General features: G+C 74.6%; 32 protein-coding genes and 1 pseudogene (1 of these 33 cut by a window edge). 10 read left to right on the top strand and 23 right to left on the bottom strand.

What is annotated here, in order from left to right; all coding sequences use genetic code 11:
- The coding region annotated (locus ALMP_RS36210; protein WP_264936082.1) for a hypothetical protein crosses the window boundary (this coding region is incomplete at its 3' end): on the bottom strand, positions 1 to 267 show 267 of its 1,072 nt. Its footprint begins 805 nt before the window's first position.
- A 307-nt stretch (positions 268 to 574) separates the two neighbouring features.
- On the opposite strand from ALMP_RS36210, the gene ALMP_RS36205 reads away from it, so the two are divergent.
- Positions 575 to 1,441 (top strand): nuclease, encoded by an 867-nt coding sequence (locus ALMP_RS36205; protein WP_264936080.1) that lies wholly within the window; start codon positions 575 to 577, stop codon positions 1,439 to 1,441.
- A gap of 150 nt (positions 1,442 to 1,591) precedes the next feature.
- Complete coding sequence (locus ALMP_RS36200; protein ID WP_264936078.1) at positions 1,592 to 3,022, top strand: hypothetical protein; 1,431 nt, start codon at positions 1,592 to 1,594, stop codon at positions 3,020 to 3,022.
- 6 nt (positions 3,023 to 3,028) lie between these two features.
- On the opposite strand, the gene ALMP_RS36195 is transcribed toward ALMP_RS36200, so the two are convergent.
- The 5 genes from ALMP_RS36195 to ALMP_RS36175 all read right to left on the bottom strand — a co-directional run bounded on the left by ALMP_RS36195 (position 3,029) and on the right by ALMP_RS36175 (position 6,737).
- Positions 3,029 to 3,241, bottom strand: a complete 213-nt coding sequence (locus tag ALMP_RS36195) for a hypothetical protein (protein WP_264936076.1) — start codon at positions 3,239 to 3,241, stop codon at positions 3,029 to 3,031.
- Positions 3,242 to 3,393: 152 nt separating this feature from the next.
- Entirely contained in the window at positions 3,394 to 3,735 is a 342-nt protein-coding gene (locus ALMP_RS36190; protein ID WP_264936074.1) for a VOC family protein, read from the bottom strand.
- Between the two features lie 50 nt (positions 3,736 to 3,785).
- Entirely contained in the window at positions 3,786 to 5,054 is a 1,269-nt protein-coding gene (locus ALMP_RS36185) for a S9 family peptidase (RefSeq protein ID WP_264936072.1), read from the bottom strand.
- A 77-nt stretch (positions 5,055 to 5,131) separates the two neighbouring features.
- A complete protein-coding gene (locus ALMP_RS36180) occupies positions 5,132 to 5,830 on the bottom strand; it encodes a hypothetical protein (protein ID WP_264936070.1) in 699 nt (232 codons plus the stop codon).
- 85 nt (positions 5,831 to 5,915) lie between these two features.
- A complete protein-coding gene (locus tag ALMP_RS36175; RefSeq protein ID WP_264936069.1) occupies positions 5,916 to 6,737 on the bottom strand; it encodes a class I SAM-dependent methyltransferase in 822 nt (273 codons plus the stop codon).
- 175 nt (positions 6,738 to 6,912) lie between these two features.
- Between ALMP_RS36175 and ALMP_RS36170 the strand changes: the two genes are divergently transcribed.
- Positions 6,913 to 7,728, top strand: a complete 816-nt coding sequence (locus ALMP_RS36170) for a hypothetical protein (RefSeq protein WP_264936067.1) — start codon at positions 6,913 to 6,915, stop codon at positions 7,726 to 7,728.
- Here the strand turns inward: ALMP_RS36170 and ALMP_RS36165 are convergent.
- The 3 genes from ALMP_RS36165 to ALMP_RS36155 all read right to left on the bottom strand — a co-directional run bounded on the left by ALMP_RS36165 (position 7,725) and on the right by ALMP_RS36155 (position 11,519).
- Complete coding sequence (locus tag ALMP_RS36165) at positions 7,725 to 9,179, bottom strand: FAD-dependent oxidoreductase (protein ID WP_264936065.1); 1,455 nt, start codon at positions 9,177 to 9,179, stop codon at positions 7,725 to 7,727. The two genes, ALMP_RS36170 and ALMP_RS36165, sit on opposite strands and share 4 nt — an antisense overlap.
- A 39-nt stretch (positions 9,180 to 9,218) precedes the next feature.
- Positions 9,219 to 10,454 carry a polysaccharide pyruvyl transferase family protein gene (locus ALMP_RS36160; RefSeq protein WP_264936064.1) on the bottom strand — a complete coding sequence of 412 codons (1,236 nt, stop codon included), beginning with the start codon at positions 10,452 to 10,454 and terminating at the stop codon, positions 9,219 to 9,221.
- A gap of 318 nt (positions 10,455 to 10,772) precedes the next feature.
- Entirely contained in the window at positions 10,773 to 11,519 is a 747-nt protein-coding gene (locus ALMP_RS36155) for an SOS response-associated peptidase (protein ID WP_264936063.1), read from the bottom strand.
- Positions 11,520 to 11,826: 307 nt separating this feature from the next.
- Between ALMP_RS36155 and ALMP_RS36150 the strand changes: the two genes are divergently transcribed.
- Positions 11,827 to 12,240, top strand: coding sequence for an SRPBCC family protein (locus ALMP_RS36150; protein ID WP_264936062.1), 414 nt, complete (start codon positions 11,827 to 11,829; stop codon positions 12,238 to 12,240).
- A 23-nt stretch (positions 12,241 to 12,263) separates the two neighbouring features.
- Here the strand turns inward: ALMP_RS36150 and ALMP_RS36145 are convergent, their stop codons facing one another.
- Together ALMP_RS36145 and ALMP_RS36140 are read right to left on the bottom strand one after the other, a co-directional pair.
- The gene (locus tag ALMP_RS36145; protein ID WP_264936061.1) at positions 12,264 to 14,384 is read right to left on the bottom strand and encodes a SpoIIE family protein phosphatase; all 2,121 of its coding nucleotides are present in this window, start codon (positions 14,382 to 14,384) and stop codon (positions 12,264 to 12,266) included.
- Between the two features lie 451 nt (positions 14,385 to 14,835).
- Entirely contained in the window at positions 14,836 to 15,444 is a 609-nt protein-coding gene (locus ALMP_RS36140) for a hypothetical protein (protein WP_264936060.1), read from the bottom strand.
- 242 nt (positions 15,445 to 15,686) lie between these two features.
- Here ALMP_RS36140 and ALMP_RS36135 point away from each other — a divergent pair, with 242 nt between their 5' ends.
- Positions 15,687 to 17,144: an FG-GAP repeat protein gene (locus tag ALMP_RS36135; RefSeq protein ID WP_264936059.1), complete on the top strand. Its 1,458-nt coding sequence runs from the start codon at positions 15,687 to 15,689 to the stop codon at positions 17,142 to 17,144.
- A gap of 123 nt (positions 17,145 to 17,267) precedes the next feature.
- Positions 17,268 to 17,708, top strand: a complete 441-nt coding sequence (gene yidD / locus ALMP_RS36130) for a membrane protein insertion efficiency factor YidD (protein WP_264936058.1) — start codon at positions 17,268 to 17,270, stop codon at positions 17,706 to 17,708.
- 99 nt (positions 17,709 to 17,807) lie between these two features.
- Here yidD and ALMP_RS36125 read toward each other — a convergent pair whose 3' ends face one another.
- The gene (locus ALMP_RS36125) at positions 17,808 to 18,809 is read right to left on the bottom strand and encodes a glycoside hydrolase family 11 protein (RefSeq protein ID WP_264936057.1); all 1,002 of its coding nucleotides are present in this window, start codon (positions 18,807 to 18,809) and stop codon (positions 17,808 to 17,810) included.
- A 232-nt stretch (positions 18,810 to 19,041) separates the two neighbouring features.
- Positions 19,042 to 19,767 carry a helix-turn-helix transcriptional regulator gene (locus ALMP_RS36120; protein ID WP_264936054.1) on the bottom strand — a complete coding sequence of 242 codons (726 nt, stop codon included), beginning with the start codon at positions 19,765 to 19,767 and terminating at the stop codon, positions 19,042 to 19,044.
- A gap of 66 nt (positions 19,768 to 19,833) precedes the next feature.
- Between ALMP_RS36120 and ALMP_RS36115 the strand changes: the two genes are divergently transcribed.
- On the top strand, positions 19,834 to 20,463 hold the full coding sequence (locus ALMP_RS36115) for a flavin reductase family protein (protein ID WP_264936052.1): 630 nt from the start codon (positions 19,834 to 19,836) through the stop codon (positions 20,461 to 20,463).
- 62 nt (positions 20,464 to 20,525) lie between these two features.
- Here ALMP_RS36115 and htpG read toward each other — a convergent pair whose 3' ends face one another.
- From htpG to ALMP_RS36100, 3 genes are all read right to left on the bottom strand, one after another.
- Positions 20,526 to 22,445 carry a molecular chaperone HtpG gene (htpG, locus tag ALMP_RS36110; RefSeq protein ID WP_264936051.1) on the bottom strand — a complete coding sequence of 640 codons (1,920 nt, stop codon included), beginning with the start codon at positions 22,443 to 22,445 and terminating at the stop codon, positions 20,526 to 20,528.
- 86 nt (positions 22,446 to 22,531) lie between these two features.
- On the bottom strand, positions 22,532 to 22,975 hold the full coding sequence (locus tag ALMP_RS36105; protein ID WP_264936049.1) for a hypothetical protein: 444 nt from the start codon (positions 22,973 to 22,975) through the stop codon (positions 22,532 to 22,534).
- 95 nt (positions 22,976 to 23,070) lie between these two features.
- A complete protein-coding gene (locus tag ALMP_RS36100) occupies positions 23,071 to 23,973 on the bottom strand; it encodes a hypothetical protein (RefSeq protein ID WP_264936047.1) in 903 nt (300 codons plus the stop codon).
- 264 nt (positions 23,974 to 24,237) lie between these two features.
- On the opposite strand from ALMP_RS36100, the gene ALMP_RS36095 reads away from it, so the two are divergent.
- From ALMP_RS36095 to ALMP_RS36085, 3 genes are all read left to right on the top strand, one after another.
- Positions 24,238 to 25,911 carry a serine/threonine-protein kinase gene (locus ALMP_RS36095; protein WP_264936045.1) on the top strand — a complete coding sequence of 558 codons (1,674 nt, stop codon included), beginning with the start codon at positions 24,238 to 24,240 and terminating at the stop codon, positions 25,909 to 25,911.
- On the top strand, positions 25,908 to 26,567 hold the full coding sequence (locus ALMP_RS36090) for a hypothetical protein (protein WP_264936043.1): 660 nt from the start codon (positions 25,908 to 25,910) through the stop codon (positions 26,565 to 26,567). Before ALMP_RS36095 ends, ALMP_RS36090 begins: the two co-directional genes overlap by 4 nt.
- Positions 26,568 to 26,641: 74 nt before the next feature.
- On the top strand, positions 26,642 to 27,055 hold the full coding sequence (locus ALMP_RS36085; protein ID WP_264936042.1) for an ATP-binding protein: 414 nt from the start codon (positions 26,642 to 26,644) through the stop codon (positions 27,053 to 27,055).
- An 18-nt stretch (positions 27,056 to 27,073) separates the two neighbouring features.
- On the opposite strand, the gene ALMP_RS36080 is transcribed toward ALMP_RS36085, so the two are convergent.
- From ALMP_RS36080 to ALMP_RS36040, 7 genes and pseudogenes are all read right to left on the bottom strand, one after another.
- Complete coding sequence (locus ALMP_RS36080) at positions 27,074 to 27,742, bottom strand: O-methyltransferase (RefSeq protein WP_264936040.1); 669 nt, start codon at positions 27,740 to 27,742, stop codon at positions 27,074 to 27,076.
- A 32-nt stretch (positions 27,743 to 27,774) separates the two neighbouring features.
- Positions 27,775 to 28,578: a thioesterase II family protein gene (locus ALMP_RS36075; protein WP_264936038.1), complete on the bottom strand. Its 804-nt coding sequence runs from the start codon at positions 28,576 to 28,578 to the stop codon at positions 27,775 to 27,777.
- Positions 28,575 to 31,844: a beta-ketoacyl synthase N-terminal-like domain-containing protein gene (locus ALMP_RS36070; protein WP_264936036.1), complete on the bottom strand. Its 3,270-nt coding sequence runs from the start codon at positions 31,842 to 31,844 to the stop codon at positions 28,575 to 28,577. Before ALMP_RS36070 ends, ALMP_RS36075 begins: the two co-directional genes overlap by 4 nt.
- A 43-nt stretch (positions 31,845 to 31,887) precedes the next feature.
- Positions 31,888 to 37,650 carry a type I polyketide synthase gene (locus tag ALMP_RS36065; RefSeq protein WP_375803595.1) on the bottom strand — a complete coding sequence of 1,921 codons (5,763 nt, stop codon included), beginning with the start codon at positions 37,648 to 37,650 and terminating at the stop codon, positions 31,888 to 31,890.
- An 86-nt stretch (positions 37,651 to 37,736) separates the two neighbouring features.
- Positions 37,737 to 42,530 (bottom strand): annotated as a pseudogene (locus ALMP_RS36060) (type I polyketide synthase); the annotation flags it as partial.
- A gap of 58 nt (positions 42,531 to 42,588) precedes the next feature.
- On the bottom strand, positions 42,589 to 49,335 hold the full coding sequence (locus ALMP_RS36055) for an SDR family NAD(P)-dependent oxidoreductase (RefSeq protein WP_375803585.1): 6,747 nt from the start codon (positions 49,333 to 49,335) through the stop codon (positions 42,589 to 42,591).
- Positions 49,332 to 57,671: type I polyketide synthase (locus ALMP_RS36040; protein WP_264936032.1), on the bottom strand; the 8,340-nt coding region annotated here is incomplete at its 5' end. The genes ALMP_RS36055 and ALMP_RS36040, both read right to left, overlap by 4 nt.

The following is a 57,671-nucleotide window of genomic DNA, read 5'->3' as shown; positions in this document are numbered from 1 at the left end:
GTTCTCGGCCCCGGTGTAGAGGAGGGTGAGCGCTGCGTCCGGTCGGGTCAGGGGGTCGACGTCGGAGACGGTCAGCTTGCCCTCGTGGACCAGCGACACCACGGTGTCCGCGACGCGCGCGGCCAGGGTGAGGGCCTGTGACCGGCTGAGGTCCGCGCGATCGGCGAGGACTTCGGCGGTCTCGTCGTCGGCGACCCCGATCAGCCGGTCGACCAGTTCACTGGGCAGGGCTGGGTTGGCGGCGAGTCCGCGCAGCACGTCGTTCACGGGAGCATCCTGCCTGGACGCTTGGGTGACGGCGCGTCATTTTCCGGTCTCAGCCCGGTGCGCACGGCTCCGCGCCGCGTACCGCCCGACGGTCAGATCGAGCAGGACCGCGCCTGTCCCCTGCGCGCCCGTCGGTGGGCCGGGCCGTCGACTGATCGATCCCGGCCTGCGGGAACGGCAGGTGCGGCTTCGTCACTCCACCACCGTCTCGCGCGTTTCCTGACGCAGAGCGGTCAAATCGCCCTCTATGGTGACTCTGAGCGATCAATTTTCTTCGCGGACGCACCGCGAGAGGAGCCGCGCAGTCATGTCCATGCTGCTGATCAAGGGTTCGTACGAGATCGTGGGGACCCAGCCGGACGGGGACACCATCCACTTCCGGCCCGACGACCCGGACGAGTGGGACCTCATCGACAGCCCCCGCAAGGTCAAGCGCAATGCGGCCGGCCGGGGCAAGCTGCGCCTGGAGGCCATCGACACCCTCGAGACCCACTACTCCCGCACCGGCCCCACCGTCCATCAGCCGCTCACCCACGCCCACGCGGCCCGTGACGCGCTGTTGTCCTGGGTGGGCTTCACCAGCGTCACGCGCGAGCCGGACGAGACGGTGACGGCCTCGACCCCGGCGAGCGCGCCCGGCTTCATCCTGACGCGGGGCGTCGACCCGGGCCGCCGCTGCATCGCCTTCGCCGGGCGCGGCACTCCCCCGGCCGCCAGCGGGACGAGCGTGTTCATGGACACGGCGATGCTGGAGAACACCGTCAACCACCACCTGCTCGCGGAAGGGCTGGCGTATCCGCTCTACTACCAGACCCTCTTCCACGACCTGCGCAACGCGCTGACGGCCACGGCCCAGAAGGCGCGAACCGCCACGCCGCCCAAGGGACTGTGGGCCGAGGACGCGACCCTCAAGGGAGCGACCGTCACCGGCGTGTCCTCGCTCACCGAGGACGTGGTCGTCTTCCCGAAGCTCTTCCGTCGCCTCATCGACTACCTCAACCTGGGTGACACCGACCTCTCCGGCTTCCCCGCCTTCCTGGACCAGCAGGCCGACCGCTTCCTCGTCCTGCCCACCGGCCAGTTCACCACCGGTCTCGACGCGGTGGTCAAGGTCGACGGCACGACCGTGAAGATGATCCACGCACCCGAGGAGCTCGTCTTCGAGGAGGACTGAGCGGAACGCGGACTCCTGCGGGGGTCAGGGCAGCCAGGCGGACATGTCACCCTCTGTGTTCGAATTGACACAAGCGGCTACATGGCACGTACTGGACATAGGGGACTCTTGCTCAGAAATCCCCCTCCCCCTTCCCCTCATGGAGCCGCGATGACGGTGCAACAGCAGCACGCGATGGAGCAGACCGTTCTGGTGTACGAGGACGACCCCGGATCCCCTCCGGGGGTCGTCCCGGTACGGCATCCCGTACCGCAGCTCGAGACACAGCCCTTCCCCACGGCCATCGCGGAGCCCGCGCCGCAGCCGGACAGCGCCGGGCCGGGCACGCCGGCGTTCCGCTACTGGGTGGCGGCCGACGCGCTCAGCAGCGGCAGCCGGATGTGGGGGCCGCTGGTGCCGTCGGGAACCCAATGGGTCCCGTCGGTCGGACGGGTGCTCACCGCGCACCTCGACGAGGGCATCGACCTCAACGCCTTCTACACCCGCAGAGGCCTGGAGTTCTTCCACCAGACCGTGGCGGGCGTGGAGGTCTTCTCGGCGCAGAGCCCCGAGATCGTCCGGCACGAGCTGGGCCACGCGGTCCTCGACGCCCTGCGGCCCCAGCTGTTCAACGCCGCCATGCACGAGGCCGACGCGCTGCACGAGGCGTTCGGCGACATCAGCGCCCTGCTGACCGCGCTCCAGATGGAGTCGCTGCGGGTCACCGTGCTGACCGAGACGCAGGGCAACCTGGAGCTGTCCTCACGGGTGTCGAGGATGGCCGAGCAGATGGGCTGGGCGATCCGCCAGCTCAACCGGGACGCGGTCGATCCGGACTGCCTGCGCAACATGTCGAACAGGTTCTTCTACCAGGACCCGGTGCAGCTGCCACCGCTCGGGCCGGCGAACATGCTGACCAGCGGGCCGCACTCGTTCTCCCGCGTGTTCAGCGGCGCGTTCCTGAGGATCGTGGCCGGCATCTTCCGGCAGCAGCCCGCGCAGGACCAGGCCGCTCTGGCGAGGGCGGCGGAGATCGCGGGCCAGCTGCTCGTGGACGCCGTCGTGGCCGCGCCCGTGGTGTCCGCCTACTACGCGCAGGTCGCGGGGCACATGATCGCCGCGGACCAGCGCCGGTTCGGCGGCGCCCACGGCCAGTCCCTGCGCGCGGCGTTCATCCGGCACGGCATCCTCTCCCTGGATGCCGCCACGTCCATCACCGCGGCCGAGGTGGCGCGCCGAAGCGCCGGGTTCACCGAGGCGACCCCGGGCGGCAGCGACGACGAGGGCCTGACGACCGTCACGGTGCAGGGGATGACGTACGGCATCAAGGGGCCGCTCACCCTCAGGGCCCCCGGTGAGGTGCGGCGGTTCGGCGTCGCCGGCGCCGACCCCGCCGGCGGCTCGCTGCGGCCCGCGGACCCCGAGCAGGTCGCCACCTCGTTCCTGGCGGACCTCATGCGCCGCGGCCGGGTCGACGTACCCCCGGAGCACCGCTCCGACACGGCGATCGTCGACGACAACCCCGCCCGGCTGAAGACGCACGAGATCACCCGCAGTGAGACCACGGACGGCCTCACTCTGGTGCGCCGCTGCTTCGACTAGAAGAAGTCAGCGGGAATAGCGCAGACGGCGGACGGTCAGCCGTCCGTCGTCCTCGCGCTTGACGACATGCGTCGTGCCGGGTGTCGGCTCCTCGCCCTCGAACACCGCCTCGCCCCGTGCCAGCAGGTCGCTGACGTACTTCTCGGCCGCCCGGCGCTCGGCGTCGTCGCCCTGCTCGCCCTCACCCGGGGCCGGACGCCTGTCCTCGTTCGTTCCCATACAGTGCACTTTATGCCGTTATGGGGGTGCAGAGGGCTCCACCCTCACGGTGTCGGCTGCGCCTGCCGCCCGGCGACAGCGGCCACCGCCGCGTGCTCGCCGCGCTCGCCCGCCTCCACAGCCGCACCGCGACCGCTGCTGACGGACGGCGGTCAGAGCGGGGCGCCGCCGAACCCGATCTCGTTTCCGTCCGGGTCGCGGTAGACGGCCTTGCGCACGCCGTTCGGGTAGGTCTCCCGCTGGGTGGGCTCCAGCCCGCGACCGGCGATCTCGGCGACACGGCTGTCGAAGTCGTCGACGAAGACGGTGTGCAGGGCTTGGCCGGCGCGTCCCGGCCGGTGCTCGATGAACACCGACCGGTGCTCCGCGAGTTCCCATACCGCCTCGGTGTCACTGACGACGAAGGTCGGCGGGGATCCGAGCAGCCGTTCGTACCAGTCCAGCGCCGTCGGGTAGTCGCTGACCGGGATGCCGGCGAAGAGGTCGAGGGCCATGCGGTCATGGTAGGTGCGGCGCCCCGTGGTGGAAGCGTCCGTGTGGGGTGTCAGCTCAGGGACCGGAACCAGCGCACCACGGCGGCGGTTCCCTTCTGCTGGGAGCCGAGGTGGCGGGAGCCGCCGTAGTCGGGGGTGCCGAGGCCGACCAGCGGGACGTCGACACCGCGGGCGCGCAGGGCGGCGTGGCAGTGGGCGGTGTTCTCGGTGACGGCCTGCTCGTCCGCGTCCGCGTAGTAGAGCCGGATCGGAACGCGCGGCGCCCAGTCGGCGCACACGCCGTCGGCGACACGCAGGGCCGCCGCCAGCCGCCCCGTCGGGTGGGCCAGCATCGCCCGGCCCCGGGGCGTGAGCAGCGCGTCGAGGGAGTCCGGGGTGCCGGCCACGACCTCCGGGCCGGAGTGTGTGCCGTCCAGCAGGCCTTCGATCGTGCGGTCGTACGGCGCGCGGAACACCTGGGCCGGCGTGTCGTACAGATGGTGCAGGCGGTCGAAGGCGACCAGGGTCAGCGCCGCGTAGATCACGCTCGCCTTCGGCTCGGTCCGTCCGGACAGCAACGCGGGCAGCTCCGCGTCGCGGAACGCGTAGGCGCCGCTGATGGGCGCCACCGCGCGCAGCCGGAACCATCCGTCGGCGCCGTCCTGGAGCGACCGGGCCAGTCCCAGTGCCGCCGAAGCGCCCTGGGAGAAGCCGGTGACCAGCACCTCGCGCCGCAGCTCCCGTTTCTGGGCCGCCGCGACGGCGCGGGACGCGCGCAGCATGTCCAGGGCGGCCGTCGTCTCCGAGGGCACGTCCATCCAGGGGTGCGGGCCGGGGCCCAGGCCCAGACCGAGGTAGTCGGGCAGCACCGCGGCGAAGCCGGCGGAGGCGTAGGTCAGGGCGGGTGCCTGGTCCCACACGCTGGTCGAGACGGAGGCGACGTCGCGCTTGAACAGTTCGGTGCCGTGCGTGAACGACACGGTCCGCAGTCGCCGTTCACCGCTGCGGGGCAGGGCCAGCACTCCGCTGGCGGTGGTGGGCCGGCCGTGCGGGTCCACCGTGCGGTACACGATCCGGAAGGTGTCCAGCCCGTACCGCACGGCGCCGGTGTCCCACGCCCCGTCCTCGTCCCCCGCCAGCTCGGTCGCGACCTCTTCGGCGGTCAGTGTGCGCAGCGGGTCGGCCGAGACGACCGTGCCCCGCACCCCGTCCGGTGCCGTGGGCGCGACAGCCGCCGTCCGGGGCGTCTCCTTCTCCTGCGCGAGCACGTTCGTCGCGCCGCTCGCCGTCAGCGCCACCGCCACCGCCGGGACCACCAGTAACCGCGTGATGTGTTTCATGCCGTGACCGTACGGATGCCGGGGTGTCGCCGGCCATCCGGCCAACCCCTCGGCGGACAGGGGGTTTTCCCCAGTGATCAGCGCAGGGGTGGCTCGTCCTCGCGTTCGCGGGCGCGCAGCGCGTCGACCCGTCCGCGCCACACGGCGGCCTCCTCGGGCCTGCCCAGCTCCTCGAGAACACCGGCCAGTTGCCGGGCCGCCTCCGAGGAACCCGCTTGCGCGTTGCGCGTCCAGTACCCCGCGGCTTCCTCCAGGCGTCCCTGCCGCATGAGGAGGTAGGCCAGTTCCTGGCGGGCGAAGTCGCCGATGAGTCCGGGCACATCGGTGTCTTCCCGGTACAGGTGCTCGGCTTCCGCCGTGCGTCCCTCCTCGGCGAGCAGGCCGGCGAGGGACGAGGGCGCGTACGGATCACCGGTCCGGATGGCCTCCCGGTACCAGAACTCGCGTTCGCCGGGGTCCGCCCAGGAGCTCATGCCCCGGATCGCGCTGACGGAGCCCGCCTCCGCGGCGCGCCTGCACCAGGACGCGGCCGTGAGGTCATGGGCCCGGCCGTGCGGGGTCGCCCTCACCGCCCGGTCGTGGTGGACCCGCGACAGCGTGTACATCGCCTCGGCGTCACCGGCCTCAGCGGCGGCGAGCAGCCACTTCTCGGCCCGGTCCGCGCTGCCGCATGCGTAGAGGTACTGCCCCAGCTGTCTCATCGCGGCCACGTCGCCGGCCGCCGCGGCCGTCTCGACAGCCGGATCCAACGGCTCAGGACGCTCGGGTATCGCCATCTGTCCCCCACTTCCCGGCGGCGCTCTCGCTTCCGCCGCCTCGGGCATGATCGTCGTTCGGGCGACAACCTACTGGCTGAGGCCGTCAGCTTCCCGACGGCGGCGGTGGGTCCGGCAGCGGTGAGCGGCTCACCCGGATCTTGGACTGGCCGTGCGGGAGCTGTTCCCAGTCGGGCATGAAGCGTGCGTGCAGGCCGTGTCGGCGGGCGAGGGCGAGGAGGGTCTCGGTGCGGTAGTAGAAGTCCTCGCGCAGGACGTGGTGTTCGCTGCCCTGGGTGCGGTCGAAGGTGAAGTCGAAGAAGCCCTTGTCGGTCAGGACACGTCCGACGTGGGCCAGGCACTCCTCGATGACATGCGGCGGGGAGTGGGAGAAGACGCTGTGGGCGTGGACGACGTCGAAGTGCTCGCCGGGGAGGAAGTCGAGGGTGAGGTCGCCGGTCAGGGTCAGGTGGGGCAGCTTGTCCTGGAGCCGGCGCTCGGTGAGTGTCCGCTTCGCGGCGATGAGGATGTCGGGTGAGATGTCGATGCCGTAGTAGTTGCCGGGGTCGAGGTAGTCGATGAAGCGCCAGCCGCCGCGCAGGTTGCCGCAGCCGATGTCGAGCATCCTGTGCTCGGGCAGCAGGCCGTGCCCGAGGAGGTAGTCGAACTGCATCCGCCCGAGGGCCAGCCAGCGCTCATGGGTCCGGCTGCCGACGGCCGCCTCCGGGTCGCGGCGGGTGTCGTGGGCCATCACCGCCCGGTAGTAGCCCACATGGTCGCGGTGCTTCAGCCGCAGCCAGGTGTCGCGGGCGGCACGGCGCAGGTAGGGGGCGACGCGATCGGGGTGGCGCAGGACGTACCCGGCCTTGTGCGTCAAGGTGGAACGATCGCGTTCCGGTCCCTTCCGGGACCCGGTGTGCCCGACCATGGCGGTGACCTCCCTACGGAGCCGATACGCGGTGCGCGAGGGAACCCCGGGCAGCTCTCATGTCCACGGCATCACCGCTCCCGCTTCTCCGCCAGCGCACCGGACCGTCCGGGTGGGACACCCGCGTTCGGACGACCCGGCTTGCGTCGCTCCCTGGCGGCGTCAGGCTCGGAGTATGGACGAAGCCGTGGCCACGATTGCCGTGGGACAGAACCCGAGGGGCGTGGCCCTCTCGCCGGACGGACGGCACGCCTATGTGGCCGACCACGACTCCCGCGCGCTCAGCGTGGTCGACACGGCGGCGAGGACGGTCGTGGCGACCGTGCCCCTGGAGTTCGAGCCGGTGGGCGTGGCGCTCACTCCGGACGGATATCGCGCGTACGTGTCCCAGCACCCCGACCGGGTCAGCGTGCTCGACCTGCGCGGCCGCGCTGTCGTCGCCGACGTCACCGTGCCGGGCTTTCCCATGGGGCTGGCCGTCGCCCCGGACGGGAGGCACGCCTACGTGACGGTCAGCTTCCAAAGCGAGTTGTCCCTGATCGACACGGCGACCGACACGGTCGTCGGCACCACCGGCCCTCTGGACACCGGCGCGCCCGTCGCGGTCGCCCTCGCCCCGGACGGGCGCCAGGCCTACGTGGCCACCGAGGGCACCTGCGTCGTGGAGATCCTGGACACCGGGAGCAACACGGTGGTTCCCGGCCGGCAGATCGTCGTGGGGTGCGCGGCGACGGACGTGGCGTTCACCCCGGACGGACGTCATGCCTTGCTGGTCAGCGACACACTCGACCGGGCGGCCGAGCTGTACGTCATCGACACCGCGACCCAGAAGGCGGGCCCTGCGGTCTTCGTGGGCGAGTCGGCTTTCGGGGTGGCTGTCGCCCCGGACGGGCGCCATGTCTTCCTCACCGTCCCTCGGTCCGGTTCGCTGATCGTCGTACCGACCTCGAAGTTCCTCGGATCGGACTCTCCGCCGGAGGACGATGTCTAGCCTCCCGCGACACGTGCCTCGCTGTCCGCGGTGCGGTGCAGCCGGGCGCCCTGGCGCAGGAGTTCCTCCTGCACCCGGTCGGCGGGCACCTCGCGCGGGGTCCGGCCGCTGCGTGCGGCGAGCGCGGCGCACACGCCCGCGGCCTGGCCGGTCGCCATGGCGATGGGCATGACGCGGTACGAGGAGTGCGCCACGTGGGAGCCGGAGATGCAGCGCCCGGCCACCAGCAGCCGCTCGGTCTCCAGGGGCAGCAGGCAGCGCAGCGGGATGTCGTAGAAGCGGCCCCGCGGTACGCGTTTCAGGACGGTTCCCTTGCCGCGCGGGTTGTGGATGTCGACGGGGTACGCGCCGTGCGCGACGACGTCCGGGAAGGACCGGGCGCCCAGGATGTCATGGCCCGTCAGGTGGTAGTCGCCGAGGATGCGGCGGGTCTCGCGCACCCCGATCTGGGTGCCGCTCTGCACGGCGTACGCCTCCTCGAAGCCGGGGACGCGGCCGCGCAGGAAGCGGTCGATCTGCTCCAGTTGGCGGCGGGCGACGCACTCGGCGCGGGTGAGGTCCCACACGTCGATGCCGAGGGCCTTGGTGACCCGGGTGCTGTTGACGGCGAGCTCACGGGGGTGGGGGGTGCCGAAGAACAGGATGTCCTCGCGGGCCAGGCGCAGTTCACCGGCGCTGGTGGCCTCCTCGACGAGGTCCCACAGTCCGTGCACGCCGCGCCACTGGTCGGGGTGGTCGCGCACGTAATCGGCGAAGCGGCCGGCGTCGAAGTCGGCGACGCGGAACATCAGCGTCATCGGCTGCACCCGTCCGTCCTCGGGCCGGCCGACCTCGAACGGCGCCCCGGCGGCGGCGGCCACGTCGCCGTCGCCGGTGCCGTCGACGACGACTCCCGCGTCGATCACGACGGGTCCTGACTTCGTCTCGAAGACGATCCGCCAGCCGTCGTCCAGGGGCAGCGCGGTGGACGCGAAGGCGTGCAGCAGCAGCCGTACGCCCGCCTCGTCGAGCAGATCGAGGAGGACCAGTTTGAAGATCTCCGGGTCGAAGGGGACCGTGTAGCCGGTGTCCAGTGAGGGGGGAACGCAGCCGCCGCGTGCGGTGAGCCGTGCCAGCAGCCGCCTCAGGAACCCGGCCACGACCGGTTGGCCCTCGCCGTGGTCGCCGGGCAGCAGCCGGTTGTCCAGGCCGGCCCCGTCGAAGACGGCCTGCTTCTGCTCGTTGTGGAACGACATCAGCGGCATCACGAGGGCGGCGGTGGCGTTGCCGCCGAGGAAGCCGTACCGCTCCACCAGGACGACGTCGGCGCCCGCGTCGGCGGCCGCGTGGGCCGCGGCGGTGCCCGCCGGTCCGCCACCGACGACCAGGACGTCCACCCGGCCCCCGTGGCGTGCCGGGCGCGGGGGCAGGGTGACGGTACGGGGCTGGCGGGGCGGTTCCAGGAGGGGCATGACTTCTTCCCGTCGGCTGATTCCGGTGGCTGCGCAGGATCAGGTGCGGAAGGCGGACCGGGCCCGGGCCGGGTCGCCCGCGGCGGCGTCGAGGCGGTCGCTGCGGGCGAAAGGTTCCTCGGGCCGGACGGTGTCGAGGGTGTCGAGGAGGGCGCCGCAGCGCACGCAGGTCTCGCGGGCCAGCTCCCGCAGCCGCCGGACGCGGTCGTGGAGGTCGGCGCGCCGCTGCGGGAACTCGTCCCAGAGCCGGTCGACCTCCGCGAGCAGCAGCCCGGCCTGCTCGCGGTCCACACCGACCAGCGCGGGCGCGCCCATACGCCGGGCGAAGTCGAACACCTTGCCGGAATACGGCAGCGGCAGCACGGGCAGGCCGGACAGCGCCGCGAAGATCAGGAAGTGCAGGCGCATGCCGACCACCAGGTCGACGTGGCTCATGAAGCCGAGGACCTGTCCCGGGGTGTAGGCGTTGTTCAGGATCCGGCCCTTGTCGGGCGCGGTCATCCGGGAGAGCACTCCGTGGGCGTGGCGGACGTCGTGGCGTTCCATCGGGACGAAGACGACGTGCGCGTCGAGACGCCGTACGAGGAAGTCGGCGACGTCGGCGAGGAGTGCGTGGTAGCCGCCCTCGTCGAGGTTCTCCGCCGCCCGGCCGGGCTCGCGTACGGACATGCCCACCAGCCTGACTCCGGCCGGGACGCCCTCCTGGCGCATCATCTGCTCGGTGAACGGCTCGGGTGCCAGCAGCAGCGCCGGGTCGGCGGTGATGGTGATGTCACGGTCGACGCCGACCTCCTCCAGGACCAGCCGGGACTCCTCGTCGCGCACCACGACCTCGTCCATGGCGGGCAGCACGGTGCGCACCGCCTCCCGGTCGTCCGCTTCCCTCAGCGGGCCGGCTCCGACGGCGTACGCGAAGGTCGGCACGCCGCAGGCCTGGGCGGCGCCGACGAGCCGCAGGTACCGGCGGGCCTCACCGTCGTAGAGGATTCCGCCGCCACCGAGGACAAGCAGGTCCAGGCCCGCCAGGACGTCGAGCACCGACCTTCGCGGGACGCCCTCCCAGTCCACGACCTCGTCGGCCTCGGGCTGGTGCACCCGTGTGTGCTCGGCGTCGCGGCTGAGGACCACCAGCCGGGCGCCCGGCCGCTGTGTGCGCAGGCAGCCCAGGACACAGGACAGGATCGCTTCGTCGCCCGTGTTGAAGCCGCCGTACGAGCCGAGGACTCCGATGCGTGGAGCCCGCCGGCCCTGGGGGGAAAGGGGGGTGATCGTCATCCGACCTCCTCGGGACGCTGCAACGGGCGCGGGTCACCGGGGCGCGCGGGGTGCGCTGTCGTGCCGCCCGCACCGAGTTGCCTGCCGCACCCGGAGGAAACACCGCCGTCGGCTTGCGCCCGGCGCGGGCAGGGTCACTCAAGGCTCGTCCTGCGCACCACCGCCTTGAGGTCTCCCTCCGGCAGGAGTGTGCGCGAGGCGTCGGCCCGGCATGAACCGGGTCGGGTCGAACCTCGGCCGACGGAAGCGCCGAGTGCCGTGTACGCGGCCCACGCGTCCAGCGAAGGCTGAAGGGGGGCGGTCCTCCTCAGCCAGTGATCACTTGTCGTGGGTGATCTCCTCCAGGAGTTGAGGGCCGTTGTTGCCGACGTTGTTGACGGCGGTGGAGACGGGGCGGGCTTCCAGGTGGCCGTCGGCGGGCCGGCCGAGGAGGGCGCGCAGGGCGTCGGGGTCCTGGTGGGCGGGGTCGAGCCAGGCGTCGTAGCGGTCCTCGGCGAGGGCCAGCGGCATGCGGGGGTGGAGGCGGCCGGCCGCGTCGCTGGCCTCGGTGGTGATGATGGTGCAGGTCATCAGCCAGGCGGCCGGGTCGTCGTCCCGCCGCACGGACGGGTCGCGCCAGTACTCGTACAGACCGGCGAGCGCCATCACCTGGTCGTCCTCGGGGTGGACGAAGTAGGGCTGCTTGCGGGTCTTTCCCGTGGCGGGGTCCTTGGCCGACTGCCACTCGTAGAAGCCGTCGGCGGGCAGCAGACAGCGGTGCCGGGTGAACGCGCGGCGGAAGGCGGGCTTCTCGTGCACGGTCTCCATCCGCGCGTTGATCATCCGTGCGCCGATCTTGGTGTCCTTGGCCCACGACGGCACCAAGCCCCATCTGAGCGGCCGCAGTCGCCGCTCCGCGGGTGCCTCGCTCTCGTCGCGCGGGGCGCGTTCGAGGACGGCCCACACCTCGTCGGTGGGGGCGACGTTCCAGTTCGGGGCCAGCGTCTCCTCCGCCCGCCAGTCGGTGACGTGGAAGAGCTGGACGAGGTCCTCGGGGCGACGGGTGGAGACATAGCGACCGCACATGCCGCCAGGGTGCCACCGGCTCCGCCGACGAGAGCGCCGTTCGACTTCCGTGTCGGGCCACGGCGTGCGGCGGCCGCCCCACGGGCCCGCCGTGCCGGGCCGCCGAGCGCGGTGCTTCGTGGGCCCGGGGCGGGGGCCCGTCGGACCGGCGAGTCGGGGCACCGGCGGCGCGGACCGCAGGCGCCCGGCGCGGGTGGCCTGGACGTCGCCGTGCCCACGGCGAACGGTTTCGCGGACCGGGCTTACGACCGGGCAGATCGGGCACGCGGTGCGCTGTACGTCATCCCGAGTCGAGGACGGTACCGCGATGACCGAGTACGAACGTTCCCGCACGATGCCCGCGCAGCCCGAGCAGGTCTTCGACCAGGCCGCCGACGTCGGCCGGCTGGACGCCTGGCTGCCGGACGCGCTGCACGTGGAGGCCGGGGAGCCGCCCACCGTCACCGTGCACGAGGACCGCACCGACGAGGACACCTCCGCCGTGCTGCGCGCCCAGCCCGAGCAGATGCGGATCGAGTGGGGCACCCGCGAGCGAGGCGGCTACACGGGCTGGCTCCAGGTCGCCGGCATCGGCAGCGGAGCCAGCGAGGTGACGGTCCACCTGTCGTTCTTCGACGACCGCCACCAGCCGGGCGAGCAGGCCGTGCGGGACGCGCTGGACACGAGCCTGCGGCGCCTGGAGGAGCAGGTGCGGTCGCGCGTCGACCACGCGGCCGGCTGAGGGGCGGTCCGTGGACCGCGTCCTCAGTGGTCCGCCGTGGGGTGCAGCAGCAGGAGGGCGATGTCGTCCAGGCGCTGACCGGAGGTGCGGGTCTTGCTCAGGAGGGTGTCGATGAGCAGGTTCAGGTCCTGGTCGTCGGCGTGGGCGAGATGGCGTGCGAGGTCGGCGATGGAGTCGTCGAGGTCGGTGCCGGGCGTCTCGATGAGCCCGTCGGTGTAGAAGGCGAACGTCGAGCCGGGCGTGAGCGGGATGTCCGTCACCGGGAAGTCGGCGCCGGGGTCGATGCCCAGCAGCGGTCCGGGTGTCACGCCCACGGGCCGGGTGTCACCGTCGGGCAGGCGCAGAAGCGGTGGCGGATGGCCGGCGCCGGCCAGCGTCACGCGCCGGCCCGCGAAGTCGAAGTGGGCGTAGAGGCAGCTGGTGAACAGGTCGGGCGCGAGGTCGGTGAGGAGCCGGTTGGTTCGAGAGAGGACCTGGTCGGGGGAGGTGCCGAGGGCCGCGTGGGCGTGGACGGCGGTACGGACCTGGCCCATGAGCGCGGCGGCGGCGACATTGTGGCCCTGGACGTCGCCGATGACGGCCGCGGCGGCACTGTCCCCGAGCCGGATCAGGTCGTAGAAGTCGCCGCCGATCTCCATGCCGCGGGTGGCGGGCAGATAGCGGGCGGCGACGCGCAGTCCGGCCAGCCGGGGCAGGACGCGCGGGAGCAGCGCCTCCTGAAGGCCGTGGGCCAGGTCGTGCTTGGTGTCGTAGAGACGGGCGCGGTCGAGGGCCTGGGCGATGAGCCCGGCGAGCGAGGTCATCACGGCCCGTTCCTCGGCCGGGAACGTGTGAGGGCTGTCGTAGGACAGGACGAGGCAGCCGACGGGACGGCCGGAGATGATCAGCGGCAGGAAGGCCCACGCTTGTTTGCCGCTGATCAGTGAGGCCTCGGGGTAGACACGCCGCATCTCCTCCGCGTCGGAGCAGAACACGGGCATGCCGCTGGTCAGGGTCTGCCCGGCCGGGGTGAAGGCGGTGTCCAGGCTGAGGCCGTCGAGACGCTCGATGGTCTCGGGGGCGTAGCCGCGGTAACCGGTGATCCGCAGCCGGCCGGCGTCGGCGGTGGACAGCACCAGTCCCTGCGCGCCGAAGGCGGGCATGATCTGGTCGGCGACCAGATCCATGACGTCCTGGACACCGACGACCTCGGTCAGCGCGGCGGCCAGATGGGTGAGCTGGTAGAGCTGTCCCGCGCGGGCCGGGGTGACGGTGCGGGTGGACAGGCGGGGCGCCGGCCGGGGCGGCGGCTGCCCCCCGGCGGGGACGATGCGCACGCTGATGCCGCTGGCGTCGGGGTAGAGGTGGAACTCCAGCCACTCGCCCGGCGGGCGGCACGCGGCGAAGGACACGGGCTCACGGCTGATGACGGCGGCGCGGTAGCGGTCCTCGTAGACGGGATCGTCGAGCCAGCGCAGGGACTGCCACGGGAGCGTGCCCAGCAGCTGGTCGGCCTCGCGGTCCAGCAGGCGGCAGGCGCCGGAGCTGACGTAGGTGAAGCGCCCCTCCAGGTCGAGTGAGCAGCTTCCGCCGGGCAGGCGCTCCACGAAGTCGGCGGCGGCCGTCGCCGGGTTCGCCGAGCGGGGGCCGGCCTTGACCGGGACGACCCGGGGTCCGCCGCCGACGACCGGCGACCCGCCCCGCTCGACGGTGTCCTCCAGCAGCCGCGCCAGCCGTCGGCAGTTGGACTCGATGTGCCCGCGCTCCCGTCCGGTCATGTACGGCGGGCGCGTGGCCGGCCACATCAACAGCAGCGCCCCCCACCGCCGGGCGCCGGTGACCGGGGCTGCGGCCAGGGCCAACGGGTAGGGCAGCGCCATCGCGGTGCGCGGGTAGGCGTGCGCCATCTTCTCCTGGCCGCTCACCCACACCAGGCGGTCCTCGCGCGCCGCGTCGGCCACCGGTGCGGGAGCGGCCAGCGGGACCCTCGCCCAGGGGGCGGCGAACTCGGCCGGCGCCCCGCACAGCACTTCGAGGAGCAGCACCTGCTCGTCCGGTGCGAGCAGGTAGAGAGCGCCGACGGACGCGCCGGTCCGGCGGACCGCCTCCGCGAACGCGGCGTCCAGTTCGTCGTGCTCGGTGGCCGGATCAGCCGTGCCGGTCACGAGGCACCTCCAGCAGGGCGGGAAACCGCGCCGACCGCGCTCGCCGACCCGCCGCGGGCGCCGACCCACCCGGGCGCGGCGTACGCGCCCGGCGAAACGCACCCGACCTCGCCCATAGGGCGACGTTACGCCTCTCTCCAGGGGCGGGCACCCCGCCGCCGGGCAGGTCTTCCCGGGTGGGCGCCGCCGCGCCCGGTCGGGCGCCGGTGTCCGCCGGCTCCCTACAGGCTGTCGAGGAAGTTCCCGATGGCTTCCACGATCCGGTTGCGGCGGCGGTGCGCCTTGCTGCAGTACCGCTTCGTGCGCCAACGCCGACGCGACTGGGGAACCGGCGTTCCGCACCAGTCGCACGGCCATGTTCGGACCGCTGCCTGCCTCTGCATGCCGCACACCGTAGCGGGGGCGGGCTCGGCGCGTACAACCGGCGGCGCCGGGTCCGGCTTCAGCGCGTCTACGCTCTGCCGTCGGCGTTCAGGGGTGTGCCGTCCAGGGCGGTGTCCGTGACGGTGGTGCGGGTCTCGGTGATCACCTCGACTCGGCTGACCGAGAAGCAGCTCATTTCGTTCAGGAGGAAGCCCGTGCGGTGTTTTCCGCGCACCGCGCCGGAGTTCGCGCAGTGGCGTGTGCCGTCGAGGAGCCAGTCGTACATGCCGTGGACGTCGTCGTCCTGCCAGCCCTTGAGGTCGGCGGCGTGGATGCCGAGGGCCAGCTTCTCGGCGAGGTACTCGGGATCGAGGACGCTGCGGAAGCGGATGGTGAGGCGCTGGAACTCGTGGCCCGGGCCGAACTCCCACTGTGCCGACAGCTCGTCGACGCCGTTCGCCACGGGGCGGGCCTCGAGGAACCACCGGTACTCGTCCAGGAAGGGCGCGTGCCGGTCCAGCCACTGGCCGTGCTCCTGTGGCCGGATCACCCAGGGGTGCGGCACCTCGTCGAAGGCCGGCCACTCGACCTCTGGGCAGTCCCAACGCGATGTCCAGGTCCGGACCTTCTCGCGGTTGGCGATGAACTTCGCTCGGAGTTCGTCTCCCTCGCGCGGTTTGCGCCTGCGTGAGAACACGCGTCTTCCCCCTTCCGCCGGGCCCGTTGTCCGCGACAGCGGGCGAGGGGTGCCCGTCTTCGGCACCCGCCTTCGCGAGTCGATGCTCGGACAGACTCCGCGCCGACGGAAGCCACCGGGCGACCGCGGTTTGTCACCGACCTGTCACAGACGGGCAGGCCCGCACAACTCATGTGCGGCATGTCATGTCGAACCGGACGTCAGTCGGAAAAGGAGAAACATCGACCATCAGGGGCCAATTCATGATCGACCGAAGGAATCTCGCGCTGGGTGCCGCCGCCTTCCTGCTGCTGACCGGAGCCGGCATCACCGCCGCACCCGCCGCCTTCGCGGGCACGCCGGGCGGCACGTACGCGAGCGACCGCAACAGCGACTTCGACGGGGACGGCTACGACGACGTCCTGACCGGCGCGCCCGGCGGCACCGTCGACGGCCGGAAGGGCGCGGGTTACGTCACCGTCCAGTACGGCTCGGCCAGTGGCATCGGAACGGCCCACACTCTTCCACGGGTGCGTACCGCCGTCCTCAGCCAGGCGACGACCGGCATCGCCGGCGCGGCGGAGGCCGGGGACGCCTTCGGCGCCTCCGTCGCCACCGGTGACGTGAACGCGGACGGCTACGACGACGCGATCATCGGCGCGCCCGGCGAGGACCTGGACGGGGTGGTGGACGCGGGCCGGGCGAGCGTGCTGTACGGCTCCGCGAGCGGCCTGCGGGGCACCGGCAGCGTCTCGCTGGAGGCCGTGGAGCCCACGCGGGAAGCGGGCTACGGCGGTGCCGTGGCCGCGGCCCGCTTCACCGCGGCGACGCCGGGTGACGGGATCGCCGTGTCCGACGACGAGGGCGTCGACCTGTTCTCGGACGAGGGGCAGATGCTGCGCGTGACCCGTCTGGAGACCGTCGACGACCCCGGCGACCGGTCCGTGGTCCCGTTCACCCTGACGACCGGGAACTTCGACGGCGACGGATACGCCGACCTCGTCGTCTCCGGGCTCGGCCTGGTGGACGAGGAGGGGGTGCGGGGCCGGTCGGTGGTGTACGAGGGCGGTCGGCACGCCCTGGCCTACGTCCGCGATCTGACCGGCGGCCCGTCCGCCGCGGCCGGTGACATCAACGACGACGGATACGACGAGTTGGTCACCGGCGAGGAGGGCGGCCCCGGCTCCGGGGGCCTGGTCTCCATCCGCTACGGCGGCGAGGCGGGCCTGACCGACCTCGCCGACGAACTGACCCAGGACTCCCCGGGCATTCCCGGCACGGCGGAGGAGGGTGACGGCTGGGGCACCGACCTGTCGGTCGCCGACTCCGACGGCGACGGTCACGCCGACATCGCGATCGGCGCCCCCGGCGAGGACATCGGCACCGTGCCCGACGCGGGCGCGGTGTGGGTGGTCCGGGGTCAGGAGCGCGGCTGGACGCCGACGGGGGTGCGCTCCTTCGACCAGAACTCGACGCACGTCCCGGGTTCAGCCGAGGCCGGTGACGCCTTCGGCGGGCAGGTCCGGCTGGTCGACACCGACGACGACGGCCGCGCCGAACTGCTGGCCGCCGCCCCCGGCGAGAACACGGACGACGGGGTCGCCATCGCCTTCCCGACCGCGACCACGGGCGTCACCGCCGAGGGTTCCTGGCTGTACGGCGGCGGCTCGTTCGACGCCGTGGGCACGGACGCGCTGTTCGGCGCGGCGATCGACGAGTGACACGGCCGGCACCCGCGTCCGTCCCCGCCTCGCGGCCGGGGACGGACGGCACCCTCGCCCGCGGGGCCGCCCCGCGGGGTCGTAGAGTCGTGACCATGATCACGACAGGGGGAGGGGGCCGGGGTGCGTGAGCGCCGGAGCGAGAGGCAGCGGCGGCGGCAGGCGAGGCGCGAGCGGGGGCAGGAGAGCTGCGTCGACGGTGCGCTCGACAGTTGCCTGATGTGCCGCCAGTGCTGTCCGGAGATGTGGCTGGCATCGCTGGCCCTGGCGTTCCTCGCGCCCCGGGCGGGGGTGGCCGCCGAGCCCGGCGACGACCACGCCGCGCCGCGTCCGGCGGGTCGGGTGGCCGGGGCGATGTACGAGGCCGTCCGGCGGTACCGGGTCACGGTCAGCCCTGGCCGGCCCGCCTGCTGCCCGTACACGCCGAGCTGCTCGACGTACGCCGTGAAGGCCCTGGCCAGGCATGGGGCCCTGCGGGGCGGCCGGCTGATCGTGGGCCGGTTGCTGCGCTGTCGGCCTGAGGCCGCGCGGCGGCGGGGCTTCCGGGACCCGGTGCCCTCCTGAGGCCGGCGGGCTCCGGCACCGTGCGAGACGCCGGGCAGGACGGGACGGTCTGCCGCCCCGTCCTGCCCGGCGTCCTTCCCTCGTGAGGTCGCGCGCCGGTCAGCTCGCGCTGCAGGAGACCGTGGGCCAGGTGTGGTTGCCGTTGTGCTGGATGGTCACACCCCAGTTGTTGCCGCTGCCGTTGGGCTTGGCGGTCAACACCTGAGCGCTGGGATAAGCGGCGCTGACGTTCCAGGTGGAGAGGACCTTCGCCGGGGACGGGACGTTCATCGTCACGGTCCAGTTGCTGGAGCCGCTGACGGAGACGTTGAGGTTGTAGCGGTCGCTCCACTGCTGGCCCGCCGACAGCGTCGCGGTGCAGCCGGTGCCCCCACCGCCACCGCCACCGCCGCCGCCCGAACCGGTGCCGCCCACCGTGATGTTGGAGTTGCCGCTGCTCTGATAGCCCTCGGTGGCGAGGATCATGTAGTAGTTGAAGCTGCCGAGGGTCATTCCGGCGCGGGCCCAGGCGTCGAAGTGGTTGCCGGTGGTGATGGTTCCCCCGGTCCGCTTCGACTGCCGGACGCTCCAGTACTGGTTGAAGGTCCGCGTGCCCTCGACGGACGGGGCGTTGTAGCGGGTGGTCTGGTAGATGTCGTACGTGCCGCCGTCGCTGGTGACGGTGCCCTTGTAGGTGCCCGTCGGCCGGTAGGTGCCCCAGTTGTCGACGATGTAGTACTCGACGAGCGGGTTCGACGTCCACCCGTACAGCGTCAGGTAGGCGTTGCCGGACGGGTTGAAGGTGCCCGAGTAGGTCACGCTCCTGCGGCTGCCGGTGCTCCAGCCCTTGCCGGCCACGAAGTTGCCGGTGTTCCTCCATGTGGTGCCGTAGGTGCCGCCGTTGCCCAGGTTCATGGAGACCGTGCCCTGGCTGTCGGTCCAGAACGAGTAGTAGTAGCCGTTGTTGGTGCCCGTCTGGTTCGTGGTGATGACCGTGTCGGCGCTGGCGGCGTTCGGCAGGAGCAACGCGATCACGGCGGCCAGCGCGATGGCCCAGACACTGCGAACGAACGGCACGGGGCGGCCGCGACTGCGGTCCTTGGGGTCGATGGGCGCGTTCATGTCCGTGCTTCCTCCTCGTGGGGCTGGTGCGGGACCGGAACCGCCGACTGTCCGGAGCGAAAGTGTTGGCCGGACCCCGTCAACAGTCAACACTTTCGACACGAATTTCGAAACATTCGCATGATCATTCATATGGCGACTGAGAATTCCCGCAGCTCGGAGCAGGGAATTCACCTTGTTGTCCGCGAGTGAACCAAACTGGCTCGAATTCGATATCGCGTGGTGCCATTCGCTACTTCGAAACATTCGAAGCTTTTCCGAGCGCTTCCTCCCTCAGGCCGAGGTTCTGCCGGAGAGCGTCCCGGCCTCGGTCCGTCAGTCGCAGGACGCGGGAGTCCTCGGCAGGCACGAGCCAGGACTCGTGACAGGCGTGGTGGAACAGGCCCGCGGCCAACGCACCCGCGAGGTGCAGGCGCCGTTCCGTCCAGTCGAGGCAGGTCCGCACATGCGGCGCCGCCTCCCGGGCGATGCCCAGGTCCGTCAGCCACGCGGCACCCGACGGGGTGAGAGTGGGGCCGAACTCCCAGGCCAGGAAACCGCGTTCGGTCATCGCGTCGGTGATCGCCACGGACAGGGAGCCGCCCAGGTGGTCGTAGCAGACGCGGGCGAAGGAGACGGCGCGGTGCCGGCGTGCGGCGGTGAGCGATCGGACCGGGACGAGCCGCTGTGGGGCCCGGGCCGCCAGCGCCTCGATCATCTCGGCGATGCCGGGGTCCGCCAGACGCACAAGGCGGTGCCGGCCCCGGCGCTCCTCGGCCAGCAGACCGCCGGCCACCAGCCGGTTGAGGTGGCTGGTCGCCGTGGACGGCGCGACACCGGCCAGGTGCGCCAGTTCCGTCGCCGTCCAGGCACGGCCGTCGAGCAGGGCGAGCAGGAAGGAGGCGCGGGTCCGGTCGGCCAGCAGCGCTCCCAGGGAGGCGAGGTCCGGTTCCTCGGCGTGCACATCGGGGCTGGTCACCCGACCATTGTCGGCCGACGACACTTCGACGCGCGTCGAAACGTCGTGGCCCTAGCGTCTCGGGACATGACGACTGACACGCATCGAGTGATCCGGCCGAGCATCCTCTACTTCGGCACGCCCGTGGTCCTGCTGACCACCGAGAACGACGACGGCACCTTCAACCTCGCCCCGGTCTCCTCCGCCTGGGCGCTGGGACAGCATGTCGTCCTCGGTCTGGGAGCCGAGAGCGCCACCGTGCGCAATCTCGCCGAGCGCCCCGAGTTGGTGATCAACGTGGCGTCGCCGCGGATGTGGGAGCACGTGGAGCGCCTCGCCCCGCTCACCGGGGCCGACCCGGTGCCGGAGGGCAAGCGGGCGCTGTACCGGTACGAGCCCGACAAGTTCGGCGCGGCCGGGCTCACCCCCGCCGGCTCCGACCTGGTGAGGCCGCCGCGGGTGGCGGAGTGCGCCCTCCAGCTGGAGGCGCGGGCCCGTGCGCTGACGCCGGGCGGAGGGGGTCTCTTCCTCAGCGTCGAGTGCGAGGTGCTGCGCGTCCACGCCGACGAACGCATCGTCGTGCCGGGCACGCAGCACATCGACCCGGCGGTCTGGAGCCCGCTCATCTACAACTTCCGCCACTACCACGGCCTCGCCCCCGAGGTCGGGCACGGTTTCCGCTCGGAGACCGCCGGGCCCGCCGGCCGCGCGGCGTGACGTGTGCGGACGGCGCCCCTCACGCCGGGGCGCCGGCCGCGCGGTCGCGGTGCGAGGACGGCCTACAGGGCGCGTTCCATGCGGTCCGCCAGCAGCTGCACGAACCTCCCGGGCTCGGCGGGACGGCCTCCCTCGGCCAGGACCGCGAGGCCGTGCAGCAGCTCCACGCTCTCGGCGAGGGCGGTGCGGTCCCCGCCCTCGCGGAACGCCTGGTTCAGGCTCTTGACGAGGGTGTGCTCGGGGTTGAGTTCGAGGATGCGCTGGGTGCGCGGAACCTCCTGGCCCATCGCGCGGTACAGGTTCTCCAGCGCCGGGGTCAGGTCGTGGGTGTCGGAGACCAGGCAGGCCGGGGAGACGGTGAGCCGGGACGACAGCCGCACGTCCTTGATCTGCTCGGCGAGCCGCTCCTTCATCCAGCCGAGCAGCTCGGCGTACTCCTCGCCCTGCTTCTCGCGGTCCTCCTCCGAGGCGGTCTCCCCCTCGGCGTCGAGGTCGATCTCGCCCTTGGCGACGGACCGCAGCCGCTTGCCCTCGTACTCGCCCACCGTGTCGGTCCACACCTCGTCGACCGGGTCGGTGAGCAGCAGGACCTCGATGCCCTTGGCCCGGAAGGCCTCCATGTGCGGGGAGTTCTCGATGGCCTCGCGGGACTCGCCCGTCAGGTAGTAGATGTCGTCCTGCCCGTCCTTCATCCGCTCCAGGTACTGCTTGAGCGTGGTCGGTTCGGCGGCGTCGTGCGTGCTCGCGAACGACGACACCGCGAGGAGGGCGTCACGGTTCTCCGTGTCGGTGACGAGTCCCTCCTTCAGGACGGCGCCGAACTCCCGCCAGAAGGTGGCGTACCGGTCGGGCGAGGCGGTCATCATGTCCTTCACCGAGGACAGGACCTTCTTCGCCAGGCGGCGGTGCATCATCTGGATGTGGCGGTCCTGCTGGAGGATCTCGCGGGACACGTTGAGCGAGAGGTCCTGGGCGTCGACGACGCCCTTGACGAACCTCAGGTACGGCGGCAGCAGCGCCTCGCAGTCGTCCATGATGAAGACGCGCTTGACGTACAGCTGCACGCCCCGCTTGTAGCCCTGGGTGAACAGGTCGTGCGGGGCGTGCGACGGGATGAACAGCAGGGCCTGGTACTCGAAGGTGCCCTCCGCCTGGAGCCGGATCGTCTCCAGGGGGTTCGTCCAGTCGTGGCTGATGTGCTTGTAGAGCTCGTGGTACTCCTCGTCCTTCACCTCGTCGCGCGAGCGCGCCCACAGGGCCTTCATCGAGTTCAGCGTCTCGGGCTCGGGCGTGGCGTCGCCGTCGTCACCGGAGTCCTGCGCGGCCGGCTGCCGCGGGACCATGCGGACGGGCCAGGTGATGAAGTCGGAGTAGCGCTTGACGATCTCCCGGATCTTCCACGGGGAGGTGTAGTCGTGGAGTTGGTTCTCGGGGTCGGCCGGCTTGAGGTGCAAGGTGATGGTGGTGCCCTGAGGGGCGTCGTCGACCGTCTCCAGCGTGTACGTGCCCTCCCCGCGCGACGACCAGCGCGTGCCCTGGGCCTCACCGGCCCGGCGGGTGACCAGGACGACCTCGTCGGCCACCATGAAGCTGGAGTAGAAGCCGACGCCGAACTGTCCGATCAGCCCCTCCGCGCCGGCGGCGTCCTCCGCCTGCCGCAGCTCCTGGAGGAACTTGGCGGTGCCCGAGTTGGCGATGGTGCCGATGAGCTGTGCGACCTCGTCGTACGACATGCCGATGCCGTTGTCGCGCACCGTGAGGGTACGGGCGTCCGGGTCGGCGTCGATCTCGATGTGCAGGTCGGACACGTCGGCGTCGAGCGTGTCGTCCCGCAGGGATTCCAAGCGCAGCTTGTCCAACGCGTCGGAGGCGTTGGAGACGAGTTCCCGAAGGAAGACGTCCTTGTTCGAGTAGATCGAGTGGATCATCAGCTGGAGGAGCTGACGGGCTTCCACCTGAAACTCAAACGTTTCGGTCGGCATGGTTCGCGACTACCTCTCCGTCCCGGAAATCCGGAAAACTGACTGACGGCAGCCACTGTAGGACAGGCAGTGACGGCGGCCCCACCTCAGGCGGCGCGATCCCGCTCCCGGGCGGCCCGCGGCAGCCGGGCCGGCGCCGCGGGTGTGCGGGCGGGCCGCACCCGGTAGGTGGTCTTCGCCGGGTCGGTGACGGGCTCGCCGAGGGTGACGCGTCCGGTGGCGCGCAGGCGCTCGCACACATCGGTCGGGAGGGCGACGTAACAGCCGCCGCGGTCAGCGGCCGCGTCGACGGGCCGCCAGTAGCCGTAGCGGCGGCGGCCGCCCGCGTACTCGGTGACGAACACGGCGGTGCGGGAGTCGGAGATTATGCGCAGGACGTCGGCCTCCGCCGGGGTCCGCGCGGCGATCGGACGCCCAGCCGGACGCTGCGCCAGGTCGTGGAGGAACGGCATCGGCGTGACCTTTCCGGAGACGGGTTCATCGACACCGCTTACCCCGTCCGGGCCGGTGTTGATCTTTCTTGCGGGCATTCTTCAGCCCACCACTGACAACGGGTCCGTCCCGCCTCTCGGCGACCGCGCCGCAGGAGCCATGGGACTCCCGCCGGCGCGGGCCCGGCCGGGCCTCAGTCCTTGAGTTTCCCCAGGGTGGCCCTGGTGTCGGTCTTCAGCCAGTCGGCCACCTCGTCGATCTCCGGCGGGTCGGTGTCCTCGTCGTAGGTGGAGAGGTAGGCGCTGTAACTCATCGAGTACGTCGTCCAGCCGTCGCGTACGGCGAGGGTGGCGTAGCGGGAGCCGCTGGACGAGCCGCTCGTGGTGTCCTCGGACACCAGGTACGCCTCGTCGCCGATGCCCTCGACGGCCTCCACGTCGTAACCGGGGTGGTTCTCCTGGTAGTTCTTCCAGGTCGCCGTGAACTCGGGCCCGGGGTCGGTCTTCTTGTGCAGGTCCAGCTGGAGGGAGAGGTAGGCGTCGGCGTAGTCCGAGCCCGTCTTCTTCAGGCTGACACTGCAGTAACTCTGGTCGAGGGCGGCGTCCTTGAGGGCGTTGGAGGTAGGGGTGCCGTCGTCGGAGGGGTACTCGCTCTTGAAGGACGCGTAGTCCCCGCTGGAGCACAGGTTGGACGGCGCGGAGTAGCCGCGCAGGTCCGGCGTGTCCTCCGCGCCGCCGACCACGAAGACACCGACGGCCCAGGCGGCGGAGGCGACGACCGCGCCCAGCGCGGCCCACAGGACCGCCCGGCCGGCCCCACCGCCGGTGCGCGGCGGCGGCGGTACCGCGACGGGTCCGTACGCGCCCGGGCTGCCGTAGAGACTCCCGGGTTGGCCCGGCTGCCCCGGCTGGCCGACGAGGGTGGGCTGTCCGTAGAAGTTCGGCTGCGCCGGTACGGAGGCGGTCGGGGTCGGCTGGGTGCCTCCCTGACCGGCCGGGGCCGGGGTCTGGAGAGGCGGGTACGGGTAGGCGCTCGGCGGGGACGGCGTCCCGGACGGCTGCTCCGGCTGTTGCGGCGGCGAGGGCGGCGTGGACATGACGTGAAGATAAGGCAGAAAATGAGGTCAAGTCCCCTGTCGTACAGGATCGTTACGGCTTGGGAACATCTGTCGGGAAGCGTGCGCACAGGAGCGGCAGAAGGCGCTTTGCGGGGCTGAGCCGGAACGCGCACCGGTCACGTGGGGCTCCGCGCCTCCTGCAACCGGACTGGCCGAAAACGTGTCTTGGTCGGCGAGGCCGACGCGCCCCTGGGGAGGGAGCGGCGGCATGGCACGGCATGGGGGACGGCGATGGACGCGTGGATGGTTCCGGGGTATTCCGAGTCGTTCGAGATCGGTTCGGGGGCCAGTGGGCGGGTGGTGCTGGCCGTGCACGAGGGGACCGGTGTGCCGGTCGCCGTCAAGTACCTCAGTGAGTCGCTGCGGACGCGTCCGGGCTTCGTCCACGGGTTCCGCGCCGAGGCGGAGCTGCTCGGCGGGGTGCGCAGCCCCCATGTGGTCCGGCTGTACGAGTACGTCGAGGCGACGCGGGGCGCGGCCATCGTGATGGAGCTGGTGGACGGCGTCTCGCTGCGGACGCTGCTGGCGCGTGAGGGCCGGCTGGCTCCCGAGGCGGCCTTGGTCGTGCTCAGGGGTTCGCTGCTCGGTCTGGCCGACGCGCACCGGGCCGGTGTGGTCCACCGGGACTACAAGCCGGAGAACGTCCTGGTCTCCCCCGAGGGCGTGTCCAAGCTCGTCGACTTCGGCATCGCGGTGGACGCGGGCGTGCGCGCGGGTGTCGCCGGCACCCCGGCCTACATGGCCCCGGAGCAGTGGACCGGCGCGCCGGCCTCGCCCGCCACCGACGTGTACGCCGCCACCGCCACGTTCTTCGAGTGCCTGACGGGCCGCAAGCCGTTCGCGGGCGACAACCTGGTCGAGCTGGCGCTCCAGCACGTGGAGGGCGAAGTTCCCGTCGAGGAGGTCCCCGAGGCGGTGCGGTCGCTGGTGGAGCGTGGGCTGGCGAAGTCGACGGACCGGCGGCCGGCCGACGCGGCGGCGTTCGTCGCGGAGCTGGAGGAGGTGGCCACCGCCTCCTACGGTGACGACTGGGAGGAACGCGGCCGTGGCCGCCTCGCCGCGCTGGTGACCCTGCTGCTGTTCCTGCGGCCCGCCGCCGCCCCCGGCACGCCCCACACGGCCACCGACACCGCACGCACCGTGCTCGGCCGGGGCGGGGGCGGGGGCCGGCTCGGCCCGTGGCGGCCCTCGTGGCGGGGCGTCGCCGTGTCGGCGGCCGCCGTGCTGCTGGCGCTGCTGACGGCGCTGACGGACCGGGGCGCCGGCGCGGACGCGGCGGGGGACGCCGGGCGGGCGGCGGCGGTGGAGGCACTCGCCACCACGAGCGCCTCCCCGGACGCCGGGGCGGGCGCGATCCCGTCGGCCGCGGCGGCGCCGCCCTCGTCCGCCGCGCCGGCCACCACCGCCCCCTTCTCCCCCGCGGCGCCGGCGCCCGGCGCGGCCACCGGCGTCCCGGATCCCCCGACGGAGTCCGCCACCGCCTCGGCCTCGCCCTCGACGGACCCGCCCGATCCGGGTCCGTCCAGCAGCGGCCCGACCCCGCCGGACACGGGCGGCCCGACGACGGCCGCCCCCTCGTCGCCGGCCGCCCCCACCGTGAAGGACATCGCGGTGGCGGAGTTCCGGCAGACCGGACCCACCACGGCGACCGCCACCCTCACGGTCACGACGGACGGCACGGGCCCCCTCACCGTCACCGTCGGCTGGTCCACGGGGAACACCGCCGGACAAACGGGCACCGGCGACGGCGAACCCGTCCTGCTGCGACGCGACGGAGCCACCCGGTACACGCTCACCGTCGACCACACCTTCACCAGCACCGGCTGCTACTGGAGCGTCCAGGCCACCACCGGCCCCGCCTCCGCCGACGGCGGCGCGTCCCGGCAACTCCTCACCCGCCGGTGCGAGCTGCGATGACCACCGACGACACAGCCGGCACCGCCGACCGCGAGCAGCCGCTTCCCCTCTCGCCGGCGGACAGTGACGACTACAGCGCCACCGTGCTGGCCAGCCACTGGTTCCAGCGGCCCGAGCCCGACACCACGCCGGTGGCCGCCCCGGAAGACGGCACGACGCCGACCCTGCCCACCGACGGAACGGTTCTGCGCTTCGGTCCCGGCGTGACCGGAACCGCCCCGCGGCGCGCGTCCGCGGCAGCGCCGCCCACGCGCGTTCCCCGTCGACGCCGGCGCCGTCACGCGCTGCCCGCGCTGGTGCTCGCCGCCGTCCTCGCCTTCGTCTTCTGGCGGCAGCACGACGACCGGCCGGTCACCGTGCGGGCGATCACGGTGACGGCCGTGCGGGAGACCCTGGGATGCGACCGCACCGCGCACATCGTCGCGGTCGTCCGCACGGACGGACCCGGCGGCACGCTCTCCTACCAGTGGGTGCGCAGCGACGGCACCGTCTCCGCCGTACTGCGCGCCACCGTGGGCCCGGGCCGGGAGCACACCCGGCTGCGGCTGCTGTGGACCTTCGAGGGCGAGGGCCGCCACCCGGCGGTGGCGGAACTGCGGGTGCTCTCGCCCGTCCAGCGGTCGGCCGACGTCGCGTTCCTGTACGACTGCCGCTGAACGCCCCTCAGGACTTCACCCGCCCCCGACGGGTAGACGCTGCCTCAGCGGCACCGAACGAGAAAGGCGGCACAGTGGACGGATCAGCGCTGCGGGCCGTGGGCTGGGCCCGCACCCTGCCGATGGACAGCACCGTCAAGGAGGCCCGCGACTGGGCCCGCCGGCACCTCGACACGCTGGGCTGGACCAGCGACCAACCCGACACGGTGGACTCGATTCTGCTGGCCGTCTCCGAACTGGTCACCAACGCCCACCGGCACGCGCACAGCAGCGCCCAGCTGGTGATGACCTGGGACAGCCGCTGTCTGCACATCTCGGTCCACGACTTCTCCGCCGACCTGCCGACCCCGCGTGAGCCCAGCACGGAACGCGTGGGCGGGCGGGGCATGTTCCTGGTCGACGCCCTGGCCGACAGCTGGGAGGCCCGGCCCTGTCCGCACGGCAAGTCGGTCACCGCGTGCTTCCGTCCGATGTCCGCGGCGAGCTGAGGCGGACCGTCGCGGCCGTCAGGTGGTCCGCTTGCGGGCGAGGGTGATGCCGTCGGCCATGACCAGCATCGCGAGGTCGACCCGGTCGTCGTCGCGCAGCAGCTTGTTCAGGTCACGGACGGCCTGGGTGTCGGCGTCCAGCGCGGTCGGGTCGGCCACCCGGCCGAAGAACAGGGTGTTGTCCAGGACGATCAGACCGCCGGGGCGCACCAGCGCGAGAGCGGCCTCGTAGTACTGGGCGTAGCGGGCCTTGTCGGCGTCGACGAAGGCGAGGTCGAAGGTGTTGTCGGCGCCCTCCTCGCGGAGCCGCTCCAGCGTGGCGAGCGCGTCGCCGACGTGGGTGTCGACGCGGTCGGTGACACCCGCCCGGTCCCAGTAGCCCTGCGCGATGTCGATCCACTTGGGATTGAGTTCGCAGGTCACGATCTGCCCGCCGGGCGGCAGCGCCCTGGCCATGCACAGCGTGCTGTACCCGGTGAACGTGCCGATCTCCAGCACCCGGGTGGCGCCGGTCAGTCGGACGAGGAGGGACAGCAACTGCCCTTCCTCGGCCATGACCTGGAGGGACGGCCCGCCGGGCAGCTGGGCGTTGAGATCGCGCAGGTCCGCCAGGACGGGGTCGTCCCTGAGGGAGGTCTCGCGTGCGTAGGCGAGGAGTTCGGGGGTGAAGTGGGTCTGAGTGGCCATGGTGGTGGGCCGTCCGTTCGTCGTCGTGAGGGTCAGTGCGCCGATTCCCACGCCGGCCGGCCCGGCAGGTGGGAGGCGAGGAGCCCGGCGATCGTGTCGAAGAACTCCTCGCGGAACGTGTCCAGGTAGAAGTGGCCGCCCTCGAAGACCCGCAGCTCGAAGGGGCCGTCGGAGACGTCCGCCCAGCCGTCGGCCTCCGCGACGGCCACCTTCGGGTCGGCCACGCCGACCAGCGCGGTCAGCGGGCACGACAGGCGCGGCTCGGGGACGTGCCGGTAGGCGCGCAGCGCCGCGTAGTCGGCGCGCAGCGGCGGCAGGAACATCTCCAGGACGTCGGGGTCGCGCAGCAGGGTGGGGCTGGTGCCGCCGAGCTGGGTGAGCTCGCGCACCAGCGTCTCGTCGTCCATCTCCGCGACGGGCCTGCTGCTCTGCAGGTCCGGGGAGCGCTGGCCGGAGACGATCAGCTGCACCGGGCCGGGCGGGCGGGTGGTGTCCAGGAGACGTGCCAGTTCGTAGCCGACCGTGGCGCCCATGCTGTGGCCGAACACCGACAGCGGCAGGTCGGTCCACGCCGACAGCTCCGCGGCGATCCGCCGGGCCATCGCGCCGATGCCCTGGTCCGCGGGCTGGTCCCGCCGGTCCTGGCGGCCGGGGTACTGCACGGCGAGCACCTCCACGCCCGCGCGTGCGGCGAGTTCCGCGGACAGTGGGAAGAAGGCGCTGGCGGAGCCGCCCGCGTGCGGACAGCACACGAGTCGGGCCACCGGGTCGGGGACGGCGTGGAAGCGCCGCAGCCAGCCGTCGGTCGTGCCCTGTGCGTCGTACGGCGGGGTCACCGGTCGAGCTCCTCGTCCAGGAGGCGGGCGATGTCCTCCACCCGCGGATGGTCGTACACCAGGGTGGGCGGCAGCTCCAGGCCCAGGGCCTCGCCGAGGCGGGTGCGCAGTTCGACCGCCATGAGGGAGGTGATGCCCAGGTCGAGGAGTTCCGCGTCGCCGGCCAGGGGCTCGGGGCCGTCGTGGCCGAGGACGTCGGCGGCGGTGCGCGCGGTCAACCGCACCAGTGCGGCCAGGCGGTCGGGTGCCGCCAGGGCGGTGAGGTCCGGCGCCTGTTCGGTGTCCGCGGCCGGCTCGGTGTCCGGGGCCGGTTCGGCGTGCGGCGCGGGCCGCTCGGGGTGCGCCGTCGGGTCGGGCGTGTGCCGTGGCGCGGGGGGTACGGCGTCGAGCCAGTAGCGGCGCCGCTGGAACGCGTAGGTGGGCAGCGTCGTCAGGAAGCCCGGCCGGCGACCGTCGAACAGCGGGGCCCAGTCGACGGCCCTGCCGCGGGTGTGCAGTTCGGCCAGGGCCGTGACGTAGGACAGCGCCTCGGGCCGGTCGCGGCGGGCGGCGGGCAGGGCCCTGGTCCGCGGCGCGCAGTCGTGGCCGGCCAGGCATTCGGGCACCATCGAGGAGAGCACCCCGTCCGGGCCGAGTTCGAGGAAGTCACGGGCGCCGTCCGCCGCCAGCCGCCGCACCCCGTCGGCGAAGCGCACCGGCTGCCGTACGTGGCGCACCCAGTAGGCGGGGTCCGTGAGCTCGCCTTCGGCGGCGGTCTCGCCGGTCAGGTGGGAGACGACCGGGAGGGTGGGGCGGTGGTAGGTGAGTTCCTCGGCCGCCTTGCGGAAGTCGTCCAGGATCGCGTCCATGTGCGGGGAGTGGAAGGCGTGGCTGGTGCGCAGTCGCCTGCTGCGCCGGCCGTGCGCCGCGCACCAGGCCGCGATGTCCTCGACGGCCTCGGCGTCCCCCGAGACGACCGTGGCGTCCGGGCCGTTGACGGCGGCGATCGAGACCTGCCGTTCGCGCCCGGCGAGCAGCGGCCGCAGGTCCTCCTCGGTGGCCCGTACGGCGAGCATGGCGCCCACGCCCTCGGGAAGGGCCTGCATCAGCCGGCCGCGGGCCGCGACCAGCGCCGCCGCGTCCGGCAGGGACCACACGCCGGCGACGTGCGCCGCGGCCAGTTCGCCCACGGAGTGGCCGGCCACGAAGTCGGGGGTGACGCCGAAGCGGCGCAGCAGCCGGTACTGGGCCACCTCCAGGGCGAACAGTGCGGGCTGGGCGTACTCGGTGCGGTCGAGCAGCCCGGCGGCGGGGGTGCCGGGTCCGGCCCACAGCACCTCGCGCAGGCTCCGGTCCAGATGCGGGTCGAAGTGCGCGCAGAGGTCGTCCAGTTCCTCGGCGAACGCGGGGAGCGCGGCGCTCAGCCCGCGGCCCATGCCGGCCCGCTGCGCGCCCTGCCCGGAGAACAGCACGGCCAGTCCGCCCTCCGGGCCGGCGCCCCCGGCCGGCACCCCGGTGGCGGTGCCGCCGTCGGCGAGGCGTCGCAGGCCGCGCAGCAGAGCGTCGCGGTCGGCGGCGACGACCACGCCCCGGTGCCTGAGCGGGGAGCGGTGGCGGGTCAGTGAGTGGGCCAGGTCGGTGGGATCGGTGTCCGGACGGTCGAGCAGGTGGCGGTGGAGCCGCGTAGCCTGGGCGCGCAGGGCGGCGGGGGTCCTGGCGTACAGCGGATAGGCGAGCGCGCGGTCGCCCGCGGCGGACGGCGTGGCGTGCGCCTCGTCCGTGGCTATGTCCGTGGCCGTGGCCGTGCCCGTGTCTGTGTCTGTGTCTGTGTCTGTGTCTGTGTCTGTGTCTGTCGGTGTGTTCGGGTCGGGGGCCGGTCGGGGCTGCGGGGCTTGTTCGAGGATGACGTGGGCGTTGGTTCCGCTGACGCCGAAGGAGGAGACCCCGGCACGGCGCGGGCGGCCGGTGGCCGGCCAGGGCGTCGCCTCGGTCAGCAGCCGTACGGCCCCCGCGGACCAGTCGATGTGCGGGCTGGGCTCCTCGGCGTGCAGGGTCCTGGGCAGGATGCCGTGCCGCAGGGCCAGCACGGTCTTGATGACGCCGCCGACGCCCGCGGCGGCCTGGGCGTGTCCGATGTTGGACTTCAACGTGCCGACCAGCAGGGGGCGTTCGGCGTCCCGGTCCTGGCCGTAGGCCGCCATGAGCGCCTGGGCCTCGATGGGGTCGCCGAGTCTGGTGCCGGTGCCGTGCGCCTCGACCGCGTCCACGTCCTGCGGGCGCAGCCCGGCGTCGGCGAGGGCCTGCCGTACCACCCGCTCCTGGGAGGGGCCGTTGGGGGCGGTGAGGCCGCTGCTGGCGCCGTCCTGGTTGATCGCGCTGCCCCGTACCACGGCGAGCACGGGGTGGCCGCTTCGGTGGGCGTCGCTGAGCCGCTCGAGCAGCAGCAGGCCGACGCCCTCGCCCCACCCGGTGCCGTCGGCGTGCGCGGAGAACGCCTTGCAGCGGCCGTCCGGGGCCAGGCCGCGCTGTCGGCTGAACTCGATGAACGGGCCCGGTGTGGACATCACGGTCACTCCCCCGGCGAGCGCCAGGGCGCACTCGCCCCGGCGCAGCGCCTGGGCCGCCAGGTGCAGGGCCACCAGGGAGGAGGAGCAGGCCGTGTCGACGGTGACGGCGGGGCCCTCGAAGCCGAAGGTGTAGGCGATCCGCCCGGAGGCCACGCTCGGTGCGCTGCCGTTGCCGAGGAAGCCCTCGAATCCCTCGGGCGGCGGCTGGAGGCGGGAGGCGTAGTCGTTGTACATGACGCCCACGTAGGTCCCGACGGGTTCGCCGCGCAGGGTGCGCGGGTCGATTCCGGCCCGTTCGAGCGTCTCCCACGCGCACTCCAGGAGCAGGCGCTGCTGGGGATCGACGGTGAGGGCCTCGCGGGGCGAGATGCCGAAGAACTCCGCGTCGAAGTGGGCGGCCTCGGTGAGGAATCCGCCTTCCTTGCTGGAGCACTTGCCGGTGGCGTCGGGGTCGGGGTCGTAGAGGTTCTCCAGGTCCCAGCCCCGGTCGGCGGGGAAGGCGGACACGGCGTCGCCGCCCGCGGCGAGCAGCTCCCACAGCTCCTGCGGGGAGCGCACGCCCCCGGGGTAGGCGCACGCCATGCCCACGATGGCGACGGGCTCGTGCTCCCGGTCCCGCAGGTTGTTCAACTGCCGGCGTGCCGTGCGCAGTTCGGCCGTGGCGCGCCGCAGGTAGTCCAGGAGTTGTTCCTTCGACGGGGTCCCGTCCTCGGCGGTCATGCTGCACCTCTCTTGGTCGGTCGCGGGGCGGTGCGCTCGCGGGTCACGCCCGGCCCAGCTCGTCGTCGATCAGCGCGAAGAGCTCCTGCGTGGTGGCGGTCGCCAGGTCTCTGTCCGCCTTCACGGGCCGGTCGTGGGGTTCCTCCACCGTGCGCAGCAGGGCGCGCAGTCCGGCGGCCACCGCTGTGCGGTCCTCCTCGTCGGGCGGGGCGGCGGCCAGTGACGCCGTCAGGGACTCCAGGTCCTTGCGGACGCGGGACGCCGTCGTCGTCCGCGGTGTGTCGGGGGCGAGCCGCTGTCGCAGGTGGGCGGCGAGGGCGGCCGGGCTGGGGTGGTCGAAGACGACGGTCGCCGGCAGCCGTACCCCGGTCAGGCGGGTGAGCCGGGTGCGCAGTTCCATCCCGGTCAGGGAGTCGAAGCCGAGGTCGAGGAAGCCGCGGTCGGTGTCGATCGCCTCGGTGTCCGGGTGGCCGAGGATGTCGGCGGCGGTGGAGCGCACGGCGTCGACGAGCGCGGCGTCGAGCGCGGCCCCGGTCAGCCCGGCCAGCCGGGCGCGGGCGCCGGTGTCCCCGGCCGTGCCCTGCGGGGTGTGCCCGGGCGCCGGGACGAGGGTGCGCAGGAGGTGCGGGACGGGGCTGGTGCGGGCGCGGGCGCGCAGGGCGGCGACGTCCAGCCGCAGGGGGACGAGGACCGCGTCGTGGGCGGAGCCGTCCGTACTGTCAGGGCCGCCCTCCGACGCCATGACACCCGGAAGGCCGCCGCCCTCCGACGCCGCGTCAGCCGCGGGGCGGTTGCGGGACGCCCGGGCCAGGGACGCGTCGAAGAGGGCGAGGCCCTCGTCCTCCGTCAGCGGTACCAGTCCGGCCTGGCGCAGTCGGCGTGTGTCGGTGGCGGTCAGGCGGGCCGACATGCCCTGCTCGGTGCCCCACCAGCCCCAGGCGAGGGAGACGGCGGGCAGGCCGAGCGCGCGACGGTGGGCGGCGAGGGCGTCCGTGACGGCGTTCGCGGCCGCGTAGTTGCCCTGTCCGGCGCCGCCCAGGAGGCCCGACGCCGAGGAGAAGAGCACGAAGGCCGACAGGTCCCGGTCGCGGGTCGCCTCGTGCAGGTGCCAGGCGCCGTCCGCCTTGGCGCCGAGCACGGTGTCGAGGCGGTCGGTGTCCAGGGACTGCACCGGGGCGTCGTCGACGACTCCCGCCGCGTGCACGACCAGGCGCAGGGGCCGGTCGGCGGGGAGCGCGGCGATCAGCCGGTCCACGTCGGCACGGTCGGCGACGTCGCACGCGGCGAGGGTGACGCGGGCGCCGAGGGCCGTCAGCTCCTCCCTCAGCCCGGCCGCTCCCTCGGCGGCCTCGCCGCGGCGGCCGGCGAGCACGAGGTCCCGTATCCCGTGCCGGCTGACGAGGTGGCGGGCGATCAGCGCGCCGAGGGCTCCGGTGCCTCCGGTGATGAGGGCGAGCCCGTCCGGGTCGATCGGCGCGGGCGGGTCGGAGGGGAGGGACGGCACACGTTCCAGCCGGGGCGCGTACAGCTCGCCGGCACGCAGGGCGAGTTGGGGCTCGCCGGACTCGAGGGCCGTGGCGAGGAGGCCCGCGGTGTCCGCCGTCGGTCCGTCGTCGGGGACGTCGAGCAGGAGGAAGCGGCCCGGGTGCTCCGACTGGGCCGAGCGCAGCAGCCCCCACACGGCGGCCTCGGCCGGGTCCGGGGCGCCGTCGCCGGGCCGTACCGCCAGGGCGCCCCGGGTCATCACCACGAGCCGGGAGTCGGCGAGCCGGTCGTCGGCCAGCCAGCGCCGTGCCGCGTCCAGGGCGAGCCCGAGCCGCCGGCGCACTCCCCGGTCCGGGCCGGCGTCCGAGGGGCCGGGGGCGGGCGGCAGCACCACCGCGGAGGGCACCGCGGCGTCGTCCGCGAGGCCGGCGGACAGCGACGCGATGTCCGCGTGACGGCCGCCGCCCACCGCGTCGAGCGCCCGCTGCCAGGGGTCGGCGGCCGAGGTGATCAGGCTCCATCCGCCTGCGGGCGGTGCCGCCGGCGTGGCGGGCAGCGGCTGCCAGCCCAGACGCAGCAGGGGTACGCCGCCGGGCCGGGCGGGGCCCACGATGTGCTCCGGGGACTCGGGGCGCAGGGCGAGCGCGGCCACGGACACCACGGGGCGGCCGGTGTCGTCGGTGAGGTCGATGGCGACCGCGTCGGGGCCCGCGGGGCGGAAGCGGCCGCGCAGGGCGGTGGCGCCGGAGGCTCGCCAGGTGACGCCGGTCCAGGAGAACGGCAGCCCGCGGCGCCGCTCGGTGCCTTCGGGTCCGGTCTCGGCGAGGGCGCCGAGGGCGACCGGCCGCAGCACCGCGTCCAGCAGGGCCGGATGCACCCCGAACGTGTCGCCGGTCTCCCGCAGTTCCCCGGGCAGCCGGGCGTCGACGTAGATCTCGTCGCCCAGCCGCCAGGCCCGGCGCAGCCCGAGGAAGGCCGGGCCGTAACCGAAGCCCGTCTCCTCCAGGCCGTCCATCAGCGCGTCGAGGTCCAGCTCGCGCGCGCCGTCCGGCGGCCAGACGCCGGGGCTCCACGGCACGGGCGCGGGCGGGTCGACCGGGTCCCGGGTGAGCAGGCCGGTGGCGCACCGGGTCCACTCGGCGGCGTCGGGGTCGGTGTCGTCGCCCGCCGTACGGCAGTGCACGGTGAACGGCAGTCCGCCCGTCGGGTCGGCGGTGCCGGGCTCGGGGTCCACGGCCACCTGGAGATGGAGGTCCCCCGTCTCCGGCACGGTCAGGGGGTGCAGGAGCGTGAGTTCCGCGAGGTGCTCGTGGCGCAGCCGGGCCCCGGCGGCCCGCAGCAGCTCGGCGACGGCGGTCCCGGGCACGACGGCGGTGCCGCGCACGGTGTGGTCGGCCAGCCAGGGCAGCCGCCGCACCGACAGGGTCGCGGTGAACGTCCAGCCACGGCCGTCGGCGCGGCGGAGGGCGGCCGTGAGCAGCGGGTGTCCCACGGTGGTGAGGCCGGCGGCGTCGGGCATCCGTGCCGAGGGGGCGTCGTCGAGCCAGAAGGTCCGGTGCTGGAAGGCGTAGGTGGGCAGGGGCACGCGGCGGGCGGGTGTGGTGCCGGTGAGCGTGGCGGGCCAGTCCACGGCCGTGCCGCGCACGTGCAGTTCGGCGAGGGCCGTCAGCAGGGAGCGGACCTCGGGGCGGTCGCGGCGCAGGACCGGGACGACGAGGGTCGGGTCGCCGTCGTCCGGGTCGTCGGCGGTGTCGGGCAGGCACTGGCGGGCCATGGGGGTCAGTGCGGCGTCGGGGCCGACCTCCACGAACCGGGTGACGCGGTCCTGGTGGAGCGTGGTGACGCAGTCGGCGAAGCGCACCGGCAGCCGTATGTGCCGGACCCAGTAGTCGGCCGAGCAGATGTCCGCCGCTTCGGCGGGCCGGCCGGTGAGGTCGGAGACGAGGGGGATGCGCGGCGGGTGGTAGGTCAGTCGCTCGGCCACGGCCCGGAAGTCGTCGAGGACGGCGTCCATGCGGGGCGAGTGGAAGGCGTGGCTGACCCGCAGGGTGGTGGTCCGGCGTCCGCGTTCCGCCCAGTGTTCAGCGATCCGTGTGACGGCGTCGGTGTCCCCGGCGATCACGGTCGCCCGCGGGCCGTTCACGGCGGCGACGGAGACGTGCCTGTCCTGCCCGGCGAGCAGCGGAAGGACTTCCTCCTCGCCTGCCTGGAGGGCCACCATCGAGCCGCCGGACGGCAGTTGGCCCATCAGCCGGCCGCGGGCGGCGACCAGGGCGGCGGCGTCGGGCAGGGACAGGACCCCGGCGACGGTCGCGGCGCCGAGTTCGCCGATGGAGTGCCCGGCCACCACGTCGGGGTGGACGCCCGTCGACTCCAGGAGGCGGAAGAGGGCCACTTCGAAGGCGAACAGGGCGGGCTGGGCCCATTCCGTGCGGTCGAGCAGAGCCGCCTCGGGGGTGCCGGGGTCCGCGAACACGACGCCGCTCAGGGGGCGTTCGAGGTGGGCGTCCAGGTGGGCGCAGACTTCGTCCCAGGCGTGGGCGAACACCGGGAAGCGGGCGTGCAGTTCGCGTCCCATGCCGGGGCGCTGGGCGCCCTGGCCGGTGAAGAGGAACGCGGTCTTCGGCTCGCCGTGGACCACGCCCAGCGCGGTGTTCTCGGCCGGTTCACCGGCGGCGACCGCGTCCAGGCCGCGCAGCAGTTCCGCGTGGTCCTCGCCCACGACGACGGCCCGGTGTTCCAGTGCGGCGCGGGTCGTGGCCAGGGACAGCGCGGTGTCGGCGACGGGCACCCCGGGGCGGGCGGCGGCGAAGTCCCGCAGCCGTCGCGCCTGCGCCCGCAGCGCCTTGGCTCCCCTGCCGGACACCGTCCACGCCACAGGGGACGGTCGTTCGGCGACCGGCGCGTCGTCGGGGGCGTACGACGGGGCCGGCGGGGCCTGTTCGACGATGACGTGCGCGTTGGTGCCGCTGATGCCGAAGGAGGAGACGGCCGCGCGGCGCGGCTCCCCCGTCTCGGGCCACGGGACCGCCTCGGTGGCGAGGCGTACGGCGCCGGACTCCCAGTCGACGTGCGGGGTGGGGGCGGTGACGTGCAGGGTCCTGGGCACCGTTCCCGCGCGGATCGCCTGGACCATCTTGATGACGCCGCCGAGTCCGGCGGCGGCCTGGGTGTGGGCGAGGTTGGACTTGAGGGACCCGAGCCACAGCGGGGGCCGCCCGGCGTCCCGGGTGCCGTAGGTGGCGAGGAGCGCGTGGGCCTCGATCGGGTCGCCGAGGGTGGTGCCGGTGCCGTGCGCCTCCACCACGTCGACCTGGTCGACGGTGAGGGCGGCGTCGTCGAGGGCGGCGCGGATGACGCGCTGCTGGGCGAGGCCGTTGGGCGAGCTGAGCCCGTTGCTCGCGCCGTCCTGGTTGACGGCGCTGCCGCGCACCACGGCGAGGACCTCGTGGCCGAGCCGTCGTGCCTCGTCGAGCCGTTCCAGCGCGAGGACGGCGACGCCCTCGCCCCATCCGGTGCCGTTCGCATCGGCCGAGAACGACCGGCACCTGCCGTCGGCCGCCAGTCCGCGCTGCCGGCTGAACTCGATGAACGCCCCCGGCGTGGCCATCACCGCGACGCCCGCCGCGAGGGCCAGTGCGCACTCGCCGGCCCGCAGCGAGCGGGCGGCCAGGTGCAGGGCGACCAGGGACGACGAGCAGGCCGTGTCCACGGTGAGGGCCGGGCCCTCCAGGCCGAGGGCGTAGGAGAGCCGGCCGGAGAGCACGGCGGGCGAGCCGCCGGTCAGCAGATAGCCCGCCAGCTGCTCGGGGACGTCCTCGTGGACGCGCGGCCCGTAGTCCATGGCCCGGCCGCCCACGAACACGCCCGTGGCGCTGCCCCGCAGCGACAGCGGGTCGATGCCCGCGTGCTCGACCGCCTCCCAGGTCACCTCCAGCAGCAGGCGCTGCTGCGGGTCCATCGCCAACGCCTCACGGGGTGAGATGCCGAACAGTCCGGCGTCGAAGGCGCCCGCCTCGTCCAGGAAGGCGCCCTCCCGTACGTAGCTGCGGCCGGTGCCGCCGTCGGGGTCGTACAGCGCGTCCACGTCCCAGCCCCGGTCGGTGGGGAAGGCGTGGACGGCGTCGGCGCCCCGGGCGACCAGGTCCCACAGGTCGTCGGGGCCGCTCACCTTGCCGGGGAAGCGGCAGGCCATGCCGACGACGGCGATGGGCTCGCGTCCGGCGTCGGTGAGGCGTTGGTTGCGGGCGCGCAGCCGTTCGTTGTCCCGCAGGGCGACGCGCAACGCGTCCACGAGCCTGTCGGAGGTCGCCGCCATCACCGTCTCCTCGTTCTCGGCGTGCTGGGGATGCTGGGCATCTGGGGGGTTCCGGTCGTTCGTCGATGGGTCCCTGCGCGTGTCCCGGGTCATGAGCCGGAGCTCCGGTACGCCATCGCGATCAGGTCCTCGGCGTCCATCGCGCCGAGGGACGCCCCGTCCTGGTCCGGGCCGGCGGGCCGGTCCGGTGCGGGGGCGGTCCCGGGCAGCAGGAGTTCGCCGAGGTGCTGGGCGAGCCGCCGGGGTGTGGGGTGGTCGAAGACGACGGTGGTGGGCAGTGGCAGGCCGGTCGCCCTGCGCAGCCGGTTGCGCAGCTCCACGGCGGTGAGCGAGTCGATGCCGAGTTCCCGGAACGCCCTTCCCGCCTCGACGCGGTCGGTGCCGGCGTGCCCGAGGGCGCCCGCGACCTGCGCGGTGACGGTCTCCAGCAGCAGCCGGTCGCGGTCGGCGTCGGGGAGCGTCAGCAGGGTGTCCCGCAGGGACGAGTCGGCGGCGGTCTCCTCGGCGGTGTCGGCGCCCAGGGCCTCGCGCACGGCGGGGAGGTCGGCGAGCAGGGGGCTGGGCCGTGCGGCGGTGAAGCCCGGTGCGAACGCCTCCCAGTCCATGTCGCTGACGACCACGCACGTCTCGTCGTGCTCGACGGCCTGCCGCAGCGCGGCGACCGCCCGCTCCGGGGCCATCTTCCGCAGCCCGTTGCGGCGCAGCACCTGCTCCATCACCTCGTGCGACGCCATGCCGCCGCCGTCCCAGGCGCCCCAGGACACCGACGTCACGGGCACCCCGCGGGCCCGGTGGTGCTCGGCGAAGCCGTCCAGGTGCGCGTTGGCGGCCGCGTACGCGCCCTGGTTGCCGCCGCCCCAGACCGCGGCGACGGAGGAGAACACGACGAACGCGTCCAGCGAGCCGGTGTCCACGGCGGCGGCCAGGTTGTCGGCGCCCGCCGCCTTGGCGGCGAGGACGGCGGCGACGTCCTGCGGGGTGGTGTCGTCGAGCGGGGTGAACTGGCCGACGCCCGCCGCGTGGACGACCGTGCGGATGGCCGGTCCGTCGGCCGTCACCCGGGCCACGAGGTCCGCGACGGCCTCGGGGTCGGCGATGTCGCAGGCGGCCAGGGTGACCCGGGCGCCCGCCGCCTCCAGTTCCCGCCGCAGGTCGGCCGCGCCCGGCGCGCGGTCCCCTCGGCGGGTGACGAGGACGAGGTGCTCGGCTCCTTCGCGGGCGAGCCAGCGGGCGACGTGCGCGCCGGCGGCGCCGGTGCCTCCGGTGACCAGGGCGGTGCCGCGCGGCTGCCAGGGCCGTGCGGCGGCGCGGCCGTCGAGCGGTGCGGCGGTGAGCCTGCGGGCCCATCGCCCGTGGGCGGAGACGACGACCTGGTCCTCGCCGTCGGCGCCGGTCAGGGTGGCGCGCAGGCGGCGCCGCGCGGTGTCGTCGAACGGGTCGCGCAGGTCGACCAGACCGCCCCAGCGCGTCGGGTGCTCCAGGGCGACGACCCTGCCCAGTCCCCAGATCTGGGCCTGCCGGGGGGAGGCGTCCTGGTCGCCGGGGAGTGCGACGGCCCCGCTGGTCACGCACCACAGCGGGGCGTCGAGGCGTATGTCGCCCAGGGCCTGGGCGAGGGCGTGGGTGGCGGCGAGCCCGGCGGGCACCGCCGGGGAGTCGTCGGCGGGCCGCTCGTCGAGGGCGAGCAGCGACAGCACTCCGGCGACCTCGGTGCCGTCCGACGCGTCGGCCAGCCGGGCCGCGAGGCCGGCGCGTCCCTCGCGCGCCGCGTCCACCGGCACCCGCACCACCCGGGCGCCGCCGGTGGTCAGGGCGTCCAGCACGCCGTCGGCCGTCGTGTCGTCGGGGTGGTCGGCGGGGGTGACGACCAGCCAGGTCCCGGTGAGCGCCGCCTGCGGCTCCGGCACGGCGGTCCAGGTGACGCGGTAGCGCCACGCGTCCAGCAGGGCGCTCTCGCGCTGCCGGCCGCGCCAGGAGGCCAGGGCGGGCAGCACGGTGCGCAGCGGTCCGGTGAGGTGGTCGTCGCCGGTCACGTCGAGCAGACGGGCCAGCGACTCCAGGTCCGTGTTCTCCACGGCGTCCCAGAAGGCGGACGCCGCGGGGTCGTCGGTCGCGGGCTTCGGGCCGGCGGTCGCGGGGGCGGCCCAGAACCGGGTGCGCCGGAAGGCGTAGGTGGGCAGCTCCACGCGGCGGGCCAAGGCGCCGCCGGGCAGCGCGCGCCAGTCGGGGGTGATGCCCCGGGTCCAGGCCTCGGCCACCGACAGCAGCAGTCGGCGCGGGCCGCCGTGCTCGCGGCGCAGGGAGCCGACGGTGACGACGTCGGCGCCCTCGTCCTCGGCCGTCTCCTCCACCGAGGGGGTCAGCAGCGGGTGCGGGCTCATCTCGGCGAACGAGCGGTGGCCGTGGGCGAGGAGTTCGCGGGTGGCGCGTTCGAACTCCACCGGCTCGCGCATGTTGCGGAACCAGTAGTCGGTGTCGAGTCCCGCGGTGTCGAGCGGGCCGCCGGTCAGCGTGGAGAAGAAGGGTGTGTCGGCGCTCTTGGGGCGGATCTCGCCCAGCTCGTCGAGCAGGGCCCCGCGCAGGGCGTCGACCTGGGGCGAGTGCGAGGCGAAGTCCACGCCGGGGATCGGCCAGCGCAGGACGCCCAGCTCCGACAGGCGGACGCCGAACTCGCCGAGCGCCTGCGGGTCGCCGGCCACGGTCACGGTGGCCGGGGCGTTCACGGCGGCGACGGCGAGCCGGTCGGACCACGGCCGCAGCCACTGCCTGACCCGGTCGGCGGGGGCGAGGACGGAGACCATGCCGCCCTTCCCGGCGAGGCGGGCCCACAGCCGGCTGCGTACGGCGATCAGCCGCGCCGCGTCCGGCAGGCTCAGCGCGCCGGCCACGTAGGCGGCGGCGATCTCGCCCTGGGAGTGGCCGACCACGGCCGACGGCTCGACCCCGTACGACCGCCAGGCGGCGGCGAGGGAGACCATCACGGTGAACAGCAGCGGCTGGACGACGTCCGCCCGGTCGATGGGCGGTGCGTCCGGTGCGTCGCGCAGCAGGCCGGGCAGGGACCAGTCGAGGTGGGGGGCCAGTGCCTCGGCGCACGCCTCGGCCTCCTGCCGGAAGGCCGGGCAGTCGGCCAGCAGAGGCGCCGCCATGCCGGGCCACTGGGAGCCCTGCCCGGGGAAGACGAACACGGGGCGGGGGTCGCTGCCCGGCAGGCCGCGCACCAGCGACGGCAGCTCGGCCCCGGCCTCCAGCGCCGCGAGCCCGTCGAGGAGTTCGGCGGTGTCGGCGGCGACGACGGCGGCGCGGTGGGGCAGGGCGGCTCGTGCGGTCGCCGCGGAGTACGCCAGGTCGGCGAGCGCAACGCCGGGGTGCGCCCGGACGTGGTCGGCGAGTCTGCGGGCCTGGGCGCGCAGCGCCTCCTCGCCGGCGCCGGAGAGCGGCACGACCACGGTGGCGGGCCGGTCGTCGCGGGCGGCGGGCGGGGTGTCCGGCTCGGTGGCCGGGGCCTCTTCGAGGATGACGTGGGCGTTGGTGCCGCTGATGCCGAACGAGGAGACGCCGGCCCGCCGGGGCCGCTCCCCCGCGGGCCAGTCGACCGGCTCCGTCAGCAGGCGCACGGTGCCGGACGACCAGTCGACGTGCGGGGACGGCGCGTCGACGTGCAGGGTGCGCGGCAGGACGCCGTGCCGCATCGCCATCACCAGCTTGATGAGGGAGGCGACGCCCGCGGCGGCCTGGGTGTGGCCGATGTTCGACTTCAACGAGCCGAGCCACAGCGGCTGTCCGGGGCCGCGGCCGGTCCCGTAGGCGTTCAGCAGGGCCTGCGCCTCGATGGGGTCGCCGAGTTCGGTTCCGGTGCCGTGCGCCTCGACGGCGTCGATCTGGTCGGGGGTCAGCCAGGCGTCGCTCAGCGCCTGCCGGATCACCCGTTCCTGGGCCGGTCCGCTGGGCGCGCTGAGCCCGTTGGTCGCGCCGTCCTGGTTGGTGGCGGAGCCGCGCACGACGGCGAGCACTGGGTGGCCGAGGCGCCGGGCGTCCGTGAGGCGTTCGACGAGGAGGACGCCGACGCCCTCGCCCCAGCCGGTGCCGTCGGCGCTCGCGGCGAAGGCCCGGCAGCGGCCGCTCGGGGACAGCGCGCGCTGCCTGCTGAGTTCGACGAAGGCGCCGGGTGTCGGCATCACCGAGGCACCGCCGACCAGCGCCATGTCGCACTCGCCGCGCCGCAGCGACCGTACGGCCAGGTGGAGGGCGACCAGGGAGGACGAGCAGGCCGTGTCGACCGTCAGCGCCGCGCCTTCCAGGCCGAGCACGTAGGCCACGCGCCCGGAGGCGACGCTGCTGGTGGTGCCGGTGAGCAGATGGCCGCCCAGGTGGGCGTCGGCGTCCTGGAGGGCGGGGCCGTACTCCTGGGCGATCACGCCGAAGTAGACGCCGGTGCGGGTGCCGCGCAGGGAGCGCGGGTCGACGCCGGCCCGTTCGACGGCCTCCCAGGAGGTCTCCAGCAGCAGCCGTTGCTGCGGGTCCATGGCGGCGGCCTCGCGCGGGGAGATGCCGAACAGTTCGGCGTCGAAGTGGTCGGCGTCGTGGAGGAAGCCGCCCTCGCGGACGTAGCTGCGGCCCGGGGCCTCGGGGTCGGGGTCGTACCGTCCGTCGGGGTCCCAGCCCCGGTTGCCGGGGAACGGGCCGATGGCGTCCCGGCCCTCGTCGACCAGGCGCCACAGCTCCTCGGGGGTGCTGACGCCGCCGGGGAAGCGGCAGCCCATGCCGACGACGGCGATCGGCTCCCGTTCGCGGGCGGCGGCCTCCGCCAGTTCCCGCCGGGCCTGGCGCAGGTCGGCGGTGGCCCGCTTCAGGTAGTCGCGGAGCTTGTGCTCGCTGGACACTGCTGTCAACTCCTCGTGCGAAAGGGGAGGGGTGGGCGAGGTGCGGGCCGGGGGCCGCTCAGGTGAGGCCGAGTTCGCCGTCGAGGACGTCGAAGAGGGCCTCGTCGTCGGCGTCCGCCAGGTCCGCCGGCTCCTCCCGGTCCGCCCCGGCGCCGTCCCGGCCGTCCCACTGGGCGACCAGTCCGCGCAGCCGTACGGCGACGGCGCCGTCGTCCCTGCCGGGGGGTGCGGTCAGCAGCAGTCGGGCGAGCCGGTCGATCTCCTCGGTCAGGGACGGGCCGGCCGGGGCCTGCTGCCGCGCGCCGCCGGGCGTCGTGGGGGCGAGGCGGGCGAGCAGGTGGTCGACGAGGGCCGTCGGGGTCGGCTCGTCGAAGACGAGGGTGGCGGGCAGGCGCAGTCCGGTCGCCGCGCCGAGCCGGTTGCGCAGTTCGACGCCGGTGAGGGAGTCGAAGCCGGCCTCCTTGAAGGTGGCGTCGGGGTCGACGGACTCGGCGGAGGTGTGCCCGAGGGCGGCGGCGACCTGGGTGCGGACCAGCTGGTGCAGGGTGCGGACCCGCTCCGCCGCGGTCATCCGGGCCAGGCGGTCGGCCAGCGGCTCGGTGCCGTCGGTGGCGGCGGCCGGGCCGGCCACGGCGCGGCGGGCGGCCGGTGCCCCGGCCAGCGACCGCAACAGGGGCGTCGGCAGTGCGCCGGCGGCGCAGCCGCGCAGCGCCGCGAGGTCCAGCCGGGTGGGCACCAGGAGGGCGTCGGCGCCGGTGAGCGCCGTGTCGAACAGGGCCAGGCCGGTCTGCGTGGTCAGGGGCAGCACTCCGGCGCGGCGCAGCCGGGCCAGGTCGCCGTCCGCCAGGTGGCCGGTCATGCCGCTGCGTTCCGCCCACAGGCCCCAGGCCAGGGACACGGCGGGCGCTCCCGCCGCCCGGCGGCGGGCGGCGAGGGCGTCGAGGAAGGCGTTGGCCGCCGCGTAGTTGGCCTGTCCGGCGCCGCCCAGCACGCCGGCCGCGGAGGAGAACAGCACGAAGGCGTCCAGGTCGAGGCCGCGGGTGAGGTCGTCGAGGTGGGTGGCGGCGTCGGCCTTGGGCCGGAACACCCGGTCGATCCGCTCCTCGGTGAGCGAGGCGAGGGCCGCGTCGTCCAGCACGCCGGCCGCGTGGACGACGGCCACCAGCGGGTGCTCCGGCGGGATCGACGCCAGGGCCCCGGCGAGCGCCGAGCGGTCGGCGGTGTCGCAGGCCACGACGTCCACCTGGGCGCCCAGAGCGGTCAGTTCGTCGCGCAGGGCCGCGGCCGACGGGGTGTCGGGGCCGCGGCGGCCGAGCAGCAGCAGCCGTCGTGCGCCGTGCTCCGTCACCAGGTGCCGTGCGACATGGCCGCCGAGGGTGCCGAGGGCGCCGGTGACGAGGACGGTGCCGTCGGGGCGCGGGGGCGCGGGCAGGGTGAGGACCACCTTGCCGACGTTGTGGCCCTGGCTGAGGTGGCGGAAGGCGTCCGGCGCGTGCCGGACGTCCCAGGCGGCCACCGGCATGGGGGTGAGCGTCCCTCGGTCGAAGAGCGCGGCGATCTCGTCGAGCATCTGCCGGATGCGGTCGGGGCCGGCCTCGCCGAGGTCGAAGGCGCGGTAGCGCACCCCGGGGCAGGACGCGGCGATCTCCTCGGCGTCGCGGATGTCGGTCTTGCCCATCTCGACGAACCGGCCGCCCCGGGGCAGCAGTCGCAGCGAGGCGTCGACGAACTCGCGGGCCAGGGAGTTCAGGACGACGTCGACGCCGCGGCCCTCGGTCCGCTTGAGCAGGTCGGCTTCGAAGTCCAGGGTGCGGGAGGAGGCGATCCGGTCGGGGTCGACGCCGAGTGCGCGCACCGCCTCCCATTTCGCCGGGCTCGCGGTGGCGTGGACGTCCGCGCCCCAGTGCCGGGCGAGCTGGACGGCGGCGTGTCCGACGGCGCCCGCGGCGGTGTGGACGAGCACGGACTCCCCGGCGGTCAGTCCCGCGAGGTCGGCCAGGCCGTAGTAGGCGGTCAGATAGGCCACGGGGACGGCCGCCGCCTGGGCGAGGGTCAGGGTGGCGGGGACGCGGGTGACGAGCCGGGCGTCGGCCACGGTGACCGGGCCGATCCCGCCGGAGAACAGGCCCATGACGCGGTCGCCCGGTACCAGTCCGGTGACGCCCTCGCCGATCTCCGTGACGATGCCGGCGCCTTCGCCGCCGGGCAGTCCGGCGGTCGGCGGGACCATGCCGAGGGTCATCAGGACGTCGCGGAAGTTGACGCCGGCGGCCCGCATCCGCACCCGCACCTGCCCGGCGGCGAGGGGTGCCGTGGCCTCGGGGGCCGCCACCACCGCGAGGTCCTCCAGGGTGCGGCGCCCGGCGAAGTCCAGCCGCCAGGGCGTGCCGTCGGCCGGGAGCCGCAGCCCGCCGTCGTGGTCGGCGCCGGCCCGGGCCAGCCGCGGCGCCAGCAACCTGCCCTCGCGCACGGCGAGTTGCGGTTCGTCGGCGGTCAGGGCCGTCGGGAGGGCGGGCCAGGAGGCGTCGTGGCCGTCGGTGTCGAGCAGCCCGAACCGGCCCTGGTCCTCCGCCTGCGCGGAGCGCACCAGCCCCCACACGGCCGCCTGCGCCGGGTCGGGTGCCGTGCCTCCGGTGGTGGTGGCCACGGCGTCCCGGGTCAGGAACACCAGCCGGGACGCGGCGAGCCGGTCGTCCGTCTGCCAGGCGCGGGCGAGGGAGAGGGCGCTCAGGACCGCCCGGCGCGCGGCCTCGGCGGGAGCGGCGCCGGGTTCCCGGTCGGTGAGGTCCGCCAGGACGATCCGGGGGGCGGGTGTGCCCGTGTCGAGCGCGGACCGCAGGGTGTCCCAGTCGGCGTACCGGACGGGGCCGGTGTGCGGGGTGGCGGATGCGGCCGGCACGTTGGCGCCGAGCACGGCGTACGTCTCCGGGTCCGGGTGCGGGACGCCGGTCGGGGCCGGGAGCCAGGTGACCCGGTAGAGGTGGTCGGGCTCGGTGCCGTGCGGCGCGGCGAGGCCGGTCGGGGCGGGTCGCAGGGCCAGGGACTCGACGGTGGCCACGAGGCCGGCGGAGTCGGCGAGTTCGAGGCGGTAGGTGCCGGCGGCGAGGCGGGTCAGGCGGGCGGTGAGCCGGGTCGCGCCCGTCGCCCACAGGGAGACTCCGCTCCAGGAGAAGGGCAGTTGCAGGGCCGGTTCGTCGTCCCGCTGGAGGAACGCGACGGCGTGCAGGGCGGCGTCGAGCAGCGCCGGATGGACCGTGAAGGCGTCGGCCCGCGCGCGCTGTTCCTCGCCGAGTTCGACCTCCGCGTAGACCTCGTCGCCGTGCCGCCAGGCGGCGCGCAGACCGCGGAAGGCGGGCCCGTAGTCGTAGCCGCGTTCGGCGAGCGCCGGGTAGTGGCCGGTGAGGTCGACGGGTACGGCGTCCGCGGGCGGCCGCACGGCGGTGTCCTGGGCCGGTGGTGGCGTGGTGGCCAGGGTCGCGGTGGCGTGGTGCGTCCACGGGCCGTCCTCGGCGGCGTCCTTCGGGGTGGAGTGGATCTCCACGGTCCGTGCGCCGTCGGTGTCCGGTGCGCCGACCACCGCCTGGAGGCGTACCCCGGTGTCGGGGAGGCGCAGCGGGGTGAGGAGGTCCAGGGTGGCGAGGTGGGGGGCGCCGACGAGCGCGGCGGCGTGCAGGGCGATGTCCACCAGCGCGGCGCCGGGGACGAGGACCGTGCCGGCCACCCGGTGGTCGCGCAGCCAGGGGTGGGTGTCGGGTCCGACCGCCCCGGTGAGCAGGAGTTCGCCGCGTGCGGCGAGCCGGACGGAGGCGCCGAGCAGGTCGTGCGCGGTGTCGGCCAGGCCGAGCCGGGCGGCGCCGGCCGCCGGCTCGACGGCGTCGATCCAGTGGCGGCGGCGCTGGAAGGGGTAGGTGGGCAGTTGGGGGCGCGGCGCGTCGGTGTCCGGGAGCGCCGGCGTCCAGTCGACGTCGACGCCGGCGGTGTGGGCCCGGGCCAGGGAGGTCAGGAAGCGGCGCGGTCCGCCGTCGTCGCGGCGCAGCGACTCCAGGACGACGGCGCGTGCGCCGTGGTCGCCGATCGTCTCCTCCAGGCCGATGGTGAGGACCGGGTGGGGGCTGATCTCGACGAAGCAGTCGTACTCCTGGTCCAGCAGGGCGCGCACCGCCTGTTCGAGCCGCACGGGTCGGCGCAGGTTGCGGAACCAGTAGTCGGTGTCGAGGAGGGCCGTGTCGAGGGGGCCGCCGGTGACCGTGGAGCAGAACACCGTGTCGGCGGGGCGGGGCCGCAGGCCGTCCAGCGCCCGGGTCAGCTCCTCGCGCAGGCCTTCGACGTGGTCGGAGTGGGAGGCGTAGTCGACCGGGACCATACGGGCGCGGACGCCTTCGGTGTCGTAGTGGGAGCGGAGTTCCTCCAGGGCGGCCCGGTCGCCGGAGACGACCGTGGAGCGGGGGCCGTTGACCGCCGCGACGCCGATCCGGCCCTCCCAGCGGGGCAGCAGCCGGGTCACCTCCGCCGCGGGCAGGGCCACGGACAGCATGCCGCCGGTGCCGGACAGCCCGGCCAGGGCCCGGGAGCGCAGGGCGACGACACGGGCGGCGTCGTCGAGGGACAGGGCGCCGGCCACGCAGGCGGCGGCGATCTCGCCCTGGCTGTGGCCGATCACGGCGGCGGGGCGCACGCCGTGCGCGCGCCACAGTTCGGCGAGGGACACCATCACCGCGAACAGCGCGGGCTGCACGACGTCGACGCGTTCCAGGGACGGCGCGTCGGGTTCGCCGCGCAGGACGGCGAGCAGGTCCCAGTCGGTGTACGGGCGCAGCGCGTCGGCGCATCGCCGCAGGGAGGCGGCGAACTCCTCGTCGGTGTCGGCGAGTTCCGCGGCCATGCCGGCCCACTGCGAGCCCTGGCCGGGGAAGACGAACACGGTCCGGCGGCCGGTCTCGGCCACGTCGCGGACCAGGCCGGGGTCCTCCTCGCCGTGGGCCAGGGCGGTCAGCGCGCGGGTCAGCGCGGGCAGGTCCGCGCCCACGGCGACGGCCCGGTGCTCGAAGTGGGAGCGGCCGGTGGCCAGTGCGTGGGCGAGGCTCGCCGCTGAGGCCTCGTCGGCTCCGTCGAGCAGCGGCAACAGCCGCCCGGCCAGCGCGCCGAGCGCGTCCTTGCCGCGGGCGGAGACCAGCAAGGGGACCACGGGCGGGCGGGCGGCGGCCGGGGCCGGCTCGGCGGGGGCCGGGCGTACGACAACCGAGCCCGGCTCGGCGGGGGCCACAGGACCGGTGGTCGCGACCGGCTCGGCGGGGGCCACAGGGCCGGTGACCGAGCCCGGCTCGGCGGGGGCCACGGGGCCGGTGGTCGCGACCGGCTCGGCGGGGGTGTACTGCTCGACGACGACGTGGGCGTTGGTGCCGCTGATGCCGAAGGAGGACACGGCCGCCCGCCGGGGTGCTCCGTCGGTCGTCCAGGGCCGGTTGCCGGTGAGCAGGGACACTCCGCCGGACGCCCAGTCGACGCTGTCCAGGGGGCGCTCGGCGTGCAGGGTCCGCGGCAGGGTGGCGTGCCGGATCGCCATGACCGTCTTGATGACGCCGGCGGCGCCGGCCGCGGCCTGGGTGTGGCCGAGGTTGGACTTCACCGCGCCCAGCCACAGCGGCCGCCCGGCGTCGCGGCCGGCGCCGTAGACGGCCTGGAGGGCCTGGGCCTCGATCGGGTCGCCGAGGGCCGTGCCGGTGCCGTGGGCCTCGACGAGGTCGACGTCGGCCGGGTCGAGCCGGGCGGCCCGCAGCGCCTGCCGGATCACCCGCTGCTGGGAGGGCCCGTGGGGTGCGGTGAGGCGGCTGCTCGCGCCGTCCTGGTTGACGGCGGAGCCGGTGAGGACGGCGAGGACGGGGTGCCCGGCGCGCTCGGCGTCGGAGAGACGCTCCAGCAGCAGGACGCCGGCCCCCTCGGACCAGCCGGTGCCGTCGGCGTCGGCGGAGAACGGCTTGCAGCGGCCGTCCGGTGCCAGGCCGCGCTGTCGGCTGAACTCCACGAAGGTGCGCGGCGACGCCATGATCGTCACTCCGCCGGCCAGGGCGAGCGAGCACTCGCGCCGGCGCAGCGACTGGACGGCCATGTGCAGGGCGACGAGGGAGGACGAGCAGGCGGTGTCGACCGTGACGGCGGGCCCCTGGAGGCCGAAGGTGTAGGCGATCCGGCCGGAGGCGACGGACGGGGCGGAGCCGCTGCCCACGTACCCCTCGAACTCGGCGGGGACGGTGTGCAGCCGGGAGCCGTAGTCGTCGTACATGACGCCGACGAAGGTGCCGGTGTCGCTGCCCTTGACGTCCTTCACGCCGATACCGGCCCGCTCCAGCGCCTCCCAGCAGATCTCCAGCAGGACGCGCTGCTGGGGGTCGGTGGCCGTCGCCTCCCTCGGGTTCATGCCGAAGTGCGCGGCGTCGAACAGGTCGGCGTCGTGCAGGAAGCCGCCGAACCGGGTGTAGCTGCGGCCGGTCGCCTCGGGGTCGGGATCGTAGAGGGCGTCCACGTCCCAGCCCCGGTTGGCGGGGAACTCCGAGACGGCGTCCCGGCCGTCGGCCACCAGGTCCCACAGTTCCTCCGGGGAGGTGACGCCACCGGGGTAGCGGCAGGCCATCGCCACGACGGCGACGGGCTCGTGTGCCTGTTCCTCGGCCTCCTCCAGCCGGCGGCGGGTGCGCTGCAGGTCTGCCGTCACCCTCTTCAGGTAACCGCGAAGTTTCTCCTCGTTCCCCATGGGGGGTTCACTCCTCGCACGGAAGGCTGCGGTCGGCTCGGATGCTGCGGGGCTCATGAGGAGACCCCGAGGTCGTTGTCGATGAGGTCGAAGATCTCGTCGTCGTCGGCGGTGTCGAGACGGTCCGTGAGGTCGCCGTCCGCCCCGCCCGCCCGGTCCGGGGCGGTGGGGGCCGCGCGGTCCAGGATCCGGCGCAGGCGCCGCAGGACCAGGTCGCGGGCGGAGTCGTCGGCGAGCGCCGTGTCGATCCAGCGCTCCAGGCCGTCCAGGTCGTCGGGGCGGGCGGGGGCCGTGGCACCGTCCGCCGCCGGGCGGGCCGTTCCGGCGCCGATCTCCTCGTCGAGCCGTAGCGCGAGCAGCCGCGGTTCGGGGTGGTCGAAGAGGACGGTGGGCGGCAGGGACAGTCCGGTGAGGCGGTTGACGCGGTTGCGGAACTCGACGGCGGTCAGCGAGTCGAAGCCGAGTTCCAGGAATCCCCGGTCGGCCGGCACCGCCCGTCCGCCGGCGAAGCCGAGGACGGCTGCCGTCTGCGCGCGCACGAAGGACAGCAGCTCCGCGGCGCGGTCGGCCGGGGACAGCCGCGCCAGGCGGTCGGTGAGCGACTCCTCGGCCGGGGCGTCGGCCCGTTGCGGGGCCGCCTCGGTGGGCGGCGGGACCAGGGAGCGCAGTACGGCGGGTACGTCCGCGCCGCGCGCCCGCAGCGCCGGCAGGTCGAGCCGTAGGGGCAGGGCGACCGGATTGGGGCCGGCGCAGGCGGCGTCGAACAGGGCGAGCGCCTGGGGCACCGTCAGCGCGGCGACGCCGGTCCGGGCCAGGCGGCGCCGTCCGGTGTCGTCGAGGTCGGCCGTCATGCCGTCGTCGGTGTCCCACAGGCCCCAGGCGAGCGAGGTGGCGGGCAGCCCCTCGGCCGCGCGGGCGTGGGCCAGGGCGTCCAGGAAGGCGTTGGCGGCGGCGTAGTTGGCCTGTCCCGCCGTGCCGAGGGTGCCGGCGGCCGAGGAGAACAGGACGAAGGCCGTGAGGTCGAGGTCCCTGGTCGCCTGGTGCAGATGGAGCGCCGCGTCGACCTTGGCCCGGAACACCGTCCGTATCCGCCGCGGTGTCAGCGACGGCACGACCCCGTCGTCGAGGACGCCGGCGGCGTGGACGACGGCCCGCAGCGGCCGGTCGGCGGGCACGGCGGCGAGGACCGCGTCGAGCTGGGCGCGGTCCGCCAGGTCGGCGGCGACCAGCTCGGCGCGGGCGCCGAGGGCGGCCAGTTCCTCCGTGAGTTCCGGGGCGCCGGGGGCTGTCGGGCCGCTGCGGCTGACCAGGAGCAGGTCGCGCACGCCGTGCGCGGTGACCAGGTGGCGGGCGACGAGTCGGCCCAGGGCACCGGTCGCGCCGGTCAGCAGGACCGTGCCGGTGCCGTCGAACGGTGAGCCGTCGTCGCCCCGCCCGAGCGGGCCCCGGGTGACGCGCGGCACGTGCAGGGCGCCCCGGCGGGCCGCCAGCTGCGGTTCGCCGCACAGCAGGGCGCGTTCCAGCGTCCCGTCGGTGTCCGTGGCGTCCGTGGAGTCGGTGGCGTCGGTGGCGTCGGTGGCGTCGGTGGTGTCCAGGAGAGTGAAGCGGCCCGGGTTCTCCGTCTGCGCGGTGCGCATCAGGCCCCATATGGCGGCCTGGGCCAGGTCGGCGGGCCCGGTGTCGCCCGGCAGGACGACTGCCCGACGGGTCAGCAGGACGAGGTGGGTGTCGGCGAAGCGCTCGTCGGCGAGCCAGGTCTGCACGTCGCCGAGGACGCGGGTCACGGCGTTCAGGACGCTCTCCGCGGTGACGGCCGTGCCGTCGGGGGCGGGGGCGGTGAGCACCACGGTGTCCGGGACGGGGGTGCCGGCGTCGACCGCGGCACGCAGGGCCGCCAGATCGTGGTGGCGGGGTGTCCGCGGCGGCAGGGCGACCGGCGGGGTGCCGCCGTCGACGACGGCGACGGCACGGGGTGCGGGCCGGGAGCCGTCGGGCGCCGGGGCGGCGGTCCACTCCAGGCGGTGCGGGGCCTGGGGGCCGCTCAGGGCGCGCCGCAGGGCGTCGGCCGGGATGCCGCGCAGGCCGAGCCGGTCGACGACGAGGACGGGCCGGCCGTCGGGATCGGCCGCCTCGACGCGGTGACCGCCCGTGCCGTCGGCCACGACCCGCACCCGCAGGGCGTCGGCGCCGGTCGGGTGCAGCCGGGCCCCGGAGAAGGCGAACGGCAGGCGTCCGTCGTCCCCGCCGTCGAGCTTCACCGCGTTCAGCGCGGCGTCCACCAGGGGCGGCCACAGCCGGAACGCTCCGGCGGTGTCCGGGCGTTCGGGGAGCGCGACCTCGGCGAACGTCTCCTCGCCGCGCCGCCAGGCGCGTCGCAGCCCGGCGAAGGCGGGCCCGTAGCCGAAGCCGGCGTCCGCGAGCCGTTCGTACAGCCCGTCGAGCGGTACGTCACGCGCGCCGTGGGGCGGCCAGACCTGGAGGTCGGGGCAGCTCGGCGGGGTGCCGTCCGGGCTCAGGGTGCCGGTGGCGTGCCGGGTCCAGGGCAGGTCCTCGCCCTCGGCGGGGCGGGCGTACACGCCGATCTCCCGGCTGCCCGAGGTGGCGTCCGGTGCGCCGGCCACCACCTGGAGCGCGGTGGTGCCCCGGTCGGGCAGGGTCAGGGGCGCCTCCAGGACGAACTCCGCGACCTGCGGGCAGCCGGTGCGCTCGCCGGCGTGCAGGGCGAGTTCCAGCAGCACCGCGCCCGGCACCACGGCGGTGCCCAGGACGGTGTGGTCGCCGAGCCACGGCTGCCGGGCGAGCGAGAGCCGTCCGGTGAAGACGGTCGTGGCGGAGCCGGCCGGGGACAGCGCGGCGTGCAGCAGCGGGTGTCCGCCCGGCTCCAGTCCGGCGGCGGGGAGCGCGGCGTGGTCGTCGTCGGCCGCCAGCCAGTAGCGCCGGTGCCGGAAGGGGTACGTCGGCAGGTCGGCGGCGTCCCGGTGGGCGGGCAGCCGTCCGAGGAGGCCGCCGAAGTCGACGGGCGCGCCGTGCGCCCAGGCCCGGCCGAGGGCGTCGACGAGGGTGCGGAGCTGCGGGCGGTCCTTGCGCTGCGCGGGCACGCACGCGAGGTCCATGGACCGCGCGGCGAGGGTCTCCTGGGCCATGGCGGTCAGGACCCCGTCGGGACCCACCTCGACGAACAGCGTGGTGCCCAGGTCGGCGAGGGTGTCGACGGCATCGCGGAAGCGGACCGCGGCACGGGCGTGGCGGACCCAGTAGGCGGGGTCGGCGATGTCCTCGGCCGCGGCCGCGCCGGTGACGGCGGACACGAACGGCAGCCGCGGGGCGTCGAAGCCGAGGTGCTCGGCCACGGCGCGGAAGTCGTCGAGGACGGCGTCCATGTGCGGGGAGTGGAAGGCGTGGCTGACCCGCAGCCGCCGGGTCTTGGCGCCCCGGGCGCGGACCTGTTCGGCGATCTCCAGTACGGCGTCCTGGTCGCCCGCGACGACGACGGACGACGGCCCGTTGACGGCGGCGACGGACACGGCGTGGGCCCGGTTCTCCAGCAGCGGCAGGACCTCGTCCTCCGGGAGCTGGAGGGCGACCATGGCGCCGCGGGCGGGCAGGGCCTGCATCAGCTCGCCGCGGGCCGTGACCAGCCGGGCGGCGTCGGGCAGGGAGAGCACGCCGGCGATGTGCGCGGCCGCCAGTTCCCCGACCGAGTGGCCGGCCACGTGGTCCGGGCGCAGGCCCCACTCCTCCAGGAGGCGGCAGAGGGCGACCTCGTAGGCGAACAGCGCGGGCTGGGTGAACCGTGTGCGGTCGAGGTCGGCGGCCCGTTCGGGGCCCGCGGTGCCGAGGAGGACGGGCAGCAGCGGGGCGGGCAGCCACCGGTCGAGCTCGGCGCACACCTCGTCGAGGGCGTCCGCGAACACCTGGTGCCGCTCGTACAGGTCACGGCCCATGCCCTGGTGCTGTGCGCCCTGTCCGGTGAACAGGAAGGCGACGCGGGGTTCGGCCGCGGCGGGCGGCGCGTCGTGGTCCGGGCCGTGCGCGGCGAGGGCGTCGAGCCCGGCGAGGAGTTCGTCGCGGCCGCCGCCGGTGACGACCGCGCGGTGGGCGAACCGGGCGCGGGTGAGGGCCAGGGCGCGGGCCACGGCCGTCGGGTCGGCGTCGGGGCGGGAGCGTACGAACTCGCCCAGCCGCGCGGCCTGTTCGCGCAGCGCCTGCGGGGTCGCGGCGGACAGCGTCCACGGCACGACGGCGGGGGCCGGCGGGGCCGGGGCCGGGGCGGGCTCGCCGGTGTCCTGTTCGAGGACGACGTGGGCGTTGGTGCCGCTGATGCCGAAGGAGGAGACGCCGGCCCGGCGGGCACGCCCGGTGTCGGGCCAGGGAGTGTGGTCGGTGAGCAGTTCCACGGCGCCGGCGTTCCAGTCCACGTGGGTGGTGGGACGGTCGACGTGCAGGGTCTTCGGCAGGATGCCGTGGCGCATCGCCATCACCGTCTTGATGACACCGCCGACGCCGGCGGCGGCCTGCGCGTGGCCGATGTTCGACTTCAGCGAGCCGAGCCACAGCGGACGGTCGGCCCGTCGCTGCCCGTAGGTGGCGAGGATCGCCTGCGCCTCGATCGGGTCGCCGAGCCGGGTTCCGGTGCCGTGGGCCTCGACGGCGTCCACGTCGGCCGCGCCCAGGCCGGCGTCGTGCAGCGCGTCCTGGATCACGCGCTGCTGGGACGGCCCGTTGGGGGCGGTCAGGCCGTTGCTGGCGCCGTCCTGGTTGACGGCGGAGCCCTTGACGACCGCGAGCACCCGGTGTCCGAGGCGGCGGGCGTCGGAGAGCCGCTCCAGCAGCAGGACTCCGGCGCCCTCGGCCCAGCCCGTGCCGTCGGCGGCCTCGGCGAAGGACTTGCAGCGGCCGTCGGCCGCGAGGCCGCGCTGCCGGCTGAACTCGACGAAGGTGCGCGGCGACGCCATGATCGTCACCCCGCCGGCCAGGGCGAGCGAGCACTCACCGCGGCGCAGCGCCTGCGCGGCGAGGTGCAGGGCGACGAGCGAGGACGAGCAGGCGGTGTCGACGGTGACGGCGGGCCCCTCCAGTCCGAGGGTGTAGGCGAGGCGCCCGGACAGCACGCTGCCGCTGGTGCCGGTGAGGGCATAACCCTCCACGCCCTCGTCCCGGGACGTGGTGGCGGTCGCGTAGTCGGAGGCCATGGCGCCGACGAAGACGCCCGTGGTGGTTCCCTTGAGGCCGTGCGGGTCGAGGCCGGCCCGCTCGACCGCCTCCCAGGCGATCTCCAGGAGCATCCGCTGCTGGGGGTCCATCGCCAGTGCCTCGCGCGGGGAGATACCGAAGAACTCGGCGTCGAACCCGGCCGCGTCGGCGCCGTCGAGGAAGCCGGCGGCCGAGGCGTAGAACGTGCCCCGGTGGGCCGGGTCAGGGTGGTACAGCGCGCCGAGGTCCCAGCCTCGGTCCTCGGGGAAGTCACCGATGGCGTCCCGGCCGTCCGCGACGAGCCGCCACAGGTCCTCCGGGGAGCGGACGCCGCCGGGGTAACGGCAGCTCATGCCGACGATCGCGATCGGCTCGTCGGCCGGGGCGGGGGCGTATTTCCCGCCGTCGCCGGAGGGTGCGGGGTCCGTGCCGCCGTACTCGGACCGCAGGCGGGCGGCGAGGACGGCGGGGGTGGGATGGTCGAAGAGCAGGGTCGCGGGCAGCCGCAGGCCGGTGGCCTCGTTGAGCCGGTTGCGCAGTTCCACCGAGGTGAGGGAGTCCAGGCCCAGGTCCTGGAAGGTGCGGTCCTTGTCGACGGGCTTCCCGGCGGGGTAGCCGAGGACGGCCGCGACGTGCTGCCGCACCAGCTCCAGCAGGGCCTCCTCCGGTGGCGCGGCGGCGGCCGCGGCCCCGGGCTCGGGCGCGGTGGTGCCGGCCGTCCGTCGGGCCGGGGCGCGCACCAGGCCACGCAGCAGCGGCGGCACGGCCCGGCCGGACGCGGCGCGTTCGCGCACCGCCGCCAGGCTCAGCCGCACCGGCACCGTCTCCGGGCTGTCGAGGGCCAGCGCCCGGTCGAACAGGGCCAGTCCCTCGTCGGTGCCGAGGGCGCCCACCCCGCCGCGCGCCATGCGGCGCAGGTCGGAGCCGGTGAGGTGGCCGGTCATCGCGCTGTCCTCGGACCACAGGCCCCAGGCCAGCGACACGGCGGGCAGTCCCTGGGCGCGGCGGTGGCGGGCCAGGGCGTCGAGGTAGGCGTTGGCGGCGGCGTAGTTGGCCTGTCCGGCGGTGCCGAGGACGCCGGCCACGGACGAGAACAGCACGAACGTCCTGACGCTCCCGCCGAGGGTGAGGTCGTGCAGATGGGTGGCGGCCGTGATCTTGGGTGCCAGGACGTGGGTGAGCTGTTCGTCGGTGAGGGCGGTCACGGGTGCGTCGTCGAGGACGCCGGCGGCGTGCACCACCGCGGTCAGCGGGTGCTCGGCGGGGATCGTGCCGAGCAGCGCGGACAGGGCGTCGCGGTCGGTGACGTCGCAGGCGGCCGCGGTCGCCTGTGCGCCGCGTTCGGTCAGTCGGGCCAGCAGGTCGGCCATGCCGTCGGCCTCGGCCCCGCGGCGGCCGACGAGCAGCAGGTGGCGGGCGCCGTGCGCGTCGCAGAGGTGTTGTGCCAGCAGGCCGCCGAGGAGTCCGGTGGCGCCGGTGATCAGGACGGTGCCGTCCGGGTCGATCGCGGGTGCCGCCTCGGACGCGGCGGCCTCGTCGGCGGGCAGCGGGGTCAGGCGGGGCACCGTGATCTCCCCGCGCCGCAGTCGCAGTTGGGGTTCGTCGGCGGTGAGCGCCAGCGCGCCGGGCAGCGCGCGGCCGGTGGCCTCGTCGTCGTCGGTCTCCAGCAGCGCGAGGCGCCCCGGGTGCTCGGTCTGCGCCGCCCGCACCAGGCCCCACACCGGGGCGTGCTCCGGGCGGTCGTGGGTGACCAGGACCAGGCGGGCCCCGTCGAACCGGGTGTCGTCGAGCCAGCCGCGCACCGCCGCCAGCGCGAACCGGGCGTTGTCCCGCGCCGACTCCGCCATCGACACCGCCGGGGTGTCCTCGGACGAGGACGAGGGCGAGGGCGACGAGGGTGAGGGCGACGAGGGTGAGAGTGAGGGCGGGGGTGGGCAGGCGAGGACCACGGTCCGGGGCGGCTCCAGCCCGCCGTCGACGGCCGCACCGAGCGCCGCCAGGTCGGGATGGGCGGGGGCGATCCGCCGTACGCCGGTGACCAGCGGGTGCGGTCCGACGACCGTGAAGTCGTCGTCCGCGACGGCCGACGGGGCGGCGGGCGCCGTCCACTCGACCCGGTGCAGCGGGAGCCGTACGGCGTCCCCGGCCGCGCCGAGCTGTTCCGGGTGTGCCCGTCGGAACGCCAGCCTGTCGGCGCTGAGCACCGGCCGGCCCGTGGGGTCGGTGACCGACACGGTGCAGGCGTCCTCGCCGGCGGGGGTGAGGCGGGCGCGCAGCACGGTGGCCTCGGGGGCGTCGAGGGTCACGCCGGACCAGGCGAACGGCAGGCGGAGTCCGGCCCGCGGGTCCCCGGCGAGGAGGACGGGGTGCAGCGCCGCGTCGAGCAGCGCGGGATGCAGGGCGAACCGGCCGGCGTCGTCGGAGGCCTCCTCCGGGAGCGCGACCTCGGCGAACAGCTCGCCGTCGCGCCGCCACAGGGCGCGCAGGCCCTGGAAGGCGGGCCCGTACCCGTAGCCCGCGTCGGCGAGGGTGTCGTACAGGCCGTCCAGGGGCACCGGTTCGGCGCCGGGCGGGGGCCATTCCCCGGCGGGTGCGCCGGGGGTTTCCGCGGCGGGCCGTTGATCGAGTGTGCCGGCCGCGTGCCGGGTCCACGGTGTGTCCTCGTCCCCGTCGTCGGGGCGGGCGTGCACGGTCAGGGAGCGGCGACCGGACGCGTCGGCCGGACCGGCCGCCACCTGCACGCGGACGGCGCCCTCCTCCGGGAGCGCCAGCGGGGCCTCCAGGGCGAGGTCGGCCAGTCGCGCGCAGCCCAGTCGGGCTCCGGCGTGCAGGGCCAGGTCGAGAAGGGCGGTGCCGGGCAGCAGGGTCCGGCCGGCCACGGTGTGATCAGCGAGCCAGGGCCGGGTACGACGGGACAGCCGCCCGGTGAGCAACAGGCCGCCGGAGTCGGCCAGTTCGGTCTCCGCGTCGAGCAGCGGATGGTCCGGGACGTCCACGGCGGAGGGCGCGGTGGGGGTGTCGGTCCAGTAGCGGTCGCGTTGGAAGGGGTAGGTGGGCAGGTCGGGGAACGGCCGTGGGGCCGGCGGGGTGTGCCAGGTGATGTCGTGGCCGTGCGTGTAGGCCTCGCCGACGGACAGCAGGAACCGGTCCAGCCCGCCCTGGTCGCGCCGCAGACTGCCGGTGACCAGCGCCTGGACGTG

Source organism: Streptomyces sp. A012304 (genome assembly GCF_026008495.1).
In the GTDB taxonomy this organism is placed as follows: Bacteria; Actinomycetota; Actinomycetes; order Streptomycetales; family Streptomycetaceae; genus Streptomyces.
This window is presented reverse-complemented; position numbering and strand designations above follow the sequence as displayed.

Bases quoted from the DNA above. Each gene is read 5' to 3' on its own strand.
- ALMP_RS36200 (WP_264936078.1), top strand. From the start codon at position 1,592: ATGACGGTGCAACAGCAGCACGCGATGGAGCAGACCGTTCTGGTGTAC.
- ALMP_RS36205 (WP_264936080.1), top strand. From the start codon at position 575: ATGTCCATGCTGCTGATCAAGGGTTCGTACGAGATCGTGGGGACCCAG.
- ALMP_RS36105 (WP_264936049.1), bottom strand. From the start codon at position 22,975: ATGCCCGCAAGAAAGATCAACACCGGCCCGGACGGGGTAAGCGGTGTC.
- htpG (WP_264936051.1), bottom strand. From the start codon at position 22,445: ATGCCGACCGAAACGTTTGAGTTTCAGGTGGAAGCCCGTCAGCTCCTC.
- ALMP_RS36185 (WP_264936072.1), bottom strand. From the start codon at position 5,054: ATGAAACACATCACGCGGTTACTGGTGGTCCCGGCGGTGGCGGTGGCG.
- ALMP_RS36095 (WP_264936045.1), top strand. From the start codon at position 24,238: ATGGTTCCGGGGTATTCCGAGTCGTTCGAGATCGGTTCGGGGGCCAGT.
- ALMP_RS36170 (WP_264936067.1), top strand. From the start codon at position 6,913: ATGGACGAAGCCGTGGCCACGATTGCCGTGGGACAGAACCCGAGGGGC.
- ALMP_RS36115 (WP_264936052.1), top strand. From the start codon at position 19,834: ATGACGACTGACACGCATCGAGTGATCCGGCCGAGCATCCTCTACTTC.
- ALMP_RS36165 (WP_264936065.1), bottom strand. From the start codon at position 9,179: ATGCCCCTCCTGGAACCGCCCCGCCAGCCCCGTACCGTCACCCTGCCC.
- ALMP_RS36160 (WP_264936064.1), bottom strand. From the start codon at position 10,454: ATGACGATCACCCCCCTTTCCCCCCAGGGCCGGCGGGCTCCACGCATC.
- ALMP_RS36175 (WP_264936069.1), bottom strand. From the start codon at position 6,737: ATGGTCGGGCACACCGGGTCCCGGAAGGGACCGGAACGCGATCGTTCC.
- ALMP_RS36195 (WP_264936076.1), bottom strand. From the start codon at position 3,241: ATGGGAACGAACGAGGACAGGCGTCCGGCCCCGGGTGAGGGCGAGCAG.
- ALMP_RS36070 (WP_264936036.1), bottom strand. From the start codon at position 31,844: ATGACCGCCGAGGACGGGACCCCGTCGAAGGAACAACTCCTGGACTAC.
- ALMP_RS36155 (WP_264936063.1), bottom strand. From the start codon at position 11,519: ATGTGCGGTCGCTATGTCTCCACCCGTCGCCCCGAGGACCTCGTCCAG.
- ALMP_RS36100 (WP_264936047.1), bottom strand. From the start codon at position 23,973: ATGTCCACGCCGCCCTCGCCGCCGCAACAGCCGGAGCAGCCGTCCGGG.
- ALMP_RS36055 (WP_375803585.1), bottom strand. From the start codon at position 49,335: ATGAGCCCCGCAGCATCCGAGCCGACCGCAGCCTTCCGTGCGAGGAGT.
- ALMP_RS36180 (WP_264936070.1), bottom strand. From the start codon at position 5,830: ATGGCGATACCCGAGCGTCCTGAGCCGTTGGATCCGGCTGTCGAGACG.
- ALMP_RS36090 (WP_264936043.1), top strand. From the start codon at position 25,908: ATGACCACCGACGACACAGCCGGCACCGCCGACCGCGAGCAGCCGCTT.
- ALMP_RS36080 (WP_264936040.1), bottom strand. From the start codon at position 27,742: ATGGCCACTCAGACCCACTTCACCCCCGAACTCCTCGCCTACGCACGC.
- ALMP_RS36190 (WP_264936074.1), bottom strand. From the start codon at position 3,735: ATGGCCCTCGACCTCTTCGCCGGCATCCCGGTCAGCGACTACCCGACG.
- ALMP_RS36150 (WP_264936062.1), top strand. From the start codon at position 11,827: ATGACCGAGTACGAACGTTCCCGCACGATGCCCGCGCAGCCCGAGCAG.
- ALMP_RS36125 (WP_264936057.1), bottom strand. From the start codon at position 18,809: ATGAACGCGCCCATCGACCCCAAGGACCGCAGTCGCGGCCGCCCCGTG.
- ALMP_RS36135 (WP_264936059.1), top strand. From the start codon at position 15,687: ATGATCGACCGAAGGAATCTCGCGCTGGGTGCCGCCGCCTTCCTGCTG.